This is a genomic window from Parabacteroides sp. PH5-46, assembly GCF_029892785.1.
In the GTDB taxonomy this organism is placed as follows: Bacteria; Bacteroidota; Bacteroidia; order Bacteroidales; family Tannerellaceae; genus DFXE01.
This window is the reverse complement of sequence record NZ_JARXXA010000001.1, coordinates 57,672-115,342: the sequence shown is the minus strand read 5'-3', so window position 1 is coordinate 115,342 and position 57,671 is coordinate 57,672. Positions and strand designations below refer to the sequence as shown.

The 57,671-nt window shown below is 42.9% G+C and carries 54 protein-coding genes and 2 tRNA genes (2 of these 56 cut by a window edge); 16 read left to right on the top strand and 40 right to left on the bottom strand.

Features of this window, described 5'->3' with window-relative positions; translation table 11 throughout:
- Positions 1-114, bottom strand: the 5' end (the start) of a protein-coding gene (recF, locus tag M2470_RS00465) for a DNA replication and repair protein RecF (protein WP_280743270.1). 987 nt of this gene lie to the left of the window's left edge; 114 of the gene's 1,101 nt are visible here — the first part of the coding sequence; it begins with the start codon at positions 112-114; its stop codon lies off the left edge, out of view.
- 136 nt (positions 115-250) lie between these two features.
- On the opposite strand from recF, the gene M2470_RS00460 reads away from it, so the two are divergent.
- The 8 genes from M2470_RS00460 to M2470_RS00425 all read left to right on the top strand — a co-directional run bounded on the left by M2470_RS00460 (position 251) and on the right by M2470_RS00425 (position 6,206).
- Entirely contained in the window at positions 251-934 is a 684-nt protein-coding gene (locus M2470_RS00460) for a tetratricopeptide repeat protein (RefSeq protein ID WP_280743271.1), read from the top strand.
- A 66-nt stretch (positions 935-1,000) separates the two neighbouring features.
- Positions 1,001-1,489 (top strand): 6,7-dimethyl-8-ribityllumazine synthase, encoded by a 489-nt coding sequence (gene ribH, locus M2470_RS00455; protein ID WP_280743272.1) that lies wholly within the window; start codon positions 1,001-1,003, stop codon positions 1,487-1,489.
- 32 nt (positions 1,490-1,521) lie between these two features.
- Positions 1,522-1,604: transfer RNA gene (locus M2470_RS00450), tRNA-Tyr, on the top strand.
- 9 nt (positions 1,605-1,613) lie between these two features.
- Positions 1,614-1,686: transfer RNA gene (locus M2470_RS00445), tRNA-Gly, on the top strand.
- An 86-nt stretch (positions 1,687-1,772) separates the two neighbouring features.
- The gene (locus M2470_RS00440; protein ID WP_280743273.1) at positions 1,773-3,152 is read left to right on the top strand and encodes a DUF1080 domain-containing protein; all 1,380 of its coding nucleotides are present in this window, start codon (positions 1,773-1,775) and stop codon (positions 3,150-3,152) included.
- Positions 3,153-3,503: 351 nt separating this feature from the next.
- The gene (locus M2470_RS00435; RefSeq protein ID WP_280743274.1) at positions 3,504-4,520 is read left to right on the top strand and encodes a histidine kinase; all 1,017 of its coding nucleotides are present in this window, start codon (positions 3,504-3,506) and stop codon (positions 4,518-4,520) included.
- A 1-nt stretch (position 4,521) separates the two neighbouring features.
- Positions 4,522-5,271 (top strand): LytTR family DNA-binding domain-containing protein, encoded by a 750-nt coding sequence (locus tag M2470_RS00430; protein ID WP_280743275.1) that lies wholly within the window; start codon positions 4,522-4,524, stop codon positions 5,269-5,271.
- Positions 5,272-5,282: 11 nt separating this feature from the next.
- Positions 5,283-6,206, top strand: coding sequence for an AraC family transcriptional regulator (locus M2470_RS00425; RefSeq protein ID WP_280743276.1), 924 nt, complete (start codon positions 5,283-5,285; stop codon positions 6,204-6,206).
- A 355-nt stretch (positions 6,207-6,561) separates the two neighbouring features.
- Here M2470_RS00425 and M2470_RS00420 read toward each other — a convergent pair whose 3' ends face one another.
- Positions 6,562-7,380: a DNA/RNA non-specific endonuclease gene (locus M2470_RS00420; RefSeq protein ID WP_280743277.1), complete on the bottom strand. Its 819-nt coding sequence runs from the start codon at positions 7,378-7,380 to the stop codon at positions 6,562-6,564.
- Between the two features lie 85 nt (positions 7,381-7,465).
- On the opposite strand from M2470_RS00420, the gene M2470_RS00415 reads away from it, so the two are divergent.
- A complete protein-coding gene (locus tag M2470_RS00415) occupies positions 7,466-9,022 on the top strand; it encodes a DUF4435 domain-containing protein (protein WP_280743359.1) in 1,557 nt (518 codons plus the stop codon).
- Between the two features lie 17 nt (positions 9,023-9,039).
- The gene (locus M2470_RS00410; RefSeq protein ID WP_280743278.1) at positions 9,040-10,527 is read left to right on the top strand and encodes a glycosyltransferase family 39 protein; all 1,488 of its coding nucleotides are present in this window, start codon (positions 9,040-9,042) and stop codon (positions 10,525-10,527) included.
- Here M2470_RS00410 and M2470_RS00405 read toward each other — a convergent pair.
- From M2470_RS00405 to rpmB, 11 genes are all read right to left on the bottom strand, one after another.
- Positions 10,428-10,808, bottom strand: coding sequence for a RidA family protein (locus M2470_RS00405; RefSeq protein ID WP_280743279.1), 381 nt, complete (start codon positions 10,806-10,808; stop codon positions 10,428-10,430). The genes M2470_RS00410 and M2470_RS00405 overlap by 100 nt on opposite strands.
- A 12-nt stretch (positions 10,809-10,820) precedes the next feature.
- Positions 10,821-11,570: a 23S rRNA (guanosine(2251)-2'-O)-methyltransferase RlmB gene (gene rlmB, locus M2470_RS00400; protein WP_280743280.1), complete on the bottom strand. Its 750-nt coding sequence runs from the start codon at positions 11,568-11,570 to the stop codon at positions 10,821-10,823.
- A 128-nt stretch (positions 11,571-11,698) separates the two neighbouring features.
- Positions 11,699-13,366, bottom strand: a complete 1,668-nt coding sequence (gene recN, locus M2470_RS00395; protein WP_280743281.1) for a DNA repair protein RecN — start codon at positions 13,364-13,366, stop codon at positions 11,699-11,701.
- A 6-nt stretch (positions 13,367-13,372) separates the two neighbouring features.
- The gene (locus M2470_RS00390; protein ID WP_280743360.1) at positions 13,373-14,266 is read right to left on the bottom strand and encodes a DUF4835 family protein; all 894 of its coding nucleotides are present in this window, start codon (positions 14,264-14,266) and stop codon (positions 13,373-13,375) included.
- Positions 14,266-15,465, bottom strand: coding sequence for a bifunctional phosphopantothenoylcysteine decarboxylase/phosphopantothenate--cysteine ligase CoaBC (gene coaBC, locus M2470_RS00385; protein WP_280743361.1), 1,200 nt, complete (start codon positions 15,463-15,465; stop codon positions 14,266-14,268). Before coaBC ends, M2470_RS00390 begins: the two co-directional genes overlap by 1 nt.
- Before the next feature lie 33 nt (positions 15,466-15,498).
- Positions 15,499-16,650, bottom strand: a complete 1,152-nt coding sequence (locus M2470_RS00380; RefSeq protein ID WP_280743282.1) for an iron-containing alcohol dehydrogenase — start codon at positions 16,648-16,650, stop codon at positions 15,499-15,501.
- A 1-nt stretch (position 16,651) separates the two neighbouring features.
- Positions 16,652-17,422, bottom strand: coding sequence for a 3'-5' exonuclease (locus M2470_RS00375; RefSeq protein WP_280743283.1), 771 nt, complete (start codon positions 17,420-17,422; stop codon positions 16,652-16,654).
- A 10-nt stretch (positions 17,423-17,432) separates the two neighbouring features.
- Positions 17,433-18,557: a DNA polymerase III subunit beta gene (gene dnaN, locus M2470_RS00370; protein WP_280743284.1), complete on the bottom strand. Its 1,125-nt coding sequence runs from the start codon at positions 18,555-18,557 to the stop codon at positions 17,433-17,435.
- A gap of 171 nt (positions 18,558-18,728) precedes the next feature.
- On the bottom strand, positions 18,729-18,881 hold the full coding sequence (locus M2470_RS00365; protein ID WP_280743285.1) for a DUF4295 domain-containing protein: 153 nt from the start codon (positions 18,879-18,881) through the stop codon (positions 18,729-18,731).
- A gap of 18 nt (positions 18,882-18,899) precedes the next feature.
- On the bottom strand, positions 18,900-19,088 hold the full coding sequence (gene rpmG, locus M2470_RS00360) for a 50S ribosomal protein L33 (protein ID WP_280743286.1): 189 nt from the start codon (positions 19,086-19,088) through the stop codon (positions 18,900-18,902).
- A gap of 15 nt (positions 19,089-19,103) precedes the next feature.
- Positions 19,104-19,364: a 50S ribosomal protein L28 gene (gene rpmB, locus M2470_RS00355; RefSeq protein WP_280743287.1), complete on the bottom strand. Its 261-nt coding sequence runs from the start codon at positions 19,362-19,364 to the stop codon at positions 19,104-19,106.
- A 329-nt stretch (positions 19,365-19,693) separates the two neighbouring features.
- On the opposite strand from rpmB, the gene M2470_RS00350 reads away from it, so the two are divergent.
- Positions 19,694-20,317, top strand: a complete 624-nt coding sequence (locus M2470_RS00350; protein ID WP_280743288.1) for a histidine phosphatase family protein — start codon at positions 19,694-19,696, stop codon at positions 20,315-20,317.
- Positions 20,318-20,336: 19 nt separating this feature from the next.
- On the opposite strand, the gene M2470_RS00345 is transcribed toward M2470_RS00350, so the two are convergent.
- From M2470_RS00345 to M2470_RS00270, 16 genes are all read right to left on the bottom strand, one after another.
- Entirely contained in the window at positions 20,337-20,876 is a 540-nt protein-coding gene (locus tag M2470_RS00345; protein WP_280743289.1) for a glutathione peroxidase, read from the bottom strand.
- Between the two features lie 149 nt (positions 20,877-21,025).
- The gene (gene nuoE, locus M2470_RS00340) at positions 21,026-21,511 is read right to left on the bottom strand and encodes an NADH-quinone oxidoreductase subunit NuoE (protein ID WP_280743290.1); all 486 of its coding nucleotides are present in this window, start codon (positions 21,509-21,511) and stop codon (positions 21,026-21,028) included.
- A 1-nt stretch (position 21,512) separates the two neighbouring features.
- Positions 21,513-23,303 carry an NADH-dependent [FeFe] hydrogenase, group A6 gene (locus M2470_RS00335; RefSeq protein ID WP_280743291.1) on the bottom strand — a complete coding sequence of 597 codons (1,791 nt, stop codon included), beginning with the start codon at positions 23,301-23,303 and terminating at the stop codon, positions 21,513-21,515.
- Between the two features lie 18 nt (positions 23,304-23,321).
- The gene (locus M2470_RS00330; RefSeq protein ID WP_280743362.1) at positions 23,322-25,067 is read right to left on the bottom strand and encodes an NADH-quinone oxidoreductase subunit NuoF; all 1,746 of its coding nucleotides are present in this window, start codon (positions 25,065-25,067) and stop codon (positions 23,322-23,324) included.
- A gap of 209 nt (positions 25,068-25,276) precedes the next feature.
- A complete protein-coding gene (gene epsC / locus M2470_RS00325) occupies positions 25,277-26,164 on the bottom strand; it encodes a serine O-acetyltransferase EpsC (RefSeq protein ID WP_280743292.1) in 888 nt (295 codons plus the stop codon).
- Positions 26,161-28,305 carry a kelch repeat-containing protein gene (locus tag M2470_RS00320; protein ID WP_280743293.1) on the bottom strand — a complete coding sequence of 715 codons (2,145 nt, stop codon included), beginning with the start codon at positions 28,303-28,305 and terminating at the stop codon, positions 26,161-26,163. Before M2470_RS00320 ends, epsC begins: the two co-directional genes overlap by 4 nt.
- Before the next feature lie 10 nt (positions 28,306-28,315).
- Complete coding sequence (locus tag M2470_RS00315) at positions 28,316-29,233, bottom strand: hypothetical protein (protein WP_280743294.1); 918 nt, start codon at positions 29,231-29,233, stop codon at positions 28,316-28,318.
- 9 nt (positions 29,234-29,242) lie between these two features.
- A complete protein-coding gene (locus M2470_RS00310) occupies positions 29,243-31,003 on the bottom strand; it encodes a serine/threonine-protein kinase (protein ID WP_280743295.1) in 1,761 nt (586 codons plus the stop codon).
- Positions 31,004-31,038: 35 nt separating this feature from the next.
- A complete protein-coding gene (locus M2470_RS00305) occupies positions 31,039-31,845 on the bottom strand; it encodes a protein phosphatase 2C domain-containing protein (RefSeq protein WP_280743296.1) in 807 nt (268 codons plus the stop codon).
- A gap of 14 nt (positions 31,846-31,859) precedes the next feature.
- Complete coding sequence (locus M2470_RS00300; RefSeq protein WP_280743297.1) at positions 31,860-32,378, bottom strand: FHA domain-containing protein; 519 nt, start codon at positions 32,376-32,378, stop codon at positions 31,860-31,862.
- Positions 32,375-32,614 carry a hypothetical protein gene (locus M2470_RS00295; RefSeq protein ID WP_280743298.1) on the bottom strand — a complete coding sequence of 80 codons (240 nt, stop codon included), beginning with the start codon at positions 32,612-32,614 and terminating at the stop codon, positions 32,375-32,377. The genes M2470_RS00300 and M2470_RS00295 overlap by 4 nt, the downstream gene beginning before the upstream one ends.
- A 126-nt stretch (positions 32,615-32,740) precedes the next feature.
- The gene (locus tag M2470_RS00290) at positions 32,741-33,397 is read right to left on the bottom strand and encodes an FHA domain-containing protein (RefSeq protein ID WP_280743299.1); all 657 of its coding nucleotides are present in this window, start codon (positions 33,395-33,397) and stop codon (positions 32,741-32,743) included.
- Positions 33,398-33,401: 4 nt separating this feature from the next.
- Positions 33,402-33,785 (bottom strand): LytTR family DNA-binding domain-containing protein, encoded by a 384-nt coding sequence (locus tag M2470_RS00285; RefSeq protein ID WP_280743300.1) that lies wholly within the window; start codon positions 33,783-33,785, stop codon positions 33,402-33,404.
- Between the two features lie 50 nt (positions 33,786-33,835).
- Positions 33,836-35,668 carry a YgiQ family radical SAM protein gene (locus M2470_RS00280; RefSeq protein WP_280743301.1) on the bottom strand — a complete coding sequence of 611 codons (1,833 nt, stop codon included), beginning with the start codon at positions 35,666-35,668 and terminating at the stop codon, positions 33,836-33,838.
- Between the two features lie 35 nt (positions 35,669-35,703).
- Positions 35,704-36,822, bottom strand: a complete 1,119-nt coding sequence (locus tag M2470_RS00275) for a DEAD/DEAH box helicase (protein WP_280743302.1) — start codon at positions 36,820-36,822, stop codon at positions 35,704-35,706.
- A gap of 451 nt (positions 36,823-37,273) precedes the next feature.
- Positions 37,274-39,067 (bottom strand): histidine kinase, encoded by a 1,794-nt coding sequence (locus tag M2470_RS00270; protein WP_280743303.1) that lies wholly within the window; start codon positions 39,065-39,067, stop codon positions 37,274-37,276.
- A 164-nt stretch (positions 39,068-39,231) separates the two neighbouring features.
- Here M2470_RS00270 and M2470_RS00265 point away from each other — a divergent pair, with 164 nt between their 5' ends.
- Positions 39,232-40,353 (top strand): vWA domain-containing protein, encoded by a 1,122-nt coding sequence (locus M2470_RS00265; protein ID WP_280743304.1) that lies wholly within the window; start codon positions 39,232-39,234, stop codon positions 40,351-40,353.
- On the opposite strand, the gene M2470_RS00260 is transcribed toward M2470_RS00265, so the two are convergent.
- Genes M2470_RS00260 through M2470_RS00245 form a run of 4 tightly spaced genes read right to left on the bottom strand, consistent with a single transcriptional unit; the run spans position 40,341 to position 43,564 of the window.
- Positions 40,341-40,871 (bottom strand): GNAT family N-acetyltransferase, encoded by a 531-nt coding sequence (locus tag M2470_RS00260; RefSeq protein WP_280743305.1) that lies wholly within the window; start codon positions 40,869-40,871, stop codon positions 40,341-40,343. The two genes, M2470_RS00265 and M2470_RS00260, sit on opposite strands and share 13 nt — an antisense overlap.
- A gap of 2 nt (positions 40,872-40,873) precedes the next feature.
- Positions 40,874-42,058, bottom strand: a complete 1,185-nt coding sequence (locus M2470_RS00255; RefSeq protein ID WP_280743306.1) for a glycosyltransferase family 2 protein — start codon at positions 42,056-42,058, stop codon at positions 40,874-40,876.
- Positions 42,055-42,681: a recombination mediator RecR gene (recR, locus tag M2470_RS00250; RefSeq protein WP_280743307.1), complete on the bottom strand. Its 627-nt coding sequence runs from the start codon at positions 42,679-42,681 to the stop codon at positions 42,055-42,057. The genes M2470_RS00255 and recR overlap by 4 nt, the downstream gene beginning before the upstream one ends.
- 46 nt (positions 42,682-42,727) lie before the next feature.
- On the bottom strand, positions 42,728-43,564 hold the full coding sequence (locus tag M2470_RS00245) for a glycoside hydrolase family 16 protein (RefSeq protein WP_280743308.1): 837 nt from the start codon (positions 43,562-43,564) through the stop codon (positions 42,728-42,730).
- Positions 43,565-43,873: 309 nt separating this feature from the next.
- Here M2470_RS00245 and M2470_RS00240 point away from each other — a divergent pair, with 309 nt between their 5' ends.
- From M2470_RS00240 to M2470_RS00230, 3 genes are read left to right on the top strand one after another with little or no spacing between them, the layout of a single operon-like run.
- Positions 43,874-46,456 carry a DUF5686 and carboxypeptidase-like regulatory domain-containing protein gene (locus tag M2470_RS00240; protein WP_280743309.1) on the top strand — a complete coding sequence of 861 codons (2,583 nt, stop codon included), beginning with the start codon at positions 43,874-43,876 and terminating at the stop codon, positions 46,454-46,456.
- 11 nt (positions 46,457-46,467) lie between these two features.
- On the top strand, positions 46,468-47,799 hold the full coding sequence (locus M2470_RS00235; RefSeq protein ID WP_280743310.1) for a Na+/H+ antiporter NhaC family protein: 1,332 nt from the start codon (positions 46,468-46,470) through the stop codon (positions 47,797-47,799).
- Between the two features lie 12 nt (positions 47,800-47,811).
- Positions 47,812-48,900: a glycoside hydrolase family 76 protein gene (locus tag M2470_RS00230; protein ID WP_280743311.1), complete on the top strand. Its 1,089-nt coding sequence runs from the start codon at positions 47,812-47,814 to the stop codon at positions 48,898-48,900.
- Positions 48,901-48,978: 78 nt separating this feature from the next.
- On the opposite strand, the gene M2470_RS00225 is transcribed toward M2470_RS00230, so the two are convergent.
- The 5 genes from M2470_RS00225 to M2470_RS00205 all read right to left on the bottom strand — a co-directional run bounded on the left by M2470_RS00225 (position 48,979) and on the right by M2470_RS00205 (position 53,342).
- Positions 48,979-49,404 (bottom strand): hypothetical protein, encoded by a 426-nt coding sequence (locus M2470_RS00225; RefSeq protein ID WP_280743312.1) that lies wholly within the window; start codon positions 49,402-49,404, stop codon positions 48,979-48,981.
- A 43-nt stretch (positions 49,405-49,447) separates the two neighbouring features.
- Complete coding sequence (locus M2470_RS00220) at positions 49,448-49,822, bottom strand: hypothetical protein (RefSeq protein WP_280743313.1); 375 nt, start codon at positions 49,820-49,822, stop codon at positions 49,448-49,450.
- A gap of 106 nt (positions 49,823-49,928) precedes the next feature.
- Positions 49,929-51,338 carry a sulfatase gene (locus M2470_RS00215; protein ID WP_280743314.1) on the bottom strand — a complete coding sequence of 470 codons (1,410 nt, stop codon included), beginning with the start codon at positions 51,336-51,338 and terminating at the stop codon, positions 49,929-49,931.
- Between the two features lie 13 nt (positions 51,339-51,351).
- Positions 51,352-52,158 carry an alpha/beta hydrolase family protein gene (locus M2470_RS00210; RefSeq protein WP_280743315.1) on the bottom strand — a complete coding sequence of 269 codons (807 nt, stop codon included), beginning with the start codon at positions 52,156-52,158 and terminating at the stop codon, positions 51,352-51,354.
- Entirely contained in the window at positions 52,155-53,342 is a 1,188-nt protein-coding gene (locus M2470_RS00205) for a hypothetical protein (RefSeq protein ID WP_280743316.1), read from the bottom strand. Before M2470_RS00205 ends, M2470_RS00210 begins: the two co-directional genes overlap by 4 nt.
- A 139-nt stretch (positions 53,343-53,481) precedes the next feature.
- Here M2470_RS00205 and M2470_RS00200 point away from each other — a divergent pair, with 139 nt between their 5' ends.
- Positions 53,482-54,870 carry a sulfatase gene (locus M2470_RS00200; RefSeq protein ID WP_280743317.1) on the top strand — a complete coding sequence of 463 codons (1,389 nt, stop codon included), beginning with the start codon at positions 53,482-53,484 and terminating at the stop codon, positions 54,868-54,870.
- Between the two features lie 65 nt (positions 54,871-54,935).
- On the opposite strand, the gene proS is transcribed toward M2470_RS00200, so the two are convergent.
- The gene (proS, locus tag M2470_RS00195) at positions 54,936-56,417 is read right to left on the bottom strand and encodes a proline--tRNA ligase (RefSeq protein WP_280743318.1); all 1,482 of its coding nucleotides are present in this window, start codon (positions 56,415-56,417) and stop codon (positions 54,936-54,938) included.
- A gap of 131 nt (positions 56,418-56,548) precedes the next feature.
- Positions 56,549-57,671, bottom strand: partial view of a hypothetical protein gene (locus tag M2470_RS00190; protein ID WP_280743319.1) — the final stretch only. The gene runs 1,841 nt beyond the window's last position; only the last 1,123 of its 2,964 coding nucleotides appear in the window; its start codon lies beyond the right edge, outside the window; the stop codon is at positions 56,549-56,551.

Genomic DNA, 57,671 nt, shown 5'->3' with positions numbered 1-57,671 from the left:
ATTGGTTTTCCCCATGCCGTTATTGCCGAAAAAACAATTCATTTTATGAGAAAAGGCTATTTCAGCCTGCTGTATATTCTTGTAGTTGAGAACAGAAAGTTTATTCAGTATCATCCATGCCAGATTAATTGTACAAATTTAAAAAATATACTTTGAAGTGTAGATTATATCAGTAAAAAAAACTATTTTTGCGCTTTGAATTGCAGAATGCAATTTTTTTGATGTAAATTAATAAACGTATAAATATATTATGGCTACTAAAGAAAAGAGCAAAGAACTAGAGGTTGGCGAAATTGTTTCCAGGTCAGAACAGTTTTTGGAAAAACATCAAAAAAATATTATTTACGGGATTATTGCCGTAATACTTGTTGTCGGAGCCGTTTTGGGAATCAGACATGGTTATCTAATTCCTAAAGAAAAGAAAGCTGCGGCTGCCCTATTCAAGGGTGAACAATATTTTGCAAAAGATTCTTTTGCGCTTGCACTCAATGGTAATGGAGCTGACTATATCGGCTTTGAATCCATCATGGATGATTTCGGAAGCACAAAATCAGGTAACCTGGCCAAAGCCTATGCAGGAGTTTGCTACTTCAAACTGGGTGAAAATGATAAAGCCATGAAATTATTGAAATCATTCAACGGAAAAGATAATATGATTTCACCTGCTCTTACCGGCTTGATAGGTGACTGCTATGTAAATGCAGGTAATATAAAAGAAGGTATAAACTATTTTGAAAAAGCAGCTAAAGCGGCCAACAATCCGGTTATCAGCCCTCTTTATCTGAAAAAAGCAGGTGTTGCTTATGAAGAACTGAAGCAATACAAAGATGCTGAAAAAGCATATACCAGCATTAAAGAAAAATACAACAACTCAATGGAAGCATCCGATATAGATAAATATATCACACGCGCATCTGAGTTAGCAAACAAATAATATTTCACATTATATAAATGTAACAAGGATGCTCCTTAAAAAGCATCCTTTTATTTTCTATCAGCTATGGCTACAGCATATCAAAATTTATCAGATTACGATTTCAACAGTGTTCCGGAGGCTTCCGACATGTGCATAGGGATCGTTGTATCCGAATGGAATAAAAACATAACTGAAAAGTTATTGGAAGGTGCCTGTAACACCTTGGAGAAACATGGCGTTAAACAAGAAAACATCATCGTTAAACGCGTACCCGGAAGTTTTGAGCTCGTTTTCGGTGCCCGGAAACTGGCAGAAAATCAAGAATTAGATGCTGCCATCATTTTAGGATGTGTTGTACAGGGAGAAACTCCACATTTTGATTATGTGTGTTCCGGCGTAACACAAGGTATTACCGAATTGAACCTCATGTATGATATACCATTCATCTTCGGTCTATTAACCACCAGCACTATGGAGCAGGCAGAAGACAGAGCCGGAGGAAAATATGGCAACAAAGGGGATGAAGCAGCAATTACTGCAATAAAAATGATTGATTTTTCTTGCAATTTATAAAATTATTCCTACCTTTGCACACGAAATAATTGGGGCAGTTACCAGAGTGGCCAAATGGGGCTGACTGTAACTCAGCTGGCTTACGCCTACGGTGGTTCGAATCCATCACTGCCCACAATAATTTGCGGAAGTAGCTCAGTTGATAGAGCATTAGCCTTCCAAGCTGAGGGTCGCGGGTTTGAGCCCCGTCTTCCGCTCTTAAAAAAAGAGATAGCCGTTTGGTTATCTCTTTTTATTTATTATTTTTGTGTGCTCGAACACATATCTAACACATTATAATAGCATGAAAACGTATTTCAAACTATCACTGCTTTTTGTTTTATTCCTTACAGCTTGCCAACCTAATGACGGATGGCAAAAGTTATTCAACGGAAAAGACCTGACAGGTTTTAAACAACTGAATGGAGAAGCTCCTTATCGCGTAGAAGACGGATGTATTATCGGTACATCTGTTAGCGGACAGCCTAACAGTTTCCTGGCTACTGAAAAGGATTTTGGGGATTTTATTCTCGAATTTGAAACACTTTGTGATCCGACATTAAACTCCGGCGTACAGTTCCGTAGTCTGAGTAAAGCGGATTATAATAATGGACGCGTACATGGATACCAAGCTGAAATAGACCCCTCAGACAGAGCCTGGAGCGGTGGTATTTACGACGAAGCACGCAAGGGATGGCTGGTAACACTAGCGGATAATGAAGCAGGCCGTGCTGCCTACAAAAAAGACGACTGGAACAAATATCGCATAGAAGCCATCGGAGATAACATCAGAATATGGCTAAACGGTGTTAATACGGCTAACCTATATGATAATGAAACACTCAGTGGATTTATCGCTTTCCAGGTACACGGAATAGGAAATAACAAGGAACAGGAGGGAAAAGAGATCAAGTGGCGCAATATCCGTATAAAGACTGAGAATCTGGAAGTCGAACGGATGCAAGGCGCTTTGGCTCCTGAAGTGAACCGTATCCCCAACAAACTTACAAGTCAGGAAAAAACAGATGGTTGGAAGCTGATGTTTGACGGAAAATCAACAGACGGATGGAGAGGAGCCCATAAAGAAACATTCCCCGAACACGGCTGGAAAATAGAAAACGGCGAATTAATTGTACTTAAAGCCGGAGGTGGAGAATCTACAAATGGTGGTGACATCGTATATGGCGAAGAAGAGTTCGCCGCCTTTGAACTGTCGTTGGAATTTAAAATCACTGAAGGAGCCAATAGTGGAATCAAATATTTTGTAACAGAAATGGAAAAACAAAAAGGATCCGCTTATGGCTTGGAATATCAGATTTTAGATGATAGCAGGCACCCCGATGCCAAACTATACACCTCATTCCCCGGATCACGTACCCTTGCGAGTCTATATGACCTGATACCGGCAAAAAACAAACGCTTTAACGGAATCGGACAGTGGAATCTGGCTGTAGTTAAAGTATATCCCAACAATCACGTAGAGCATTGGTTGAACGGCTTTAAAACACTTGAATACGAACGTGGAACCGACGCATACCGTGAGTTGGTGAAAGGAAGTAAATATGCCGCCAAGTCGTATAATGATCCCATTCTGTTCGGAGAAGCTCCTAAAGGACGTATTCTATTACAGGATCACGGAGATGAAGTAGCTTTTCGAAGTATAAAAATCAGAGAACTAAAATAACGAAGCAATTCATAAAAAGCAAAAGTCCGGTCCTTTGGCCGGGCTTTTTTTGTCAAAAATCGCCAAATCTGTTTACTTTTTCCGTTTTTCATAATTACTTGATGTATATCAAGACCAATTATAATATCAATAATCTATCTTTGCATCCGAAAACACCAAGTTTTCATAGTTAAGGTTTGGGAGTGTCAGTGCTTGTGAAAGTACTGGCGCTTTTTTTTCATCCCATTACAATCCACATATCAAAGGAAATAGCCCTGTTGTCAAAAAGATTTGATAGTTTCGTTTTCATATTCGATATTTGCTTTCAGTAATGTAACTACATAATAGGAAGAAAGTATATATCATGTTGATATGAAAAAGAGAACTCCCCAATATTTGATTGTTGTAGTCTTTTGGATTGCAATTGCCTGTCTGATTAGATTCGGATATAATGGAAGCGATTCATTTTATCTGAAATTACTGAATTTCGGAGTTTTCACGCTTGGTTCCATTCTGGTAACCCTTCCGTTCAGCAACAAGCTTTTTATCCCAACATTGAGTCATCATAAGACTGTATCTTTCTTAGTGAAGTTTGTTTTGATGAGTTTATTTCTGACTATTTTTTACACCTTAATATCCGAGTTGTTTCATTATTTGAATATCGAAGGTTTCTTTACAATGAAAGAATTCGATTCGGGACAAAATCATATACTCTCAAAAATGTTAGCAGGTCTTCCTGGTACCATGTCTGCCAGTTTCATGTTATGTGCTATCTTATTATATTACGAGTATTCCGATTTACAGAAAAATCACCTGGAATCACAATTACAGATATTACATGCACAAATCAATCCGCATTTCATGTTTAATGTATTGAACTATATTTATGTCTTAATGCAAAAAGATGTAGAACTGGCTTCCGAACTGTTATTAAAATATTCCGACACACTGCGCTACCAACTATATAGTGGGCAAAAGGAATATGTGAAGTTGGAACAGGAAGTCCAGTTTCTCAAAAATTTCATTGATGTGGAAAAATTTCGATGGGAAGACAAACTGGATGTAAGTTGTAACTGGCAAATAGAATCCGGAAATATTAATATCCCTCCCCTACTGTTTATTCCATTTATTGAAAACGCTTTTAAGCATGTGGCGCGTTCTAAAGAAGAGAAAGGATATATCCATATATTACTGGAACAGAAGAAAAAGGTTATCTCTCTTAAAGTTGAAAATTCAGTATCCAGCCCTTCTGTAAAGAAAGAGAAAGAGAGTGGTATTGGATTGAAAAACGTAAAAAAACGACTAAAAATACTGTACGGAGAGCGCTATTTGCTGAATACTAAGGAAACTGACAATGTTTATTTTTCGCAACTAACTATTTTTATTTAATATGAATACAGAAGAAATCAAATATAAAAAGTCCCACCCCTTGAGATGTCTGGTTGTAGATGATGAATCGTTTGCTATTGAAGGTATCCTAAACTATATTCAGAAATTGGATTTTCTGGAAGCAACTGCTACCTGCTCTTCTGCCCTCGAAGCAACCAATGTGTTGAAAGAAACCGAGATCGATCTTATGTTTCTCGATATTAACATGCCAGAGCTCACAGGGGTGGAGTTTTTGGAATCGCTGGACAAAGCGCCTCTGACAATTATCACAACAGCCTACTCCGAGTATGCACTGGAGGGTTTTCGCCTCAATGTTGTTGATTATCTGTTGAAACCTATCGGTTTTCAGCGTTTTTTTCAAGCTACACAAAAGGCTTTGGAGATGTATCGCTCTAATCATATGTTGAAAAATGAGGGGAATACCGCCTCTGAAATGTATATAAAGCAGAATGATTCATTTGTAAAGATCGTTTGGGAAGATATCCTTTTTGTTGAATCTATGCAAAATTACTTAAAACTACACTTTAAAGATAAACAATACGTTATACATCAAACGATGGCTTCTCTGGAAGAGATTTTACCTAAAGATGCCTTTTTCCGTATTCACAAATCATACTTGGTTAATATATCCCATATTGATATGGTAAGCGGAGGAAGAGTTTTTGTTGGAGATATAGAACTGCCCCTTTCCAAACACAGGAAAGAGGAATTGTTTAACAGTGTTATATCTCAAAAATTAATTAACAAGTAAATGTAGAAAAGATGAAAGAACAAGCTATTTTAGAAACTGACAAATTAACGAGCCGGAACAATCCATTTTGGAGATATAATGATGTTTTGGGACTTGCAGAAATAGATAGCCTTTCTATTGATGAAGTGGAAAAAATTGGGAAACCTTACTCATTATCCGAATCGAATAAAATAGGTTTGATATGGGTAACGAAAGGAGAATGCACAATTGTTGTAGATGAAGTTTCTTATTCACTTCAAAAACAAAATTTATTTCTTATACCTTCTTCCGAATATCTGACTTTTTATTCCTGCAGTTCAGATTTTGAAGCCAAGGCATTTATAGCCGAAAAGACCTTTATGGACGAATGTGTCACGAATAAGCAAATAATATCTTTCTTTAATTACCTGCTAATTAAACGTGTTTTGCAAACAAAGCTGACATCTTCCGAAACGGACATCCTTAATAAGAATTTCAACGATATTAAAGATAAAATCAAGGCAACAACACATTCTTTCTACAATGAATTGGTGTGCACCTCTTTTACATCTTTATTACTGGAGCTTTCACATATTCTGAATAATGTGGAAGAAAATCAGGTATTCCGTAAATTTACACGAAAAGAAGAGTTATTCTACAGATTTATAAACCTGCTTTCCGATCATTATAAAGAACAACATGAGGTAGCTTTTTATGCTGAAAAGCTATTTGTAACTCCACAATACCTGACGTTGATTATTAAAAAACTAACAGGAAAAACAACTAACAAATGGATTGATGAAAGCCTGATTCTGGAAGCTCGGAAACTGCTAAAAACAACTCAGACCACCATTCAGCAGATTGCCGACCAACTAAACTTTTCAGACCAGTCTACATTCGGTAAATTCTTCAAAAAGTATCATGGAGTTTCGCCTGTAGAATATAGAAAACTTCAATACACTCCACAGGCTGTATAATGTCCCTATAATCATAAAGAGGGACTTTTCTCAAAGTCCCTCTTTATAGGTTTTAATAGGTATTAGTCTTTAAGGCAAAAAGATTGTTTAGGTTATCTGCTTACAAAGATGCTCGAATAAATGATATTGGGCAAATAAAAAAAGATATTTTACAACATATTTTTTAGTTTTTGGTAATTTGTTTGCAGCTTGTTTCGTTTTTTAACACTTGTGCCGAATTAGATATAATAGAAAAATGACAGATTTTCCTTCTTTTAAAAACAATTTGCAACTAAAAACGTACTTCTATAAATATTTCGTTAAAAACACTCCTAAATTCAAGATTACTGAGAGTTACGAAATGCGCAAAATAATGTTAATTGAACCTGTTGAATTTCCAATATCCCCAATCAATGGATGATTCCATTTCTTTTTGCACATCATTCGAGAAGGATGGAAAAAAATCAATTCCTGTCACTTTTTCTACGCTGTCTACTGTTACAGCCACTTGCTTCATCGAGCGATTTTTGTATTCTCTGTTCTCTACCAGAAATGCGATAGCTCGCGGTTTGTCATCTTCCATTGAGCAAACCACTTTATAGAACATCCGGGGAACTCCTACTTTATTCTCTCCTAAGCGTTCCATATCATCTTCTATTACAGGGCCTGAGACAATCAATACAGCACTATAGTGGGTGGCCCATTTCCGGCTTTGTTTTTCCAGGTCATTCCAAAGTCCGGCATTTAGGTCTCTGTTTTGCGGGCAGATGTTGCTGAAATAGAAGGAAGCCTGCATTCCTTCAACAGACCACCTCATATCGCCGGCGGGTACCAGATGTCCACGATCATAGCCTGAGCGGCGGTAATCTCTGTCGGTAGCTGTAGCTCCTTTCACTTTGGGATCCGGGAAAAACTGGTTGGTGCGTCCTACTTCGTTGCTTCTCACTTCATCGGCTGTTAGTTCATAAGCAACCCAGTTGGCTATTTTAAAATCGGCATTATATGAAAGCGTAAATCCGTCGTGATTGATAATCTGTTCCTTCCTGTTGTTTTGCAAACGAGGAATCTCCGCCCCTTCCGGATAAGACATCTTGTCTGCCGGAGCAAAACATGCTACCAAAAATGATATTCCTCCGACCAAACAGGCTATAATTGCTGATAAATAAGTCTTTATTTTTCTCTTTCCTTTTGTCATAACTGATTGAGATCTCTATATGTCCTGCAAAAATAGAAAAAATTAGTTATCTTTGAGGATTAATATAGCAAGCCGTTTTTCTAATATGGAGCTTATACTTCCTAACAAACTGAATGCAAACTCGCCTGTCATCCTGGATACTGACATATTAGTGGTTATCGGGGCTAATGGTGCGGGAAAAAGCTCGTTCGGCAAAGATATGCTGGAGCGCTATAACGGGAAAGCAGAATACATTTCCGGCATGCATTCTTTGTTTCTGACAACACAAAACGATCAGTTGATAGAAACAGTAGAGCTCAACCATTTACAGGATATCATTGCTAAGCGTCTTTTTACGCCTCGTCTTTCTGCTTATGAGCGGTTGATCCTTCAATTGCAGAAAGAAGAGTTTGACGTTGCCGTGGATTATAAGGAAGCTTGCAAGGTAACGCCTGATTTACCTCCTCCGACTACTAAAATAGATCAGATACAGCTTATTTGGGAAAAAATGTTCCCTCAAAACTGTCTGATACGCAAATCCGGTTTCATAGAAATCACATCTTCCAGCAGAAAAGGGGAAGTTTATACTCCTGAGCGGATGAGCGACGGCGAAAAAGTGGTATTCTACCTCATTGGCGCTATTTTATGTGCCAAACCCGAGGCATTGCTCATTATAGAAGAGCCGGAAGTATTACTACACGACTCCATCAAAAGCGTACTTTGGAACGAGATAGAAGCCATGCGTCCGGACTGTACGTTTGTCTATCTCACACACGATATTCATTTTGCCACATCACGGGAAGGAAGCAACTGCCTGTGGATCCGCTCTTATAATGGAGACGAGCATATATGGGACTATGAATTTATCGAGAGTAACGACAGCTTCCCGGAAGAATTATATATCGAATTGCTGGGCAGCCGCAAACCTATTCTGTTTATCGAAGGAACAGACACAAACAGTATAGATTACCGCTTATACCCGCTGATCTTCCCCGACTACATGGTAAAGCCAATGGGTGGTTGCCAGAAAGTAATCGAGACAACCAAGGCTTTCCGCCAGTTGAACGATTTTCATTTGCTGGACTCGATGGGTATTGTGGATCGCGACCGCCGGACACAAAATGAAATAGACTATCTGTATGATCAACGTATCTACGTGCCGGACGTAGCCGAAGTAGAGAACCTTCTGATGCTTGAGCCTGTTATCAAAACGGTAGCCCGACGGATGATGAAAGATCCTGAAACCGTGTTCGCGCAGGTAAAAGAAAACGTGATCCGATTGTTTGAAAAAGATCTGGAAAGCCAGGTGATGCTGCATGCCAAGCATCGTGTACGCAAAAAGCTGGAAACAGCTTTAAACCGTAAAATAGCAACTATTGAAGAGCTGGCAGAGCATGTAGATAGCCTGCGCGACTCTATTCATGTACACGACATATATATAGGTATTAAAGAAAAATTCCTACAATACGTCGATTCATACAATTATGAGAAGGTACTTCTCGTTTATAACCAAAAGGGAATTTTACCGCAAAGCCAGTTGTGCAAAATTTGCGGGATAAGTAACAAGGAAAGCTATCTGAATCTGGTACTGTCTATTCTGAAAGAAAACCAGGTAGATGCTGAAATAATCCGCTCAACGATTAAAGAATCGTTGGGGGTATAAAGAAAACAAAACGATATATGCGTACACCATTCCTTCAATATTTATACTTGCAGAAGCCTGTAACGATGGCTATTATAATCTGCGCCATTTCCGTTTTGCCCTGGATTGGCTTGTGGGACTTTTCTGCAAACGAATCCCGTGAGGCAGGCATAGCGGCTTCCATACTTGAAACCGGAAACTGTGTGCTTCCTACGGATGCCGAGGGCGAATTGGCATACACTCCGCCCATGCTCCACTGGCTGATAGCCGCTTTCTCTCTTCCGCAAGGGCATGTGTCCGAGTTTACAGCCCGTCTCCCGTCTGCTCTGGCACTAATTGTTTTGATAGGTTTCACCTTGTTCTTTTTTGGCGAGCGGATTAAGTTTCAGGAGGCATTCATTTGCACTTTTTTGTTGCTCACCTGTATTGAGGTTCACAAAGCGGGGATGATTGCCGGCACCGACATGCTATTCACAGCCTTTATCGTGATAGCGCTATATATGTTGTATCGATGGGAGAATAAGTTGGAGTTGAAAGGTTTGCCCATTAGTATTCCGATACTGATAGGATGTGCTGTACTGACAAAAGGACTGACAGGTATTCTTCTTCCCTTGCTTGTCTTTGGGGTTTATCTGGTTATCTTGAAAAAACACCGGACGCTCACCATTATAAAGGCCTTGATATATGCAGGTGTAGCTTCCTCATTCCTACCATTAATATGGTATGCTGCCGTTTGGAGACAAGCGGGAGATCAATTCTTCAATGTATTGTTTGTTGAAAGCTCGGAACATGTGCATGGTATATGGTATTACTTTGGGGCATTGCTCGGCGGATTTATGCCTTGGACACTCTTCTTTTTCTTCTCTCTGTTCGGGCTAAAACTGCGTTGGCCTCAGAAGTTTAACATACGGTCGTTGGATAAAATCAAAATGTTCAGTCTGGTAGCTCTGGTCTGTATCTTCTTCTTTTATTTCATTCCGTCCGGCAAGAAAAGTGCTTTCCTCCTACCCGCCTACCCTTTCATCGCTGTGTTCCTGGCGCAGTACACAATCTATATTACCGAGTACCGAATGCTTGTAACACGTATATTTGTCGGTTTTCTGAGCCTTATAACGTTGGTTATCCTCACTACATTTGTACTGACGATCACCCATGTGATCGATCCGGTAAGCATTACGGCTCAGTTTACAAGTAATCCGCTTATATTAAATAATGCTACTTTGGTAAAGTCGGCCGTACAGTCGCCGGATCTGATTACAACAGGTATTGTTCTGATCGTATTGGCAGCTTTGGTTACTGTGATCTATCAGATGTTCAAGAAGATCAACCTGAAGATGCTTTATGCCACCATATTTCTGGCCTTCGCGGTCAATCTGATGGTTGACGGCATATTTATTCGCAACATCAAGTCGGTTGAAACCTCAAACTACTCTTTTACCACCAGCACTTCTATTTCCACCAATCCGTTCTTGGGCAATGTTTTTACGGCAACGGCCGAACGTGCCGGGAAACTGCCTTCAAACTGAGAAGCATACACCTCATTCATGGCGGCGAAGTCTGCCATGTCGGCTAAGAATACGGTCGTTTTCACTACGTCATTAATGCTACATCCTGCCGCTTTCAAGATAGCATGGATGTTCTTAAACACCTGGACTGATTGTTCCTTCACGCCACCTTCTACAAAGTTACCCGTTGCCGGATCGATGCCTAATTGTCCGGACATAAATAACATGTTACCTACTTGCACAGCCTGGCTGTACGGTCCGATTGCTGCCGGAGCATCAGTTGTTGATATTACTTTCTTCATAAGATAATGATTTTATGTATTTTGTTCGTTCATGCGTTGGCGAATCACTTCATAGATCATAATAGAGGACGCTACCGAAACGTTCAGGGAGCCGATTGTTCCGAACTGGGGTATCTTTACCATGGCATCGCAGATGCGCAGATTTTCCATCGACACGCCTGTATCTTCTGCTCCTACTACTATGGCTATCGGTCCGTTGTAAGCTACCTGGGTATAGTTATCGACCGCTTTTTCCGTGGCTGCTACTACCATCACACCGCTTTCCTTCAGAAAACGAATTGATTGCTGAATGCTTTTCTCTTTGCACACCGGTAAAACGTGCAAGGCTCCCGCCGAAGTCTTCACGGCATCGGCATTCACTGTTACGCTGCCTTTGGCCGGTATTACAATGGCATCTACCCCAGCACATTCGCACGTACGGGCGATAGCTCCGAAGTTGCGCACATCCGTCACACCGTCCAGCAAAACAATAAAAGGGCTTTTCCCCTGTTCGTAAACAAAAGGAACGATGTCTTCCAGCCGATGATAAGTAACTGCCGAGATAAAGGCAATAACCCCTTGGTGGTTTTTACGGGTAATACGATCCAGGCGCTCGCCCGGAACACGCTGCACCGGCAGATCTCTTCCTTTCATCACGTCAAAAAGCTCTTTGGAAAGATCCCCTTGCAGGTCCCTTTTTATCAAAATTTTGTCGATTTCTTTATCAGACTGGATAGCCTCTATTACGGCACGGATGCCGAAGATCATCTCGTTTTCTTTCATTTATTACTCTTTTCTTTAGCCACAAAAGTACGGATTAAACGACAATTAACCATACAGGACGTAAGCTATTTTTAATAGGACACGAGCCGTTTTAAATAAGACGCGGACGATTTATTTTTGCTCCCGCCCTAATTCAGAATGGTCTTCAGTAGCTCTTTGGCGTTGGCTACAGATGCTTCCGTCAGAGTAGCCCCGCTCAGCATACGTGCTACTTCCTGTATCCGTTCCTCGTTGGTGAGTTTTCGTATCTGGGTAACGGTTTGATCTGCCGTATCTTGCTTATATACAAAGTAGTGTTCTTTGCCTTTGGAAGCTATCTGAGGCAAGTGCGTGATAGCCATCACCTGCATTTTACTTCCCAGCTCCTGCATGATAGCTCCCATCTTGTCAGCTATATCACCGGAAACGCCCATATCTACCTCGTCGAAGATTATAGCCGGAAGGGCTGTAAAGCCTGCAATCATAGCTTTGATACAGAGCATCAAACGGGAAATTTCACCTCCCGAAGCTGTCTGGGCCACCCGTTCCAGGTCGCCGCTTTTATTGGCCGAAAACATAAAGCGGATATCATCCATCCCGTCGTTTTCCGGCTCTGCTCTCGGCACAAAATCAATCCGAAAGCGGGTATTCGGCATCCCGAGCAAAGATAGTTTACTGATCAACTCGGCAGCAATCGCTTCCGAGGCCTTTTTGCGCTGTTTACTCAGATGTTCTGCTTGCTTGAGTAGTTCTTTATGCAGGGTGTCGGTTTGCTTCTGAAGCTGTTCGATCTGTTCGTCAAAGGAGTCTATCTCTGTCAGTTGCTGTTGGTAGGTATTCTGCAAAGCCAGCAACTCGTCAATCGTATCCAGGCGATGCTTCTGCTGCAGGGTGTAAATCATATTCAGGCGTTCGTTCACCCATTGCAGGCGCTCGGGATCAAAGTCTATATCTTCCTTTAAGGTATCTGTTTCAGAAGCCAGGTCGTTCAGGTCGATATAGGCGGTACGCAAGCGTTCGCTTATCTCTTTTGCCCTGGGATAGTAAAGCTCCAGTGCCGTAGCCGACGCCAGGGCGTCTTTCAGTAACTGAACGCTGCCTTGCTCATCACCATTCAGCAAGTCGGTTATCTTGTAAAGTCCTCCTTTAATGTCTTCTGCATGCGAGAGCGTTTCCAGTTCCTGTTCCAAGGTTTCCTGTTCGCCTCCCAATAGCTTGGCTTCTTGTAGCTGAGTCAGTTGAAAACGGAGATAGTCCTCGTCTTGTTTGGCTTGCGAAGCCTTCTCCATTACCTCTTTCAGCTCTCTTTTGGATTGCTGCCAGGAGCTGTATTCTTTTTTGTACTGAGCAAGCAGCCCGTCGTTCTGGGCCATTACGTCAACTACCCTCAGCTGGAATTTATTGTCTGCCAGCAATAGGTTCTGATGTTGGGAGTGGATATCAATCAGGCGGTTGCCCAACTCCTTCACAGCCGTTAGGGAAGCAGGAGAATCATTCACAAAAGCACGGGATTTCCCCGAAGCAAATAATTCCCGGCGAAGAATGCAGGTTTCGGAGTCGTACTCCAGTTCATTTTCCTGAAAGAAAGCCTGCAATTGGTACTTTGACACATCAAATACCGCTTCAATCACACATTTTTCTTCGCCACTCTTAATGCTTTTACTATCGGCCCGCTGTCCAAGCACCAGGCCCAAAGCGCCCAGTATTATAGACTTACCGGCACCTGTCTCACCGGTAATTACAGTAAACGAGTCTGCAAACCGTATGTCCAGGCTATCAATCAGTACGTAGTTTTGTATATATAAGGATTTCAACATGACAAATCATTTTTTTAAGGATTCCAAACGGCTCGATTCCGCCGGGAAAAGATTGGAAAGCAGCTTGTAGCCAGCTTGCTTCTCCTGCGAATTAGCTTTGGAATACATGGCAACGATCTCGTCCAGCTTGGCATCAGAAAATGCTTGCAGCAAGACGGAATTGGGGCGTGAACTCTTATACTCTTCCATGACAGGCAGCGCTTCCAGGATAGTGGTTCGCCCCCTATCGGCATTGGCGGCCATTTCGTCCAGTCCTTTCCGGTGGTAGGTGTACCACAGGTTACGGAAAGATTCCGCCTGATTCTCCGTCAAAGCAGTAATAAGCGCGTGGCGGTTGCGAGTGTTTTCAAAAGCCTTCCAGCCGTTCCATCCCATCTGAGACTGGCATAGGTTTACAATCTGCTGGGCCTGTTGCAGAAAGGCTGTCCCCCCTTTGGGCGAGAACGTATCAAAATCGAGACCGAGTATCACATAGATGTAATACACAATCGTGGCCGTCAGGTTACTCTGCAAGGTATTCTCCGTATATTCCAGGGGAGAGAATTCTATATACTCGAAATCGAGCTGCACATCGCGGAAATTCAGTGTAGTAGTCATGTAACTGGAGTTATATACCGGGCGGCGTGCCTGTATCTGGATCTCCGACTTGAAATTGTCGCCGTTCCGCTCATTTATGATGAGAGTCATGGTACAATCTATCTTCTCATTCACAGCAAAGGTGGCATCTGTCCATTTGCGGGTGTTTACAAACTCAGTTAGCGCCGTTTGTAAAGAGGTATAAATCTCCTTGCTTCCTTGTATTTTATCGCTATTGACAGTAATACGGGCGTTGATTTCCTGTGCATCTGCCGCATATACAGAAATAAAAGAAAGGAGGAATAGTATTATTTTCGTTCGCATCATAACAAGGATACCAGTTTGTTTACAATATCCGAAGCTACCTCTTGCTTTGTCTTCAAGGGGTAATCGGTTACTTCACCTGTATGGTCGATAATCGTAATGCGGTTCGTGCTTACCTGAAAACCAGCTCCCGGCTCGCGCAAAGAATTCAAGACGATAAAATCTAGGTTCTTTTTCTTCAGCTTCCTTTCCGCATGCTCCAACTCGTTGTTGGTTTCCAAAGCAAAACCGACCAACTTCTGCCCGGCTTGCTTGATCTGGCCAAGCGAAGCGGCAATATCTTTATTCGGCACCAGACGAAGCATCATTTCGCCTGTAGATTCTCGTTTAATCTTCTCCTCTCCTACTGTTTCCGGACGGTAGTCGGCCACTGCGGCACAAAGGATAGCAGCATCCATCTGCGGAAAAGCATCCATTGCTGCCTGGTACATTTCTTCGGCAGACTCCACATTGATACGCTGAATAGAGGGATGATCTACGGATAAGGACACCGGACCTGAAACCAAGGTTACCTCGGCACCCCGGTGGGCACAGGCTTCAGCCAGGGCAAAACCCATCTTTCCGGAAGAGTAATTACCGATAAAACGTACCGGATCAATCTTTTCATACGTAGGACCAGCCGTTATAAGAATCTTTTTTTTTTGAAGGTCGCTTTGGGAAGCAAAAAAATCTTCCAGGTAGCGGACAATAACGTCCGGCTCTTCCATACGGCCTTTACCTATCAACTGGCTGGCCAGCTCGCCTTCGGCTGGTTCTATGATATAATTGCCAAACGAACGGAGCGTGTCCATATTCTGCTGCATAGCGGGATGGGCAAACATATCCAGGTCCATAGCCGGAGCGACAAACACCGGAGCCTTGCATGACATGTATGTCGTTACCAACATATTATCTGCAATACCATTGGCCATCTTTCCAATCGTAGAAGCCGTAGCGGGAGCGATCAGCATAGCATCCGCCCAAAGCCCCAGGTCTACGTGACTGTTCCAGGTTCCGTCACGATTCGAGAAAAATTCACTGATTACCGGATTCCGGCTCAAGGTGGAAAGCGTAAGCGGAGTAATGAACTCTTTACCCGAAGGCGTGATTACTACCTGCACCTCTGCTCCCTTCTTTACCAAGTCCCGGATGATAGACGCAGCTTTGTAGGCTGCAATACTACCTGTTATACCTAATATGATCTTTTTACCTTCTAACATAGTATTCATAAAACGTGTCTGCCCTGCATTTTATTACAAACGCAACGATAAAATCTCACGGGCTACCCTGGCGTCTATGTTGGCATGTTCGCCTAGCTTCCAACCCATTTGGGTGATCGGCTCTACCAGTTTGTCCAGGTCTGATTCTTTTATGCCGTATTCGCTTAAGCGGGTTTTAAGTCCCATGTTACGGAAGAAGCCTTCTGTAGCCTCTATGGATTTCTCCAACCTTTCCTGAACACTTCCTTCCGTGATACCAAATACAACAGCTCCCATACGGAGTATTTTCTCTTGTTTTTCTTTTTGCAAATAGCGCATTACACCGGGAAGAATAACCACCAGTGTTTCGGCATGATCCAGTCCAAACTGAGCCGTTAAGGCATAGCCGATACGATGAGACGACCAGTCTTGCGGCACACCCTGCCCGATCCAGCCGTTCAGGGCATTGGTAGCAGCCCACATCAGATTGGCGCGAATGTCATAGTCGCGCGGATTGTCCAACACCTTGAGCCCTTCCGAAACAATCACTTTCATCAGGCTTTCGGCAAAGAGGTCTTGCACCTGCGCATTGACCGGATAGGTAAGGTACTGCTCTATTACATGAATGAAAGAATCTACTACCCCATTGGCTACCTGATGAGCAGGCAGCGAATACGTAACCTCCGGATCCATCACCGCAAAGCGAGGAAAGACCAGTGGACTGGAAAAATTCAGCTTCTTTTGCAGGGAAACACGGGAGATAACTGCCCGCTCGTTCATCTCAGACCCTGTAGCGGCTAAGGTAAGTACTGCCCCCAGAGGCATCACCTTCTTTATCGGGGCTCCTTTTGCGAGGATATCCCAGGGATCTCCCTCAAAGTAAACCGCCGAAGCAATGAATTTGGTTGCATCTATCACCGACCCTCCACCTACGGCAAGCAGGAAGTCTACCTTTTCTTTTTTTACAAGCTCTACAGCCTGCATACAGGTTTCGTAATGCGGATTGGCTTCGATGCCGGAAAACTCCAGCAGCGTATATGCTTTCAAAGCAGCTGTAACCTGCTCGTAAATACCGTTCTTCTTTATGCTGCCACCCCCATAAAGCATCAATACCCGGCTCCCTTCCGGAATCAGAAAGGGCAAGCGGGAGATCGTCTCTTTACCAAAGACAACTTTTACGGGATTGCAGAATTCAAAATTATTCATCTTATTTGGAATTAAAACTTCTCAGCTTAATTTCAGTAAGTATCTTCTTCGTATTCAACGTAAAGTCTCCGTTCATAATCCAGGCATAATAGCTGGGATCTTTCTGCAGTACCTCTGTTACCAACTGGCCTTTGTATTTGCCGAAGTTGATTACTTCTTCGCCTTTGTCATTATACACCATCCGTCCCGCAAAATCCACATTATTTGTGAAGCTGGAGTATTGCGACAGGAAATTAACATCATTTTGCAGATCGGGATACCTGTCCAGCTGGGCTTTCAGTATCTCATACGTGGCCATTGTATCAGCCTCTGCCGTATGAGCATTTTCCAACTCCTTCTGGCAGTAAAATTTGTAAGCAGCAGACAACGTACGCTGTTCCATCTTATGAAAGATGGTTTGTACGTCTATAAACTTGCGACGGTTTAGTTCTATATCCACATCGGCACGTAAAAATTCTTCCGCCAGCATGGGGATATCAAAACGGTTGGAGTTATAACCGGCCAGGTCGCAACCCTCTATCTGTGTAGCCAGCGATTTGGCTATCGACTTGAAGGTAGGACAATCCTTTACGTCTTCATCCGTGATACCATGGATAGCTGTCGACTCGGGAGGGATTGGCATTTCCGGATGGATACGCCTGGTTTTGGTCTCTTCCTTACCGTTCGGAAATACCTTTACATAAGATATCTCTATGATACGGTCTTTGGCAATATTAATACCCGTTGTCTCCAAATCAAAGAAGACCAACGGGTTTTTCAGGTTTAACTGCATGTATTGTTAATTAGTCGTTTAACATCATGGGCATCAACAGCATCAGCACTTCTTCACCTTCATCATTTGAAGTCGGAACAATCACTCCGGCACGTGAAGGATCAGCTAATTCAAGTATCACCTCTTCCGAAGCCATATTAGTCAGGATTTCAATCAAGAAGGTAGCTTTAAAACCGATCTTCAGTTCTGCTCCATCATACTGGCAGGCGATTTTTTCTTCCGCTGAGATAGAAAAATCGATATCCTGAGCCGATACAATCATCAGGTTTTCCTGTACCTGTAACTTGATCAAACTGCTGGCTGCATTAGAGAAGTTTGACACACGTCTCAAGGCATTCAGCAACGATATGCGGTCTATGGTAACTTTATACGGGTTTTCCTGCGGAATGACACTGTTATAGTTGGGATAGCGCCCTTCTATCAAGCGGCAGATCATTTCAAAGTTGGGAGCAACCACGTATGCGTTATTGTCATCAAACTTAATTTCAACCGCTTCTGTCTCCTTCGCTAAAATATTCCGCAAAAGAGTAGCCGGTTTCTTGGGCAGAATGAATGCTGCTTTGGCCGGAGATTGGATAGACAAGTTGCGCAAACGAACCAGCTTGTGTCCATCGGAAGCAACAAACGTCAGATTTTCAGGATAGATATCAAAATAAACCCCGTTCATCACCGGACGCAGTTCATCGTCGGCTGTTGCAAACAAAGAACGTCCGATACCACTCAACAAGATTTGCGCATCAATTGAAATAGAAGTAAACGTATCGCTCAGCGGCTTTTGTTGCGGATAAGCATCCCCCGGTTGGCCGATAAAATTATACACCCCATTCTCGAAATGTACATCAATCGCCAGGTTGTTATCATTAATCACAAAGTTCAGGGGCTGTTCCGGAAGATCTTTCAATGGCTCAAGCAACAACTTTGCAGTTACTGCAAATTTACCAACACCTTCAGCATTAATTACATCCACAGAAGTTACCATACGTGTCTCTGCATCCGAGGCGGTTATGGTAAGTTTGGTTCCCTCCAGATCAAAAAGGAAGCTATCCAAAATAGGCAACGAATTTTTCGAAGCAATAACTTTACTGATTGACTGCAAACGAGATAGCAACGCGGTGCTTGATACATCGAATTTCATAAATCTTTATTTATTTTGTTTGTTACTTTTGTTACTATTTTTAAGCTGAACAAAAATAAGAAATAATTTCTATTAAACGTAGAGGCTTTCCAAAAAGGCATAAAAAAACTTCCCTCCATCAGATGAAGAGAAGTTTTCCGTTTATTTTATGACAGTTTGTTTTCTGTTTGCTTATTTTGCGAAATAATCCTTTACGGCATCGTTAGGAACCATTTCTTCCTGGAAAATGTAAGCTCCGGTTTTTGGAGACTTCACCATTTTGATTACCTTTGAATAGGTACGACCTTCGCCTTTCTTAAATGTTGCAACTGCTTTTTTTGCCATTGTTTAATCTCCTATATATTACTTAATTTCTTTATGCAATGTCATCTTCTTCAGGATGGGATTGTATTTTTTCAATTCCAAACGCTGAGTTGTATTTTTTCTGTTCTTTGTAGTGATGTATCTTGATGTGCCCGGCATACCACTTTCTTTATGCTCTGTACATTCCAAAATAACCTGAACCCTATTGCCTTTTGCTTTCTTTGCCATTTGTTGTTCCTCCTATTAAGCGTTCATCAAAACCTTTATTTCACTTAAATAGCCTTTTTCAACAGCTTTTTTAATTGCTGCGTCTAATCCCAGCTTATTAATTGTACGTAAACCTGCTGCCGAAATACTTAGGCTAATCCACTGGTCTTCTTCCACCCAGTAAAATTTCTTTGTAAATAGGTTCACATTGAATTTACGTTTTGTCCTCTTGTTTGAGTGGGAAACATTGTTTCCAACCATTGCTTTCTTTCCGGTAATCTGACAAATCTTAGACATCTCTATCTTATTTTATTATTTGCTGAATAAATACAATTTTCACAATCAGGGCGCAAAGTAAAGCATAAAAATTAATTTACGCAACTATTTCGCCTGATAAAAACATGTTATAAGCATTTTTACGGCTCTAGCATCACAAGCCGCTCTTGTCTTACGGGGTGCAAATGTACGAAATTATTCTTTTAATTCATAGTATGATAGAACTTTTTTGACAAATATTACTGAAGCTTGGTTCTTTTCTCAATATTATTCATTCCGTTTCTTTCACAGAATATAATTCGTATATTTGTGTATCCATGAGTGTAACTGTATACTAATTCATAAATCAGATGCTTTCTATATATCTACTGCGCCATGCGGAAACAGAATATAATGCCCATAATCAGTTTATTGGCGGTCGCTCCAATCATTTAGCTTTGTCAAACAAAGGAAGGGAGGAAGCTAAAGAAATAGGAAAAAGATGGCGTGACTCTAGTGTTCAATTTGATAAAATATTCTGTTCTATAGCCAACCGGGCGCAGGAGACACTAGAAACAATCCTTTCTCAATCCAATATAACAGACAATCCGGTTGTATATTCAACAGAAATACAAGAACTCTCCCAAGGCGATTGGGAGGGAAAACCACGTTCTGATATCTATACAGTTGAGCAGTTGGCAGAAATAAATGCCAACCAATGGCTCTTCAAACCACCAAATGGTGAATCACAGAAAGAGGTTGAAGAGCGGATGCTGGCTTTTCTCTCGTCCGAAATATTGGAGAAATATACAGAAGGGAATTTCTTAATTGTGGGACATGGAGTCGCTTTTAAGTGTCTTTTGCGAAATATTCTTGGAATATCCTCTCAAATGGCATATAAGCTAATGATTGAGAATGTATCTCTAACCAAGTTGCGATATGATGACACAAGTGGCTGGCATATCGATTATATCAATCGCATATATTCTCTCTAAACACAATCTGAAATATTTTTTATTTCTCTATCCACGAAATCAGTTCTTTCGACATTGGGTTGGCTTTGGGAAGAAGCATACCGGCCCAGTTTCCATTCTCGTCGATCATGAACTTCTGAAAATTCCAGCTTACTTCGGCATCTTCCTTGCCGTTTTCGCTTTTGCGGGTCAACCATTGATACAAAGGTGCGATATCATCGCCAGCTACGGATATTTTCGACATCATAGGAAAGGTAACGCCGTAATTCAGACGGCAAAACTCCTGTATTTCTTCATTGCTACCGGGTTCTTGCCCCATAAAGTTATTGGCCGGAAAACCGATGATCGTAAATGTATCATCGCCATATTTTTCAAACAGTTCCTGCAACTGATCATATTGCGGAGTAAGTCCGCATTTGGAGGCTACATTCACTATCAATACCTTTTTACCCTTCAGTTGAGACAAAGGAAACTCCTTACCGTCTATCGCCCAGACTGTAAAATCATATAAATTCTTGTTTTGTGATAAGGCTGAAAATGACATCATTGTTGCTATAAATAAAAAAGTAAATACTCTCATAACTATACGTTTTAATATTCTTATTTAAGAACAAATGTCACATGAAAAAAGTTTCACAACTGTAGAACATGAGTTCAACAATTGTTGAACTCATGTTCTACATATGTGGGACGATTATGCAATTGTTAATGTGCTGCTCAGAGAAGGCTTTACTCCTGATAATAGTATTCGGATAGTATTTTTTTTACTTTGTCCGGTGATACACGTCCATACACCTTTCCGGCAATAGAGATAACAGGCGCCAGTCCGCAGGCTCCTACGCAACGAAGACAGTCCAGGGAGAAGAGCCCATCGTTCGTGGTTTCTCCTACTTTGATGTCTAGTTGGCGCTCCAACTCTTCCAGCACTTTTTCTGCGCCACGTACATAGCAGGCCGTTCCCAGGCAAACCGATATGGGGTATTTACCGTTCGGAGTCATCGTAAAGAAGGAGTAGAACGTAACTACACCATATACTTTAGATACCGGAATATCCAGGCGTGAAGCAATCACTTCCTGCACCTCAGCCGGTAGGAAACCGAAGGTTCCTTGCGTGGCATGTAAAATATTGATCAGTTCTGCAGAATCATTATTATAGCCTTCGCAGATATCATGTATTTTCGTGATTTTTGATTGAGATAAACAGAGTGTTTCCATGTCATTCTTCATTTTTGGTTTCGTCTAAGATGCCTACTATCTCCTTCCTGTCGAAATAGTGTGTATGTAATAGTTTGTGTGAGAGGGCTCCACAGGGTTCTCCCAGGTACTCTTTATACAGCTGTATAATGTAAGGATTCTCATGGCTTCGCCTGATGGTCTTATCCCGGTCTGCCTGATACAAGGCCGACGCCCGTTTGCGCAACACCTTCATGTTGCCTTTGTGGAAGGGCTGTCCGCCACCTCCGATACAACCTCCGGGGCAAGCCATAATCTCTATCGCATGATAGGGAGAGGTACCGTTTCGTACTTCTTCTATCAGTTTGCGGGCATTCCCCAAACCATGCGCAATACCTATCTTTAGCGGAAGGCCGTTAAAATCAATGGTGGCACTACGGATGCCTTCCAGCCCCCGCAACTCTTCAATATCAATCTGCTCCAAGCGCTTTCCGGTATAAAGTTCATAGGCCGTACGGCAAGCTGCTTCTATTACTCCCCCGGTTGTTCCGAAGATAATAGCAGCACCGGTAGACTCGCCCAGCGGACGGTCGAAATCACTGTCCGGCAGCTCCTCAAAATTAATATTGGCATAGCGTATCAGACGAGCCAACTCGCGTGTATAGATGGAGATATCAACATCCGGATTCCCGTCTACGGCAAATTCCGGGCGACTGGCTTCGTACTTCTTCGCCAAGCAAGGCATCACGGAAACAACCACTATTTTATCCCGGGCAACGCCCAGATTCTCAGCAAAATAGTTCTTGGCTATCGCTCCAAACATTTGCTGTGGGCTCTTTGCAGTAGACAGATGGCTGGACAAATCCGGGTAATGCTGCTCTACAAAGCTCACCCAGCCGGGGCAGCAGCTCGTCATCAGCGGTATTTTCACCTCTTTATCACCCTTCAGGTAATCGCTCAGGCGATGCAGCAATTCCGTTCCCTCTTCCATGATGGTAAGGTCGGCGGCAAAGTCGGTATCAAACACATAATCAAAGCCTAAGTAGCGAAGTGCCGACACCATCTTCCCTGTTACCAAGGTTCCCGGCTCGAAACCGAAATCCCGACCTAATGCCGCACGGACAGCCGGTGCCGTCTGTACAATGACTATCTTATCGGGATCGGCCAGGGCATTCAATACCTCCTGTTGGTTGTTCCGTCCACTCAGGGCATTGACGGGACAAATAGAAACACACTGCCCGCAATAGGAGCAAGTACTTCCCGTCATATCCTTTTCAAAGGCTGTGGAGACAGCCGCTTCAAATCCCCGGTGAACAGCCGTCAAAGCACCTACTGTCTGTATCTCGTTACACATGGTTTCGCAGCGCCGGCACATGATACATTTATTCATATTTCGCACAATAGACGGGCTTCTGTCGATCGGAAAAACAGACTGTTCGCCTGTATATCTCACCTCGCGGATACCCAGATCATGCGCGATGGTCTGCAACTCGCAATAGCCATTCTTGCTGCACGTCAGACACTCAAAGGGATGGTTGGACAAGATTAGCTCCATCACCGTACGACGGGCATTCATCACCCGGGAGGTATAGGTTTTCACCACCAAACCCTCCGTACATTCTGTCTTACAGGCTGGTGCCAGATTTCTTCTGCCCTCTACCTCTACAACACAAATACGGCACGAGCCCGGATTATTTTCATAGTTCAAATCCTCCAGTTTCATGTGGCAAAGCGTAGGGATGCGGATACCGATACTCTTGGCGGCTTCCAGAATGGTAGTTCCTTTCGGTACTTCCAGTTCTTTTCTATCTATTATTACTTTTACTGTTTCCATCTTTTAGCGTTTAAGTTGTTAATGTACATATACGGCATCAAACTTACATTTCTCGATACATGCACCGCAACGGACGCAAAGGGTCGGGTCGATCACATGAGGTGCCTTGCGCTCTCCCTTAATAGCATCTACAGAGCAGGCACGGGCACATAAAGTACAACCCGTACATTTCTCCGGATCGATAAAGTATTGAGTAAGCCTTCTGCACTGATGAGCAGGACAAAGTTTGTCGTTGACATGCGCAATATATTCATCATAGAAGTTATCCATCGTAGAGAGGACCGGATTAGGAGAAGTCTGCCCCAATCCGCATAAAGCCGTATCCTTGATAACGCCAGCCAGGTTGCGGAGCTTTTCCAGGTCTTCCTCTTCCCCATTGCCCGATGTTATTTTCTGTAATATTTCGTGCAAGCGCTTGTTTCCGATCCGGCAGGGCGAGCATTTGCCACAAGACTCTTCTACCGAGAAATCCAGGTAAAACTGAGCCATTGCTACCATACAGTCATCCTCGTCCATCACGATCATACCACCGGAGCCCATCATAGAGCCGGCAGCCAGCAGGTTGTCATAATCAATCGGCAAGTCCAGGTGCTTCTCGGTTAAACAGCCTCCGGAAGGCCCCCCGGTTTGTACAGCTTTGAACTTCTTTCCGTCCTTTATCCCTCCGCCGATATCAAAAATAACTTCCCGCAAGGTAGTTCCCATCGGCACTTCTACCAATCCTACCTTATTCACCTTTCCGGCTAATGCAAACACCTTGGTACCCTTGCTCTTTGCTGTCCCGATACGGCTGAACCACTCAGCCCCTTTCCGGATAATAAGCGGGATATTGGCATAGGTCTCCACATTATTCACATTGGTAGGATAACCTTTAAAGCCGCTCTCGCTGGGAAACGGAGGCTTTACAGTAGCTTCGCCCCGCTTTCCTTCCATACTGTGGATCAGGGCTGTTTCCTCCCCACAGACAAAGGCTCCGGCGCCGTAGCGGATCTCTATATCAAAGGAAAAGTCTGTTCCGAAGATATTCTCTCCAAGCAAACCATACTCCCTGGCCTGTTGCATGGCAATCTTCAAACGTTCGATAGCCAGCGGATACTCCGCCCGAATGTATACCAATCCCTTGCTAGCCCCCGTACAGTAGCCGTTGATGGTCATAGCCTCAATAATCGAATGAGGGTCACCCTCCAGTATGGAACGATCCATAAAGGCTCCCGGATCGCCTTCATCCGCATTGCATACTACATATTTCTGGTCGGCTTGAGACTTACGGGTAATCTGCCATTTCAAACCTGTAGGAAAACCTCCTCCCCCTCGCCCCCGCAAGCCGCTATCCATAATGATCTTGATAGCCTCGTCGGGAGACATCTCCGTTACTACCTTGCCTAAGGCCTGGTATCCGTCGACCTTGATATACTCATCAATGCTTTCCGGATCAATATGCCCGCAATTCCTCAAGGCAATGTGTAACTGTTTGGAAGAAAGATCCTCCTCTTTGGCAGTGCCGGTCTTCATCCAGGTAATATCGTCCGGAAGAATCCCTTTGCGGATATAGCAAAAGACGATATCATCTATTTTCGACTTGTTCACATGTCCGAAAACGATGGGTTCTTCACCCGGGATTTTCACTTCTATGGTTGGCTCTGCATAACAGTAGCCCATACATCCTGTCCGGATGATAGAAGCCTTGATTTGCTCCCGTTCAATAATCTCGGAGAGGTAGGTATTTACCTCACGGGCCCCGGCAGCTATCCCGCATGTAGCCATGGAGACTTTAATCTCTACCTGCCCGGAGTTTTCATTTGTATCAAATAAATCGGAAGACGTACACAAAGATTCTCGTATACGTGTCAGATCTGCAGTTGTTTTTACAGCATTCATCGTTTGTGTATTTTATAGGTTAACAGCTATGGCGTATATCCACAAATATACGTAAATCTATTCAAATCACCAACTTATTAAGAGGAAAAAACAGGCTATTTTTCTTCAATAGCGCGGGTTTGCAGAATCTTAGAATTAGGAGGAACGTCGTGTGTAAGCCAGATGTTTCCACCGATAACAGAACCCTGTCCGATCGTGATCCGGCCTAGTACGGAAGTATTGGAATAAATCGTTACATAATCTTCAATGATAGGGTGGCGCGGAACATCTATTGGTAGTCCCTCATCATCATAGGTAAAGCTCTTGGCACCAAGGGTAACTCCCTGGTATAGACGAACGTGATTTCCGATAATAGCGGTTTGTCCGATAACAACTCCTGTTCCATGATCTATACTGAAATACTCTCCTATCTGAGCCCCCGGATGGATATCGATACCGGTTTCCGAATGAGCCATTTCCGTTATAATACGTGGCAATACCGGAACCCCCAGCTTAAACAATATATGAGCCGTTCGCTGACATAGGATGGCCTGAACAGCCGGATAACAAAAAATCACTTCACTAACACTATTGGCAGCCGGATCTCCGTCTAATATCGCTTTAACATCCGTTGATAATAAATGCTTTAACTGAGGTATCTCATTGATAAATGCAACAGCTATATCGGATGATTTATCCTGGGTATCGCAACAGCTTTCCGACTCAAAACAAAGCCCGTTATACACCTGCCCTTGCAGCAAATCATAGATCTGCTCCAAATAAACACCTGTATAATATTGGATAGAGTCCGGATGGGCTTCCTGTTCCGTACCGAAAAAGCCCGGAAAAACAACCATTTTCAAAAGTTGCATAAACCTCCGGATCATAGGAACAGAGGGCGATGGCTTCTGATGTAGCGGGATATACTGATATTCCGGTACATCAGCTAGCGACAGCCGCTCTACATTCTTTCTGATCTGCTCTAATACCTCCGATCGGTTCATAAGTCGTTATCCCAAGCCGGTTCGTATTCTATCAGCGTATTATCATATATGCCAAGCCCGATATATATCTTATCATCCAGGTAGAACATACAATGCTGCTTATCCCCCCGATTGGTAGATGGCAGGATTGACTTTTGCTTCCAGATGTTTTCTTCTACAAGATACTGCCACAGACGCCCGGTATTGTCTACTACATAAATTGACTTTTCATATACTACGGCTCCCCTTGCAAGGCCACCTGCCGATAAAGATCGCAGTTCCTGCCAGCTATTTCCATTATCAGACGATGACCAAAGTCGCTTATGGGAGGATGTTCCCGACATATTATCCAAACCAAGGCCGGCATATATCACTCCATCAATAACGACAGCTATACCTCCATACTGTTTGACGGGGAAGTTGGCTTTTCGGGTCCAAGAGACAGCTGCAGCATCAAAACTCCACACTTCATTCAATATCGAATCGCGTGCGCCTCCTATAAAGTAAGCGACATTATCTATAGATGCACCTCTGGCAGAACGCAACGGATCTGGTCCTGAAGCTGAAACACTTTCCCAACTATTGTAACTGGGTATATAACGATGTAATTTGTTTGTCAGATTGCCACTCCTGTCAATACCGCCGAATACATAAGCTACATCATTTACATTTACAGCCGTTTGCCATTTCCGTTCTGTGTCCGGAATCGAGGCTAGTTTATCCCATCTGTTAGAAGTATTAAAAGCCATCAACTCATTGGTATAAACCGAGCCTAAGTCACCTCCCAACAAATAACCGACATTCCCTATTGAGAATGTGGCACTTGAATTAGGCTTACGAACATCTCCTCCTGTAAAGGTTGCCATTTGGGTGAACATTGAAGGCGTAGTAAACGTTACCTGCTCGCCATAAGCGAGTAAACCGCTTGTATTCTTGAGGTATGCCCGAGCATAATAGGTAGTTCCTCCTTTCAATCCGGACATCCAGACACTGAAGAGTCCTTCCGCTTGATCAACAGGAGCCGGAGCTGTTTTATTCATAACAGTAGGCATTTCAGTCGTTGAATAACAGAAGCCCAAGAGATCAATCTTACCCATACCGATCTTTTTGATATTGCCTCTAATCAGGGCACTACCTCTAGACATGGAGGAAACCTCCAGCGTCTCAATCTCCGGCATGTTACTTTCTGTCTTAAAACTGACCTCATCGCTGTATTTCGTTCCAAAGCTATTAGTGGCATAGGCGCGAGCATAGTAGGAGGTATAAGGTTTAAGGTTTTTCAACTGTACCGTGAATGAACCTGTTCCGGAGCCGATGACTATTGTATCTCCGCTAATTTCAGAACCAGGAGTTTCAGACCAACATATACCATAGGCAGTAACAGGACTATCACCCTCATCCAGAACCTCCAGCACAAATTGGGCATCTACAAAGCCCGTACCTGTAAGTTCAAACATTCCCATCAAAGGCTTTCCACTTATAGTAGTCAGCGTTTTAACATCACCTGTAAAAGTTCCGAAATTACTCTTCGCATACCCTTGCATATAATATGTTGTATTCGGCTCCAATCCACCCACTTTAAAGAAGAACGAATCAGCGACGGATGGTGATAGGTATACAGAATCTATGACAGACATATCCTGCTTTTTAGACACATATACGCCACATGCCTCTATTTTACCTTCACCCTTGTCCAATATCTTGCCACCGGCATAGACTGAAGTACCCTTTATCGAATCAGGCTTAAATGTATGAAGCGTACCTAAGCCGTTCCCGGTTTCTTTCGTTATCGACTGACTTAGTGTCTCGCCAATCTCATTTTCTGCAAAGGCTACAAAGGTGTATTGGGTTGCTTTTTCAAGGCCCGTAATAACAGTATCCAGCTTGATAATACTATTTTCTTTTTTTCCGGTAACGGATATTTTTTGCGAAGTACCTGCCGCATCTTTCCAGGAAAAACCGCTTTGCTTCACGGGTGAGGCATTTTGCTTGGTGATACTGGCTACAATTCGTACTGAATTAGCTTTGATGTCAAAAACCGTATCAAGTGTGATTTCAGGGGCTCCTGCGTTTATCAGATCCGGCATCTCCGGATCATCCAGGCAGCCATAAAACAAACACACACTGACAAATGATATGATAATTGTATATAAATATTTCATACTTCCTCAATTAAAAAAACACCCCGATACCGGCATTCAAATCGACATATTTAAAGTTAATGGTACTGCATCCGGCGCTTAGATAAACCACACCAATGCGGAACATACAGTCTAGATCAACAGCTACACCATTGTAGGAGTCATCTGTCTTTTTATACCATTTCGTTTCGTTTGTAGCATCACCGTTATCATCTACTTTAGCAAATTGCCATAACAGATCACGTTTACCATATCCTGCACCCGCCGAAAGATAGAGCCGTGAATTACATTTGTACAGCATACCTGCCGTTACAGCATAGGCACTTTTCTTGTCACTTACACCTATGGCAGAAGCCCCTTTCGGAGAGTCTCCGGAAAATTCTTCATCAAAACTCTGAAAAGAGGCATTTGTCTTAAAACGAGCATACCAGCCGAAGCGCTCACCTACCCCTCCAACCGTAATACCAATCGGCATTTGTGTAGAATACGTATAACCGGCAAAATAGTTCATAGATGGCCGGGAAGGCTTCGTTTCGCTATAGTCTTCCCTCAGCTGAGGAGGGTTTCTTAACTCTTCCAAGCGCTCCTCCCAGTAAGTAGTCCACTCATCACTTTTAGGTGTACCAATACCTTCCGTATAATAGATAATCAGTTTTGATATAGCTATGGAATCATTTTCAAGTGCTTTCACACTTAAACAGTTGAAGCAACGACTCATTTGGTTATGCATAGAGGATCGCATCTGCTCATTGGCAAGCCAGATGGTAGTCAGCTGATTGATACTATATAAGTCACAATTTGGCACCCCTTCACCATAGAACAATCTGGCGTCACTATAGTCCAGGCGTTTCATGGCTTCATCCCCTTTTCGGTTATATTCTGTTTGCTGCTGAGCGATTAGACAGAAAGGTAAAACAATATATATAATCAATAAGTAAAGTCTATTCATACATCACATTTAAAATGTTACATCACTTCTCACCAACACCCCATCCGTATTATAGATATCATATAGTTTATCTTCACGAACAAAGGCACGTTCGCCATCGCTAACGACCTCTACATTCGTGTACTTACACGGTATTTTCTCATTCCCATGATCATCAATTGCGCCATATCTCCTTGAAGATATCTTACGAACTATTTTAAATCGCCCAAAGGACATTTTTTCCTCATATAAAGCCTTTCTGTCCGAGATTGCTTTCTGCTCTATTTTCTCGTCATTAGAGATACTTAAGCGCATAATATCTTTCGTCGGCTTTAACTCGATGGCTTTATTAAAATCTTCCCGGGCGCCGAAATAATCTCCATTATCCATCTTTGTTATCCCGGAGGAACGCAAAGCCTCATACTGAAGTTCTATTTCCTCTTCTGTAAGCATCAGGGAATCTACAACCTCATTACTCGGAACATCATTCTCTGTTGAATGAACAACCGGTTGAGGCAATATCTGATGCCTGGGTTCTGTAGATTCGCTCAGGATTGTACTATCTGCATCCGTTTGAGTGGACGACAACTCTTTGTCTACAGGGTCAGCCAACGGTAAATCCAATTTATCTGTTACCGGTTCATTATTCCCCATGAGCAATACAACAGAAGAACCGATTAATGCAAATATACAAATTAAGGTGATAAACCATACCGTTTTTTTACTTTTCTTTTTTGTGATAGTTTTGGGTATGGCAGGGGTATTTACTAAAGTTTGCTCGTCGTCTTTTCCTGTTAAAAGGGATGGATTATGCAGTATAGTTGTCTCATCGCTGTTTGACTGATGCCCGGCATCTGAAAAACCGGTATGTCTCGGGGTCTGCTCTTCTTCAGGAGGGTCATCCAGCGCCTCCATCATTTCATGTATCGTATGGAAACGATCCGACGGACTGATTTGCATAGCCTTTAGTATAACCTCCTCTGTCTTCTGGCTGATAGCAGGGTTCAGTTCCGAAGGGTTTTGCAACGGGCGGGTAGCCCGCAAAATAGATTCCGTCGGTATTTTACCGGTAAGCAGGTTATACATCGTAGCACCCAGCGAATATACATCCGGACAGGGAGAAAATATCTGCGTTCCTTCATTGTCGTACTGCTCTATAGAGGCAAAGCCCTTTGAGAGGGTCAGCATCGTTGTACTGGTCTCCTTATCTTCTACATCATACCTTTTGCTCACCCCAAAGTCTATCAGACGTGCGTTATCATTCTTGTCAATCAGGATGTTGCTCGGTTTGATATCAAGATGCAATATGTTTTTTTCGTGAACAAACTGCAAGGCCTTCCCGATCTGATGGATGTATTTCAATACTTTCTGCTCGGGCAGGATACCGTCTCTTTCCAGGATATACTTCAGGGAATGCCCCTGGATATACTCCATGGCGATATATGCGGTATTGTTTTCTTCAAAAACATCCAGCACATTTACAATATGGGGATAATGTACATCTGATAAAATTTTAGCTTCCTTTATCAGCTTTTCTTTAAACTTATCAAAGAGTTGTTTTCCGGTTTCCGAATGAACATCTACTTCATACGTATCAGACACTCTGTAACAATAATCTTTAAAGAAGTATTCTTTGATGCTGATAGGGACTTCCGTCTTGATTTTACCCAGCGGACCCTTTACCTCTGTAAACAATATACCCTTATAGGTGATGCCAAAACCACCCTGCCCAACAACGTTCAATAGCTGGTATTTTCCGTTTTGGAGGTAATGCCCTATAGGTAAATTCATATTCGCAGCGTAATTCTACGCCAAAAATACGTTATTTATACAAAAGAATAAAAGAAAGAAAGAATATTTTGCTTAACTCCGACTGTTTCCTGCACATTTTGAATCGGAATTATATAAAAAGAAAAATTATCCCGCGTTTTGGAGTTGCAGGATTCCATAATCGTATCTTTGATCACTTCTGAGGCTGTCTTCTCCCTGAAAACAGAGCTCAACTCCTCATCACTAAAGCTTTCGAGCACTCCGTCCGTACACATAAAAAAGTAATCGCCCGGACGAATATCGTCTACAAACATTACGTCAGCCGAGGTAGACTGGCTTGTCCCATGTATAGCTCTTGTAATCACATTCTTCTGAGGATGATGGGCCGCTTCTTCCGGACTGATCTGTCCCAGTTTTACCAAGGAATTGACCAGTGAATGGTCTTCTGTACGATTTATGATTTTCCCGTTGCGGAACTGATAAATACGGCTATCACCGATATGTGCCAGTGTAATGCCTGATTTACCGATATGTAGCATGGTTAAGGTAGTAGCCATTCCCGTTGCTTCGGGGTGTTGTAGTATATAGTTGTCGAAATTAGCCTCTGTATAACGCAAAGCCTTATGAATAAATTCAGGCGTAGGTTCATCTTTGTCTAGCATGGAAGAAAAATACGTCTGGAAATACTCGCAGGCCAAGGCACTGGCTATTTCCCCTTTCTCGGCTCCTCCTACTCCGTCACAAACCAAAAACAGCTTCTGATTTGCGCTTACTGCTTCCGGTAGCGGGTAGATAGAGTCTTCATTGTTTTGTCTGCAACCTTTTTCGCTGATTGCACAGGGTTTACCGATCGTTATATTCATAATAGCTGCTGCGTTTAAACATTAAATCTCAGAACGGTGTGGCCTATAACTATTTCGTCATTATCATTCAAGACGACCACTTCCCCGTTTCCTAAGTAATTACTATTATATAACGTATGGTTTTTGCTATTATTGTCGGAAAGATAATGTTTATATCCTCCTTTTGGATCTTTTTTTACCTCAATCCGTATATGCTCCCGACTCATCGAGCGATCAGCCGTTTCAATGGCAATTGTAGCTTGAGTAGGTTGGGATGATTTTCGTCCGATAACAGCAATACCTTCATACAGCGGAAAGAGTTGCTCCCGGGTATTTGCATCGGCTACAACCGTTATTTTCCCCAGGCTTTTCTTCACCGGCTGTATCAGAACCGTATCAGATGAAGAAAACCCCTCCCCTTCTTTCTTTGAAAGCATGGAGACGGGTATAAGACGCTTGCATTTCGGACATTTGAAAGATGTGATATCGGAAGGCAACTTCTTTTCATCCACCTTCAGTCCCACGTCACAATGTGGACACCTTACGGATATCATATCATAATCGAGATATCCAGATCATCCATATCGCTCGAGAACGTATCGATCATGTCAGCGTCTGAAAGCATGATAGTATCATCCGAAAGGGTAATAAAATCGGAAGCCTCCATACTTTCATCAATCATAACGATTCCCTGTAAGTCCTGATCGTTGTCTATATCCACAACAACTGCATCGGGGAACAAGGTATCATCGCTATCGATCGTAACGAATGTATATTCCTCTTTTTGCATAATGAGAATTATTTATATTCTGGATACAAAAGTAGAAAAAGAAATTACAGGAATTGAAGAAAACAAGTTCTATTAATCATAGAATAAGGTTTACTGTACAAAAGGACGGTTTTGGAATACAAACACTCAATCTTCGCTCACCCATTTGGCTTTGCAGGAAGATAATGGGCATTGCTTTCTGTTTGCCAAAGATTCCCAGGGTATTTCGCCCAGGAATGTGCCACACTTGGGGCATACGTAGTCTATCTTGAACTGATTAGCCAGGTCTTGCAATTGCTGAGGGATCTTGGCCGATTGCTTCGCTCCTAAATAGATACCAATCGTAGGAGCGCATACGGTAATAAACAGGCTGACTCCCAGCAAAGAAGGGCTTCCTTTTCCAAAAAAACCGATCATCACCCCGATAATACCGGGAAGAGCAAAAGGCAGCGACTGAAACAGCCTTGTCTTAAATTGGTTAGACGATTGAATACGCACTTTCTGTTCCATGTACTTGGTATACACATTCTTCAGCAGAGCAAACTCGGCACTATAATCGTTGTTGAATTTCAGGACTTCGGGAACATGCAGTGTATAGCTATCTCCCAGTTTGACAATATCGGTAGGAGCAATGCGTTTCTTCACAATTTGCCCGCCATTTACATACGTTCCGTTGGTAGAGCCCAGATCCTCCAATAGCAAACATCCGTCGCTTTCGCGCGTCAATCGTGCATGATAACGGCTTACATGCGGATCGTTTACTACAAAATCATTATCGTCAGCTTTACCAATTTTTACAACCATATGTTTAGTTTGCCTCCTCTTCTATTTTCCCCATTTCCTTTTCAAACGAATCTTTCAGCATTTTCAATGGGTCTTTTGAAATCGTCAGTTCCCTGGGTTTACCTTCTGCAGTAAGCAAAAGCAGCTTCTGTTTGGGTATATTTATCTGCAATATATGATTTTTATTTATTATATAGCTCTTTCCTACACGCATCAGTATATCGCTACTGCCAGATACTTGCTTTTCCAGTATTTCCTCTATTTTCCCTATATTAATTGCAAACGTAAACTGTATACCGTTGGACAATAGCAGTTTTGTATAATTTCTATCGGCCTCGAAATAAAGGATTTGACCAATTTTGATACGCAGCAACTCATCCCTTGTCTTAATAATTAAATATCGCTCCATTGGCAGCTATTGATTTTTTCCTTTTAAATCAAACAACAAAGATAGGAGTTTTATTGTGACCTCCCAAACAATTTATTTATTAAATCGTTTCGTTTCAAACGACCCAAAGCCTGCCGGATCGATCTTCCGAACTCGGGTTTATACCAAAAAAAGTATTGTCTTTGAGCCAATTTTTCTTCCTTGCTACGGGCGGTGTAAACCTTTTCAAGGGTGTAAGGGTGATAACCGGTGTAGTATATTTCCGTAGCCAGTGTCATAGGGGTAGGCGTAAAATCCTGTACCTGTTCCAAGTGAAAGTTCATTCCTTTGGTAACAACTGCCAACTCCGCCATATCTATTTCCGTACAACCGGGATGGCTGGAGATAAAATAAGGTATAAGTTGCTGGTTCAATCCCTTTTGCTTATTCACCCGGTCGAATATCTTTTTAAACAAGCCAAACTGCTCAAACGAAGGTTTTCGCATGATTTTCAGCACATCAGACTGTGTATGTTCAGGCGCTACCTTCAGGCGTCCGGAAACGTGCTTGGCTATCAGCTCTTCGGCATATTTTCGAGCCGACTGATTGAGTGAATCATCCGGGTATTTATGTAGTAACAGATCATAACGAATCCCACTCCCTATAAAAGATTTCTTTATTTCGGGCAGACGGTCCACAGCATTATACATTTCGAGCATGGGGTCATGATCGGCATGTAGGTTTTTACATACTACCGGGAAAATACAGGATGGCTTCTTGCACTGCCGGCAAATCGACTCGTCCTTCCCCTTCATCCGGTACATATTGGCGGAAGGTCCTCCCAAATCGGTCAGATATCCTTTAAAATCAGGCAATCCGGCTACTTCTTTCACCTCTTTCAGTATAGACTCCTTGCTCCGGGAGGCGATAAACTTACCCTGATGGGCCGAAATCGTACAAAACGCACAGCCCCCAAAGCAGCCTCGATGAAGATTTACAGAGAACTTAATCATCTCATACGCAGGGATTACCTTCCCTTTGTATTTGGGATGTGGCAAGCGGGTATAAGGCAAATCAAAAGACTGATCAATTTCCTTCTCACTCATCGGGGGATAAGGTGGATTGACAACAATACACTGCTCTCCTACCCTCTGTATCATACGGGCTGACTCATACTTATTCGATTCTTCCTCAATATGCCTGAAATTCTTCGCCTGCTTCAGCTTATCCTTCAAACATTCCTCATGCGAAAAAAGGGTGATACCCCCCCCTTCAGGGGGTTGGGGGGTAGAGTGCTGGAGGGTGAGATACGCCGTTTGCTTAATATCTTTTATATCCCTAAACGTCTCGCCCTTTCTCAATCGCCTAACCAATTCCCGGATAGGCTGCTCGCCCATACCGTAAATCAGTAAATCGGCACGGCTTTCTACCAGGATACCGGGTTTTAATTTGTCTTGCCAATAGTCGTAATGCGTCAGGCGGCGTAGCGAGGCTTCAATCCCGCCTAGTACAACAGGAACATCAGGGTATAACTCCTTCAGGATATTTGCATACACAATACTGGGATAATCCGGACGCATACCTGCCCGCCGATCCGGTGTATAGGCATCATCACTGCGAAGCCGCTTATTAGCCGTATAATGATTGACCATTGAATCCATCGCTCCGGCCGATATACCAAAGAAAAGGCGGGGTACTCCCAACTTCTTGAAATCGCGGAAATCGCCACGCCAGTCCGGCTGAGGAACAATCGCCACGCGCAGCCCCTCTGCCTCCAATATACGTCCGATAACTGCCGCACCAAAGGAAGGATGATCCACATATGCATCTCCGCTAAACAGGATCACATCAATATAATCCCATCCCCTGGCCTCTACCTCTTTCTTAGTAGTAGGCAACCACGCATCCGGTTTCAACTGCTTCATAGGGCAAAGGTACTGATTTTTCAGTCAGATGATGGTTAGTTTGAAACTACCAGCTTTTTCCCTGTCAGCTTCTGGATATCTTTTACCATCGAGTATTCCTCACTGGAACAAAAGGTAAGCGCCGTACCGCTATGTCCGGCACGTCCTGTACGACCAATACGGTGTACGTAGGTTTCCGGTACATCCGGCAGATCGTAATTGATAACCAATTCCAGTTGATTAATATCAATTCCCCTGGCAGCAATGTCTGTTGCAATAAGCGCTTGTATTTGGTTTGATTTGAAATCAGATAAGGCCCGCTGACGAGCATTTTGTGATTTATTCCCATGAATAGCAGCACTTCCTATCCCTGCTTTGCAAAGGATCCGTGCAATTCTGTCAGCGCCATGCTTTGTCCGGGAAAAGATAAGAGCTGATTTCTCCTCGTCTCTCTTCAGCAGATTGATTAGCAGATCTTTCTTCTCCTGTTTTTCAACAAAATAGACATACTGTTCTATGGTATCAATTACCGATGAAACAGGAGCCACCTCTACCCTTACCGGTTTATATAAAATAGAACGGGAAAGAGTAGCTATAGAGGCAGGCATAGTTGCCGAAAAGAAAAGGGTTTGCTTTTTCTTCGGAAGCTTGGGCAACAAGCGTTTAATATCATGAATAAAACCCATATCCAACATCCGGTCTGCTTCATCCAGCACAAAATGTTGGATAAAGTTCAGGTTAATAATTCCCTGATTCATTAAATCCAGCAAACGTCCCGGTGTTGCAATCAAGATGTCAACTCCGCGCTTAAGTTTTTCTACCTGAGGATTTTGATTAACTCCCCCAAATATAACGGTATGCCGCAAATTTGTATATTTAGCATAATCATGAAAACATTCATTAATCTGTATAGCTAATTCTCGTGTAGGAGTCAGAATTAAGGCCTTAATTTCCTTCTTCTTAACATCCCCTACTCTCTTTTGATATAACTGTTGGATAATAGGTATCGCAAAAGCTGCGGTTTTACCTGTTCCTGTCTGCGCCAGACCTAATAAATCTCTATTACTTAATACAGGAGGAATAGCCTGTTCTTGTATCGGAGTTGGTTTTACATATTCTTTTTCTTCGAGAGCCTTCAATACGGGCTCTATAATCTCTAATTCTTTAAATGTCATACGTTTTTTAAAAATTGATTTTTGATGTCGATGTCGGATTTTGACAATAAGAGAAGATACAACATAAACTCGTTAATTCAAGCGACAAAGATACAAAATAAAACGGACACTCCACCAATTTTACAATTATTATCTATTTCAGGAGCTCATATTGCAATTATGCTCTGAAAGAACTTTATGAATGGTTAGATTATTCTACCCAGGATGCCGCTTCGTTTCCCCAAGGTACATTGATGACAAGTTTTGTCGTTCATCATCTTATTTTAGATAGAGCTACCTTAAAAATAATTTAGAGGTACGTGTAAATAAATTTAGACCTACCTGTAAATAAATTTAGAGGTACGTATAAATCGATTTAGAGGTAGGTATAAATTATTTTGAGACAAAAGGGAGATGAAAAAAGAAAAGAGTATCTACTGATTTTCAGCACAATACTTTATTTCTTCAGGTATTATAACGGGAAACGGAATAGTACGATAACGCCTGTTTCTTCGCCGTCTTTGTCTGTGATGTCGATTGTTATTTTGCTGTGGTAGAGGCTATTTAATAGTTTTATGCGTTCGTAGGTATTTTTTAGTCCGCGTGATTGGTGTTCTTTTTGGTGCTTGGTTTTCAGCTCTTTGCTTTTCTTTAGGCCGATGCCGTTGTCTTCTATTTTTACGGCAAGGTGCTTGTTTTCTTTTTGGATGGAGAGGTGTAGCAGGCCGTTGCTTTCGCGGTATCGGAGGCCGTGCCAGATGGCGTTTTCAAGTTGGGGTTGGATAAGCATATTGGGTATCCTGAGGGCATCTGCGTCCAGGCTGTCGTCTATCTCTATCGTGTAGGTAAATTTATCGTGAAAGCGCATCTGTTCCAGCTCCAAGTATTCTTTTAGTTGCTCTAACTCAGTGGATAAGGATGTGAAATCTTTGCTGGAGTTTTCCATCATGTTACGCATCAGCCGGGAATACGAAGAGAGGTATTTATTGGCCTCTAACTCATTGTTTTGGGCGATAAATTGGTTGACACTGTTCAGGCTGTTGAAGATAAAGTGAGGATTCATCTCGCGCCGGAGGGATTGCAGGGCTATTTTCTTGTTTTTCCGGAGGATAGACAGCACCATAAACAGGGCAACGATAAAGGCCACAAAGAAGAGGATCGTAGCCAGCGTTTGTAGCTTATTCAGCGTCTTCTGCTGACCGATTAAGCGGTCTTTCAGGTCGCGTTCCTTCTCTAGTTGGGCTATTTTTTCTTCGTGGGCTTGGAATACCTTTTCATCTATCAGGGTGCTATCTTCGCGAATCAGGGGTTCCAGCTTTGCCATGAAGTCGGAATAGGCCTCCAGGGCTTTCCTATTTTGGTTTTCTTTCCGGTATTGGGCCACCAACAGCTCAAGGCTGTTTTTTGCATCCAGGGTATGGCCTTTTTCAATCGCCAGCTCGTATGCTTGCTGCAAAGAGGCTATGCCTTTGGATACATCCCGGGTTTCGATATAGGCTGTAGACAGGGTTTGCAGTTGCTCTATCTGTGCCTTGGTATCTTGTTCTTCAGCCGCTTCTTCCAGTATCTTTTCATTGATACTGATAGCCTTGTCCATTTGATTTTCAGAAGCATATACATCGGCCATCTGACGGCGTACCTGACGAGACTGTATGGGTGTCTCGGCTACTTCCAGAGCCGATTGCAGATTACTCACTGCCGCAGCATTATCCTTCATCTCTTTATTTACCTGTGCCAATTGCGAATACGCCAGTACTTTTTCTTCTTTATTTGCATTTTGAGGCATGGTATTCAAAAGGTCAAGGTTTCGTTGGATATACACCGATTGCTTCTCCGGATTCATCAGGTTTTTCAGCCGCAGCGCATCGTTTTCGTTGAGGTTTTTCTGATAGGTATCTTGCGATAATCCGGCAGCATTTGTATAGCTTTGGATAGCAGCGGTATAATTGCCCTGCCACTCCTGTGCCCTGGCTATTTCGCGTTCGATATATGCCATCTTCAGGCGGTTATTATCCCTTACATATAGCTTACGTGCTTTGACTAAGTAATCTTCTGCTTTGATATATTCTCCCTTCTCCACATACTCTTGCGCCACCTTCTCATAATCAGCAGCTATCGTATCCGAAGGCAAGTCCTGTTCCAACGATCTGGACAGCTCAAACACAGCACTCTTACTGCTTTTAGACGACTGCTTTTTCTGCACCGACTCCTGTCCCCAAGCAATAAAGGGAAACAGGAAGAGCATTATATAAATACAATATTTCATTCCGGATCAATCCATTAATCGTTATCTAACGCAAAGAAAAGCTTTCTTATCCATTTAGGTATAAGCTTTCACCCATTCAAAGAGGGGGTTCACCCATTCTTGTCCGAATGTTAATTTTCAACGATCTATTTTTGAGGCATAAACCTATTAAAATTATTTGGGATATGAAACGAATTATTCTGTTTTGTGTAGTATTATTTGTTGCTGTAGCAGTAAAGGCAGACACAGCTCGTACAGAGAGAGAAGCAGCAGCACAGGAAAAGATCCAGGTAGCCATTTTGCTGGATACCTCAGGTAGTATGCAGGGACTGATAGAACAGGCCAAATCCCGCTTGTGGAACATCGTAAATACCCTTACAACCCTCAAGTACAAAGGCAAAGAGCCTAAAATAGAAATAGCGCTGTATGAATATGGAAGCTCTAAGCGGTACGACGGAGATTACATTCGCCAAATCACACCCTTAACCACTGATCTGGATCTGATATCGCAGGAGTTGTTTGTGCTCACGGCAGGAGGTAGCGAAGAGTATTGCGGAACGGTTATCCAGAAAGCAACGCGCCACCTGGAATGGGGAGATAATGAAGCAGACATGAAACTGATCTATATTGCCGGAAATGAGATCTTTGAACAAGGCAAAATCCCTTATAAAGAAGCCATCAAACAAGCGGTCGGCAAGAATATCTACATAAATACTATCCATTGCGGACACCGGGATACAGGCATTCGCGACTTCTGGCAAGACGCGGCCGTACGGGGAGGAGGCAAATTCTTCAACATAGACTCCAACGCCAAAGTAAGGTACATCGCTACCCCATATGATGACGAAATAAGCCACTGCAACACAAAACTAAACGACACCTACATCAGCTACGGTTCCGCCGGAGAATCAAAGAAAGCCAACCAAAGAGTACAGGACTCAAACGCACAATCCATCTCCAGTGCAAACTATGCCGAGCGAGTAGTCAGCAAATCAAAGTCCGTTTACAAAAACACCTCTTGGGACTTGGTAGATAAGTATAGCGAAGATAAAACAGTGATCGAATCCATCGACAAAAAACAGCTACCTAAAGAGTATCAGAACAAGTCCAATACCGAACTCAAAGAAGCCGTTATAGCAAAAGAAAAAGAACGGGCTACTATCCAGAAGCAAATAACCGAATTAGCCGCCAAGCGCCAAGCCTACATCGACAACGAATCCAAGAAAGACAACTCAGGTGACGACTTAGGCAAAGCCATCAACGAATCCATCCTGTCCTTCGCTAAGATAAAGGGTTATAGTTTTTGAATATATTGCATGATTAGTACATCGGAGTAGCCTTTTTCGGTTGAGATCCAGTCGCTAAGGGTACCCGATATGGTGAAGCCACATCGCAGGAAGAGTGATTTACTTGGTTCGTTGTTTATGGCTACGTAAGCGTATAATTGATGGATTTTGAGGAAAGAGAAAGCGTAGTCTGTCAGCAAATGAAGTGCATTGGTAGCCATACCGTTTCCCTGGTGTTCGGTATCCAGTAGGATGCCGACACCTGCTTTTCGGTTATGGGGGTCGAAGTCGTACAAGTCGATCATGCCGATAGGTTTTTTTGTTTCCATTAGCTCAATGATCAGACGTAGCTGCTTTTGTTCGTATATACCCAGATGAGACTGAGCAATATACTCTTTTAATACATAGCGGGAATAGGGCGATATCGTACTGCCTGAGCAACTCCATATCGCAGAATTGTTCTCCCAGCGGAAGAGGTATTCAAGGTCTTCAGGCTCCAGCGCCCGTAGTGCCAGGGTATCGTTTTTCAACAGTGCCATAATTATTTATCCGGTGAAACTAAACGGTTACTTGCTTTATTGTAAATATGATAGGTAGTTTTCTTATTCACCATTGTATCGATAAAGAGTAAGATCTGCTCAAAGCGAACATCCGGCAGGCAGAAGGCTATATCGGTAAAGCCTTTCATCTGATTTCTCCGGCAGATGGCATCCATAACCCGCTCTTCGTCCAGGTCCCACATGTTGACATATTCCAACTCCGGCATCTTGTCTACACAGGCTTGTTTGGCTTGCTCGAAGTTCTCTTCGTGACATATAATCAGGATGCGGCGATGTTTGAGTGCTTTCTTCTTGCTTTTGGCTCCCGACTTTCTGCTGAATGCCGCCAGCGAGGCCTTCAGACCAATTGCCAGACGGATAAAGAAAGACATCAACCAGCCGGAACGTGCATAATACTTTTTGTAGAAAATAAGCATAGCGCCATAGAAGCGTTTCACATAGCTGATGTCGTCATGCTTGGTACTTTCGCCTTTATAGTGGAGGATGCGTTCGGGTATGTAATAGTTGGCATAGCCGGACAACACCAGCCTGTACGACAGGTCGATATCTTCTCCATACATAAAGAAGGACTCGTCCAATAAACCGGCTTTGTCGAGTGCCTCATGCCTGATCAGCATAAAAGCACCTGCCAATACATCTACCCTGTGCTGCTTGTTCGGATTCAGGTAAGGCAGACTGTAACGGGCAAAGAGCTTGGATTGGGGAAAGAGTTTGGACAAGCCAAACAGTTTACAGAATGAAACCCAGGGAGAAGGAAAACTACGTTTGCTTTCCGGCAGAAACACGCCGTGTCCGTCCAGCATCTTCACGCCTATTCCGCCTGCCTTTGGATGTTCATCCATAAAGAAGGAAAGCGTACGAAGCGACTCCTCTCCTATGATCGTATCCGGATTCAGCAACAAAACATACTCTCCCTTGCACTGCTTAATCGCCTGGTTATTGGCAACTGCAAAACCGGGATTGTCTTTATTCTCCAGAAAGATTACTTCCGGAAATAAGGGCTTCAGATAGTCTACAGAGCCATCTTCCGAGTTATTGTCAATCACAAATACTTCCGCATCCATACCTCCTACAGCTGCTCTGACAGAAAGCAAACACTGCTCCAGGAAATACTTTACGTTATAATTTACAATAACTATAGATATCTTTATATCGTATTCATTCATTGTCTTATCGAGTCATTAAAACTGGTTCTGTTTACGATAGAGCGACCCAAGGTGATTTCGTCGGCATATTCTATTTCGTCACCGATAGAGACGCCACGAGCGATGACAGAGACTTTTACGTCTTCATAAGGGGAAAGTTTGCGATAGATAAAGAAGTTGGTGGTGTCGCCCTCCATGGTGGTACTCAAAGCCAGGATGATCTCCTTTACTTCTCCGTCGGCTACGCGCTTTATCAAACTCTCTATCTCCAGATCTTGGGGACCTATCCCGTCCATGGGCGATATGATTCCTCCCAATACATGATAAACGCCCTTGAATTGTCCGGTATTCTCAATCGCCATTACTTCTTTTATATTCTCAACCACACAAACCAGCGAATGGTCTCGCCTAGAATCGGCACAAATGCCGCACATTTCATCATCACATATATTATGGCATACCTTGCAATACTTTACATCCTTTCGCAGGGCAAGCAAAGCAGCCGTAAAGCCTTCCGTATACTTAAGATCGCGCCGAAGCATATACAAAGCCAGTCGAAGAGCCGTTTTCCGTCCCACACCGGGAAGAGAAGCCAATTCATTCACGGCATTTTCCAAAAGAACTGACGGGTATTTCTGATTCATTGATTTATTTTCTGAAAGCGCAAATATACGAATTCTTACGAGACGTTTACTTCTGATATACCCTCACGTAGTCTATTTCGTAGGTTGCAGGCAGTGCACTTTCGTCTACACCTTCGGCTCCGCCCCAGTTGCCTCCCCAGGCCAAGTTGAGTTTCAGATAGAAAGGAACATCAAACGGCCAGGTGTCTTTATAGCCTTGTTTATCATTTTCAAATGTAAAGTGGCATTTACCGTCTACATAGCCTTTTATGTAGTCTTCTGTCCATTCCAAAGCGTAGACATGAAAGGCTGTTTGTGCCGTGGGTATAAGCTGTTCGCCTGTCTTTTGCGTACCAATTGTATGATTATACGCCATACAATGAACGGCTGATGAAGCCCAATTCGGACGATAGCCTACTTCTTCCATAATATCTATTTCTCCATCCAGTGGCCAATCAATAATGTCTTTCGGAAGCATCCAGAAGGCAGGCCAGGTTCCTTTTCCGGCAGGGAGTTTCAGAGCAGCTTCAAAATAGCCATACTTCCACTCCTTTGTTGTATTCATGCGTATGGACAATACTTCGTCATTTCTTTTTTTGGCTACGATCTTCAGCGTGCCATCGGAGATGAAAGCGCAGGTATCCGCACCATCTATTCCAGCGATATAGTTTTGCAGTTCGTTATTTCCCCAGCCATGTGCTCCTGTTTCATAATACCAACGCTCCTGGTCGGGCATGGCAGCCCTACCGTTATCCAACGGAGAGTCGTTAAACTCATCCTGCCAAACCAAGGTGTATCCTTCCGGCACATAGGCTGTTGGCTCCTTTATCTCCTGCCCGCTCATACAGACCGGCAGGCATACAGACACTGCAATCATCGTCAGAAAAAAATTCTTTGTTTTCATACTCCTTATTGTATTTTCTTTAGTTATAAATCAACGCCCAATAATCTTTTATACTTTATTATATATCAAATAATTACAGTGATCCAAAAATTGCAGCCATGCGTTTTTAAAATCGCATGGCTGCGTTTTCGAAATAGCATGCATGCGTTTTGCGAAAAGTATGCATGCTATTTTTGCTTCTTGTTAGAATTTGTCATAATCACGTAATATATGGTTGAAATTTAAACAAGCGATTATTCGCCGATAAAAATAATAAAAATATGCTACCTTTGCGCACAATATATCTCTGATTGGGTTGTAGAAGGTTAAATGCGAGAGTTTATCAAGTATATATTGCTACTATCTTTGATATTTCCGTTTGCCGGAAATACATTTTTGCATGCGCAGACAGTTACCACTGCATCCGGAGTGGTGCGCGATTCTGTTACCGGTGAGCCACTTTCGTATGTCTCTGTTATTTTTGAACATTCCACTATCGGAGCTATGACAGACGACTTTGGGCGATTCATTTTGCAAAACGACAAAGGCCTTACCCGGCTAGTGGTTTCTTCTTTAGGATATGACAACAAAGTGCTAGAACTGAAAGCCGGACGCAGAAATGAAGCGCTCGACATACAGCTACGCCCTACCGCTTTTGAAATTGCAGAAATTGTGATAAAACCCAAACGGGAGCGTTATTCACGTAAGGAGAATCCGGCGGTAGAATTGATAAAAAAAGTAATAGAACACAAAGACGAAAACCGCATTGAGTCCGAAGACGAATACCAGGTAGAAGCGTACGAAAAACTCACGTTATCCTTAGACAACTTCAATCCCAATTTTGAGAAAAACAAATTCATGAAGCGGCTTGACTTTGTGAAGAACTACCTGGATACCTCCGAGTTTACCGGCAAACCGATTCTTACCCTGTCGATACGTGAGACTCTGTCTGATATATATTACCGCAAAAGCCCCAAAACGACAAAAACCCTCGTAAAAGGCAAGCAAACAGAAGGGATAGACAAAAGCTTGGATGAAGGAGGGATTACCTCAAACCTGGAAGAGATTTTCCAAAGCGTTAATATCTTCGATAATAATATCAATATTCTGCTGAACCGCTTTGTAAGCCCCTTGTCGTCTGCACTGGCTGTATCGTATTACAAATACTATATCATGGATACGGTGACTGTAGCCGGAGATCCTTGTGTAGACCTGGCATTTGTTCCTGTAAACAGTCAGAGTTACGGTTTTACAGGCAGGTTATATATTACGTTGGATGGTAAATATTCCATCAAAAAAGTGCTGCTGAATGTTCCGCAAAATATCAATCTGAATTTTGTAGACAGGCTTCGTATCGAACAGGAATTTAAGCAAATGCCGGACGGAACCTGGGTAGTAGATTCGGAGAATACGTATATCAACTTCTATCTGATCAAAGGGACACAGCAGCTATACGCGCATCAGCTTCGTACCTATAATAACTACCAACTTCAGGTAGAAAACCGGGATTCGATCTTTGGTTTGCTGGGGCCACTGCATATTTTGCCCGAGGCAACAGCCCAGACAGACTCTTTCTGGATAAACAACCGCCATATCCCGCTGAAAGAGAAGGAAAGTGTACTGAATGAGCTATTGGCTGAACTTCGGAAAATACCGGCAATCAATGCCATTATCAAAACAGCGGAAATCCTGATTTCAGGCTATATTCAAACCGGCAGAAACAAGGAATCGAATATGTTTGACATAGGTCCGATGAATACCATTTTCAGTGCCAACCACCTGGAAGGCTTCCGCATGCGTATAGGGGGGATGACTACTGCCAACCTGCATCCACACCTTTTTGCCAGTGGTTATCTGGCTTATGGTAGTGACGACCGGAAGTTTAAATACAATGGCAAGCTCACCTACAGTTTCAATAAAAAGGATTACCACGAAGGAGAGAACCCCGTAAACAACCTCTCGTTTATACATGAATATGACGTATATACCCCCGGTCAGGACTTCCTCTTTACCAGTAAGGATAATATGTTTGTAGCCTGGAAGGTAGGAGAACCCGTTACAAAGATGAACTATGTACGCAAAAGCATGCTACAATACGAAAAAGAGTGGCTGAACGGACTTACACTGAAAAGCTGGGCACGCCTTCAAAGCGAAGAAGCAGCCGGAACACTTGAATACATCTACAAAGATGAAGCAGGAGAACTGGAGCGTTGGAAAGATATCTCGTCTACAGAATTGGGGGTTCAGTTCCGCTTTGCTCCCGGTGAACGCTCCTATGCCGGACGTGCCGGTAAGGAATCGCCTTTCAACTTATCGAAGGATGCTCCTATTTTCAAGCTATCCCACCAGACAGGATTAAAAGATATCTTCCATAGCGACTACAACTATAACCGGACGGAGTTCAGCGCCGAAAAGCGCATCTGGCTATCTTCTTTCGGACATCTGGATACCCAACTGAAAGCCGGCAAGGTATGGGACAAAGTACCTTTCCCCTTGCTGATTCTTCCCAACACCAACCAGTCAATAACCATTCAGCCGGAAGCCTTCCACATGATGCGCGCCTTGGAGTTTGTAGCCGACCAGTACGTATCACTGAATGTTACCTACTACCTGAAAGGTTGGATACTGAACCGTATCCCGGGAGTCCGCTGGCTGAAATTCCGCGAGGTATTATCCTTCAACGGTATATACGGAAGCCTTTCTGATAAGAATAATCCCGCATTAAGCAATGGCCTCTTCCTACTGCCCGACGGAACTATGGGCTTAGGAGATAAACCCTATATGGAAGTCAGCGCCGGCCTGGAGAACATCTTCAAGATACTCCGCATCGACTACTACCGCCGCCTGACCTATCTGGACAATCCCAACATCAAAAAAGGAGGCATCCGTATTGCCCTCCGCTTCTCATTCTGAAATAAGAAAGTATGGCAGATCGCTTGACAGAAACAAATCCTCCTCTCAATCATACACCGAATCCCTGGGCGTTAATACCTTTGGCGGTGTTTTTGCTTACGTATCTGGTGGTGTCTGTTATTGCGGGCGACTTTTACAAGATGCCTATTACTGTGGCTTTTGTGATTGCTTCGATTGTAGCTGTAGCTATCTCGAAAGGTGGGAAGTTGAGCAATCGTATCGAGCAGTTTTGTCGTGGGGCGGCCAATAGTAATATCATGCTGATGATATTAATTTTCATTCTGGCAGGAGCTTTTGCGCAGACAGCCAAGGATATGGGAGCCGTAGACGCTACGGTAAACCTGACGATGTCTGTCTTGCCCGGCAACTTGCTGGCAGCGGGTATCTTTATCGCTGCCTGCTTCATCTCCATATCTGTAGGTACTTCTGTCGGCACTATCGTAGCCCTGGCGCCTGTAGCTGTAGGAATAGCGGCTAAGTCAGGTATGCCGGACGCATTGATGCTGGGGGTAGTTGTCAGTGGGGCTATGTTTGGCGATAATCTTTCATTTATTTCCGATACAACAATTGTAGCAACCCGTACACAGGGATGCCAGATGTCGGACAAATTCAAAGTAAACATCCGTATCGCCCTCCCCGTCGCTATTATTACAGCTATTATCTATATTATAAGCGGCTTAGGAGCACAAAACGTTTACACTCCGGAGAAAATCGAATGGATAAAGGTAGTACCTTACCTGATTGTACTTATAACTGCAGTATTCGGTGTAAATGTGATGGTTGTATTGTTTATCGGTATTATACTATCGGGTCTGACGGGTATCTTCACCGGTAGTTTTGATATCTGGGGATGGAATGCTGCTATGGGAAACGGTATTCTTAGCATGGGAGAACTGATTATCATCACCTTACTGGCCGGAGGCATGCTGGAAATGATTCGCTATAACGGAGGTATCGACTGGATTATATTGAAGCTGACTTCCCATATCCGCTCCTCCAAAGGAGCAGAAGTAAGCATCGCCGGATTGGTTAGCTTTGCCAACCTTTGTACAGCCAACAATACCATCGCCCTGATCATGTCAGGCCCCATCGCCAAAGATATTGCCGATAAGTACAAGGTTGATCCGAGGCGGAGTGCCAGCATACTCGATATCTTCTCCTGTACCGTACAAGGCATCATACCATATGGTGCACAATTATTAATGGCTGCTAGTTTAAGCGCCGTTTCACCTCTTGAAATTATGGGATACCTTTACTATCCCTATCTGCTGGGATTAGGTACCTTGTTAGCCATAGCATTCGCTTATCCTCGTAAATACAGTAATTCATACAAACTAAACTAATCTTTTTATAATATGAAAAACGTACTAGTTATCAGTCTGGTATCTTTACTTGCCATAGCATGTAGCCGTCCCTCTCCTTATAAAGAGATCATGAAAGACAGTATGCGCACATCCATTAGTTGGAGAAATGATACGACAGGCATCTGGGAATCGGCCGGTTGGTGGAATTCGGCCAATCTGCTAACAGCTGTTATCCGCTATTCGGAAGTAACCAACAGTGACGATCTATACCCCTTGATAGAAGATGTCTATACAAAAGCCAAGCAATATCAGATAGGTACCGACTCCACCGGCACCCCTCTTTATTGTCGGAATTTCATAAACGATTATTACGATGACGAAGCCTGGTGGGCATTGGCCTGGATAGAAGCATATAAAATCACAAAACAGAAGAAGTATCTGGACATGGCGGAAGTTATATTTGAAGACCTGACCGGAGGCTGGAGCGATGAATGTAACGGAGGCATTTACTGGAAAAAGAATCCTTTACACTACAAAAACTCTATCGCCAACAACTTATTCTCTTTAACAGCTGCACGCCTCTATAAAACAACTCATGATAAAAAATACCAGGATTGGTTTGAGAAGAACGTTGCCTGGTACATGCAGACAGGCATGATCAATACAGACATATACCAGATTGAAGACGGGACAAACAAAGACTGCCTCCCCAACCAGAATCAGCACTACACCTACAATCAAGGGGTAGCTATTGCTGTATTGGCAGAAATGTATCTATTAAATAAAAAGCAGGAATATATCGACCTGGCAGAACAGATTGCCATGGCTACAATAAACAAGCAGTTAGTAACGGAAGAAGGCATTCTTCGCGAAATGAATCCGGGCATTGACAAGAGCAATGACGGGGTGCAGTTTAAGGGCATATTTATCCGCCATCTGGGATTCCTGTATCAGGTAACAAAGAACCCGGCGTATAAGGATTTTATCTTGAAAAACGCAGAATCAATCAAAGAGAATAATTACGATCCGATAAGCAAAAGCTTCGGCCATTATTGGTACGGGCCGTTTACAGAACCGAATGCTGCAGCTAACTCCTGCGCTTTGGAGTGTATTATTGAAGCCTACCAGCTAACAAAATAAAGTATCGAACCATAAAATAAAAAGAGACTATCCCGACATCCAGGATAGCCTCTTTTTGTATATTATCTATCAGGTATATCAGGCTACTTTCCAGAGAATAGAAGAAATAATCTGCCAAACACCTAAAACGATAGCTACAATACCTAATTTACCTTGCCAGGGTCTCAGCTTAGCCAACAGTTGTTCGCCTTTTTCTGCTGCCTGCTCATTTTTCGATAACGCATATTTTGTTATCAAACCATAACCAAGAATAAAGCCTAAAGCAAACTCTACAACAGATACCAATAACCAGGTAATCCAATAAATAGGCCAATGACCAATCCAACCGATATTGAGGAAACAGCTGATTATTCCCCAAAGTCCCCAGATGGCAAATACAACACCAATCCAACCTTGGTAAGGTGCAATCTTGTCAAACCATTCCTGTGCATTTGGCTTTTTCTCCAAAAGGAGAGAAGGAACTGCTAAAAGTCCCAAAATGATTAGAGTAATTCCGTAAATCATTGTTTTTTCTTTAAATAGTTAATAATAGGTAGAGAAAATAGTATTAGTTCATTGCTTTTGTAGCAGCATCGGTCAACTTCTGTCCCAGTTCGGTGTATTTCTGAACTTGTGCAGGAGTTAAGTTTTGCATAGCTTCCTGTAGTTCTTCTGCCATTTCAGACATTTCCTGAGCTATTTTTGTGTATTCCTGCATAGCTGCAGCATCTCCACTTTTAAATTTTCCGCTTTCGTAAAGTTCGATTGTTTTGTTTACTAATGTTTCATACTTATCTAAAACATCATTTCCTTTGGCAGGAGCAGCAGCTTCTGTTTTAGGAGCAGCGTCTTCAGATGTGGCTTTTTCTGAAGTTTTTCCACCACAAGCGATAAAAGACAGAGTAAATGTTAAAACGGCAAGTACTAAATAAGACTTTTTCATTTTGTTCACTTTTTTATGAGTTAGTAATATAGAATTTGTTAAAAGTGCAAAGTTAAATTAAAAAGAAATATAAAGAAAATAATACTTAAAGAAAAAATGACAAAATTTACAGATATTTTCCAGGCTCACGTCGTTCTTTTCCCTTTATTCGTAATAAGTTATCGCCTAATTCTTCACGTATACCATCTGCTATTTTCATCAATTTCGAGGCTACATCAGGGTATTGGGTTATTACATTATAGCGTTCGCCCGGATCGCGGCGCAAATCATACATTTCCGCTTTTGTTAAATCAACATTGGTTAGTTTTCCGGGCTGTCCGCCATTCCCCGGTACATAAGCTCCATAGGTTACATATTGGTGTGGGAATACCAGTTTGAACGAGCCGTCGGTTACTGCTTCCAGGTCATTCTGGCGGAAGTAATAAGCAAACGACTCACGCGGATTAGCTCCTTCCTCTCCTTTGATCAGTGGTACAAGGCTTACGCCGTCTATCTTTCTGGTGGGTAAGGGAGCCGAAGTGATCTCTGCAAACGTAGGGAACAAATCAATGTTGGAAGCAAGCTTGTTACAGGTAGAGCCTGATTCTATCTTTCCTTTCCAGTACATGATACAAGGGATGCGGTTTCCTCCGTCGAAAGTGGTAGCTTTGGCTTCGCGCAAACCACCTGCCGATCCGGCATGGTTGCCATAGTTTGCCCAGGGGCCATTGTCTGACGTAAGAACAATCAATGTATTCTCTTCCAGGCCTGATTCCTTCAGGGTTTTTAATATCTCACCCACACTCCAGTCTATCTCCATCATCACATCCCCGAACAGGCCTTGTTCGCTCTTGCTCTTAAACTTGTCCGACACAGCCAGTGGTACATGTGGCATAGAATGAGCCAGGTATATAAAGAAAGGCTTTTTCCGGTTCTTTTTGATAAAGTCTACCGTTCGAGTGGTATAGTCTGTCGTAAAGCAGGTTTGATCTGTATTATAGGCTACAATCATATTTCCATCATAAGTAGGCAAATCGGGGAAATTAAACACCTCTCCCTGCTGCGGATGGAAAGGCCACATATCGTTGGAGTAAGGCAATCCGTAATACTCGTCAAAGCCATTCTGCAGAGGTAAAAAAGGCTTGGCATCCCCTAAGTGCCACTTACCATATATAGCTGTATTATATCCCTTTTGCTTCAGCAACTCCCCCATCGTCATTTCGTCGGGGTGGATACCATAATCAGAACCCGGGCCCGGAGCACCGGCAAAGCCGATCCGGTTGGGGTAACAGCCCGTCAATAGCCCGGCGCGTGATGCGCCGCTAATAGGTTGTCCGGCAAGAAAATGGGTAAACCGCATCCCTTCGGCAGCCATCCGGTCTATGTTCGGAGTGGTATAGCCATAAGCTCCGTTATACGAAAAGTCGCCATATCCCACATCGTCTAAGTTAATCAGGATAATATTGGTGTAATCGGCAGCTACTGCAGGAAACGAAAGGCTGCCCAATGCTGAAAGAAAAAATAGTTTTTTGTTCATAATAATATCGGCCTTATTTGTCTTTATTAAAATACTTTACAAAGAAAAGAATCTGATAATCAAGTGAATTTCTCCAGTAATTACTGTCATGCCCTCCGGGGCGTACCAGATAATCATGGTCTATTTTACGGTCTAACAGTTTCGCATGGAAGTTGTTATTTACTTCAAAAAAGAAGTCATCAAACCCGCAATCTGTAATGATGGACAGATCGCCATTTTGCAACTTATCTATCTGGTTGATAACCGTATGTTCATCCCAGACTTTTTCATTTCCTTTCATTTCGCCCAGTTGCTTGCTCATATCCCAGTTTTGGGGGAACGGGCGGATATCCACTCCTCCGCTGGTACTTCCTACGGCGCCGAAGGTCTCTTTATGGTGAAAAGCAATCCACAAGGCTCCATGCCCTCCCATGCTCAAACCGGTAATGGCACGTGATTCCCTTTCAGGCTTTGTAGGATAGTGGGTATCTATATATTTTACAAGTTCGCAGGAAACAAAGGTTTCATAACGATATGCCGGATTGAGCGGACTATCCCAATACCAGCTGTTTTCTGCATCGGGACAAACGAAAACAAGGTTGTACCTGTCAGCTATTTCAGGCAGATCCGGCTTTATTCCCGGCCATTGGTTTTCATTCCCTCCGTATCCATGCAACAGATAAATAGTAGAGGCCGGAATCTCCTTCTTCTCCGGGGAAACGACCAGTACTTTTACGTTTTTATTCATGGATTGACTGTAAACCTCAACCGTTTCTACCTTTGCGGCATAAACCGAAACAGAAAACAGGAATACAAAAAGTAATGTGTGTATCCTTTTCATATCTTTAAATTATTAATGTCAGTATATTTTTCATCAACATATTTCATCACCGTTTCCTTTAATTCATCGATGTAGCAATTATTTGTCTTTTTCAATTCACTTAAAAAGAAGCGAAACACATCCCCTAAGCGGGTATCCGGATATTGCTTTTCTAACGTAAGAATAAACTCCAATACATCATCTATAATCTTCCGATTGTCCCTATTTTCAAAGGTAGAGGTGTTTACTCCTTCGCTAAACAGGAATGCTCTAAGATAGGACGGGCAGCCTCTTAACAGCCAGGTCGTATGCTTACTTGTCGGATATTGTGCCGCATAGCGTTCCCGTTCGATAATCGTATTTGCTATATCTTCTCTGTCTACAAGCAGCTCTTCCTCCCCTTCCAGTTCATAATCATCTATTATATACAATCGGAGGGCTTCTTTGTAATCCTCTGTCACATAAGGAGCAAAGAGTTGATGATAAAACGTATGATTCAGACTTACATACTCGGCGCTATCAAGATAATAGTACAAATCCGACTTCAGGGACGACCAGAAGTCCCTATTATACTCAGTTATATCGCCATTGGAAAAATTCAATGTATCTACGCAATTCATCCATCCGGTAAAGCTTATCGGAGTAAAATAGGTGAACACATAATCGTATAATTCATTGGCTTCGGCAGGCTTTGCTTGTTCCAGCCGGACTGTAAACCGTTCCAGTTCCTCTTTTCTTCTTTTTCTGTTTTCTTCTACCCACGGACGCGCCAGTTCTCTATAGTTTATTTGCTCAATGAAACAGATCTGTCCGCTTGCATCCACCCGGTAGCGGTTTTCTACCCATTGTGGGTCTTCTTCTGTCGACAGATTATCTATCACCCTTAAAGTACCATCTTCTGTTACAGCCACATGGTCGCGGAAATAATGCTGGCGTACGATAAGGTGGTCTACGAAACGGCCATCTTTCGTGTAGCAGCCTATATCCATCAACTCTTCTTCTATTGGTAAGATCAGAAGGACGAACGGAACGTCTTTTAAGGCTATATATCCCTCTGAAAAAAAGAAACAGAAAGAGGGTAATTCGATCTCCTGAAGCTCTGAAAGGTATTGGTTAAACCGTTCAGGCGAGACTGATACTTCATTTTGCGCTTTCGAGTGAAACATAAGACACAACACAAATAATAGAAGAATTATCTGTCTCATAATCTAATATGTATATATAGATTTATATCGCATCTTGTTTCTCACTGCTTTACAAAAGTAAAGAAAAAAATATTAACAAAAAATTTTCACTAATTTTGTCTCATAATCCATGGAATTCACAACTTAGAATAAAAAAGACATGCACTACAAGTTTAAAATATCAGGAATTGTATTATCAAGTATTCTTTGTTCAAGCACATCAAGTGCTGAAGGTATAAACAAGCAAAAAGAGAAACCTAATTTTATTATCATTAATTGCGATGATTTAGGCTATGGCGATTTGGGTTGTTTCGGACATCCCACCATCAAAACGCCCAACCTCGACCGAATGGCTTGTGAAGGACAAAGATGGAGCAGTTTTTATGTCTCTGCATCGGTTTCTTCTCCCAGCAGAGCCGGACTATTAACCGGACGTTTAGGGGTACGGACAGGCATGTATGGAAACAACCGCGAAGTACTTTTCCCCGACTCTCCTCAGGGGTTGCCTCAAGATGAACATACCATAGCCGGCTTATTGAAAAAAGCAGGATATATATCTGCTTGTGTTGGCAAATGGCATGTAGGACATAAAGAAGAAGCATTGCCTTTGGCACATGGTTTTGATTATTTTTATGGCATCCCCTATTCTAATGATATGAGCAAAAAAGAGCAGCTGATAATGGGTAATAATTATTATAGTTCCGAACTACCTTTCTATGACCAGTTACAAGTAATAGAGAGGGATCCCGATCAGACGCAGTTCACCAAGAGGCTTACGGAGTATGCCGTTTCGTTTATTCAAAAAGAGAAAAACAAACCATTCTTCCTCTATCTGGCACATCCCATGCCACATATACCTTTGTATTCTTCTGAATCGTTTCAAGGCAAATCAATCCGAGGTAAATATGGAGATGCCGTAGAAGAAATAGACTGGAGTGTAGGACAAATATTGCAAGCTTTAAGAAAGCAAGGACTAGACAATAAAACCCTCGTTCTGTTTACTTCCGACAATGGGCCCTGGTTGACTTTTGCTTTGGACGGAGGTTCTGCCGGCTTACTGAAAGACGGAAAGGCTTCTACTTGTGAAGGAGGTTTCAGAGTACCTTGTATATTTTGGGGTAGCATGGTTACTCCGGGTACCATGGCTGGTATGGGTAGCTCATTAGACATCCTCCCTACTTTCTGTGAGATGGCAGATATAAAGCTTCCCGAAGGCAGAATATATGATGGAACAAGCCTGCAAAACGTATTGTCACGCAAGGAAGAAACACGACGTAATATATTTCCTTTTTTCAGAGGCAATGAGCTATATGCATTCAGAAAAGGCAAATATAAAGTACATTTTATATCACGCGCGGCCTACGGTTCGGGAGATAAGACGTATCATGCCACTCCCCTATTGTACGACATAGAAAATGATCCAGGCGAACTCTACAATATAGCATCAAAACATCCTGATATTGTGAAAAATATAACAACTGAAGCCCAGGAATATCTTTCCGGCATACAAATTAAAAACAGTATTTTCGATCTTCCTGCCGAAAAATAAGTTCAACATAAAAAAGGTTTCCTCGTAATAAGGAAACCTTTTTTATATTGGGATATAATGATCAATTAATAGGCTCTGGCAAACAACACGCGCTGAGCGGAAGGTTTACCTGTCACCATACATTTGCCCGGAGTTTTGTCTCCCTCCAGCGGGATACAACGGATTGTAGCCTTTGTTTCGGCTTTTACCTGCTCTTCTGTTTCAGGCGTACCGTCCCAGTGAGCCATGATAAAGTAACCTTCTTCTATCTTTTCCTTGAATTCATCATAGGTATCTACCGATACCACATGAGACTCGCGGAAGCTGTAGGCTTTCTGATAGATATTTTTCTGAATATCGTCCAGTAGGTTCTTTACGTATTCTTCTATGCCGTCGCATGTAATGGTTTCTTTTTCCAGCTTGTCGCGGCGCATCACTTCTATAGTGTTGTTTTCCAGGTCGCGTCCACCCATAGCCAGACGTACCGGAACACCTTTCAATTCATATTCGGCAAACTTCCAGCCCGGCTTTTTATTGTCCGCGTCATCGAATTTAACGGAAATACCCATTGCTTTCAGTTTGGAAACGATACCGGAAACCTTTTCCGAGATCTGTGTCAACTGCTCCATATTCTTATAGATAGGCACGATAACAACCTGTATCGGAGCCAATAGCGGAGGCAGCACCAAGCCGTTATCATCAGAGTGGCACATGATCAGAGCGCCCACCATACGGGTAGATAGTCCCCAGGAAGTAGCCCAGGCATAGTCTGATTTTCCTTCCTTATCAATAAAGGTTACATCAAAAGCTTTTCCGAAGTTCTGTCCGAGGAAATGCGATGTTCCGGCCTGCAAAGCCTTACCATCCTGCATCATAGCCTCGATGGTATAGGTATCAACCGCTCCGGCGAAACGTTCGCTTTCAGACTTCACCCCTTTTACTACCGGCATGGCCATAAACTCTTCGGCAAAGCGTGCATATACACCTTGCATCTTCAGCGTTTCTTCTACAGCCTCTTCACTTGTAGCATGAGCCGTATGCCCTTCCTGCCACAAGAACTCAGCCGTACGAAGGAACAAACGGGTACGCATTTCCCAGCGCATCACGTTGGCCCACTGATTGATCAGGATAGGCAGGTCGCGATACGATTGTATCCAGTTGCGATAGGTATTCCATATAATCGTTTCCGAAGTCGGACGGATAATCAATTCTTCTTCCAGTTTGGCTGCGGGGTCTACAACTACACCTGAACCGTCTGCAGCATTCTTCAGACGATAGTGGGTCACTACAGCACATTCCTTGGCAAAGCCTTCTACGTGATCGGCTTCGCGGCTCAGAAATGACTTGGGGATCAACAAGGGGAAGTACGCATTCACATGACCCGTTTCCTTAAACATGTCGTCTAAGATACGTTGCATTTTCTCCCATATCGCGTATCCATACGGCTTAATCACCATACATCCACGGACAGCAGAATTCTCTGCCAGCTCGGCTTTAATAACCAGATCCTGATACCACTGCGAGTAGTTTTCACTTCTCTTGGTAAGTTCTTTCAACTCTTTTGCCATCTTCGTTTAAAAATTAGATTTTACGGGTGGCAAAGTTAAGAAATATTGTTTGAATTTGTTTTAAAGAGGTAATGTATTTGCGTCGAAGACGCTAACATAGTCCTTATACATTTCAGACACCACCCGTTTCCTTAATTACCGGTCTCATTCCATACCGGCATCTTTGCAAACTGATACTCGCAGTGAATCAAGGTAGGCCGATCATTCATATTCCAATGCTTATCGAAATCGAAGCCTTTGTAAGACTTTGATACCTCTGCATCACTTTTGCTTATTTCTGTGGCCTTCCAGCCTTTTCCCGTTCCTTTCAGGTAATATAAATTCTCGGCATTAACACCTTCAATATTCGGATGAGAGCCAATGCCACCATTACCATGCTCTACGCGTCCGAAATTAACACATTCGTGTATGCTGGCATATTTATGTATTGATCCAAGGAGACCTCCATTGTCGCGATCGTTCTTTCCGAGCACCTCCCCTGTGTTGTAGCAATCGTGCATATCAACGTTATGAGTAGCATTGGTTCCATAGAAGAGGCGACCGGTTACGCCCCCCAGCGTATAACGGCTTTTGCTGCTATTCCCTTCGGTAATGACAGTATTCGTATTGCAGCAGTTATAGATTTTGACTATGTTCGGGGAGCTCGTGTAATGATACCCCCCTATTTCATTGTAGCCCAATACGCCTGCCACGCCGCCTACGCCGTTATAAGTTGAATTCGACAAGGCCTTCACCGTACCGTGGTTGGCACATTCCTTGACCGTAACTAAGTAATAGGCCGAACCCACAATACCTCCCAATCCATACAACTCTTCGCCACCCTTATAGGAACCCGATATATCACCGAAGTTGACTGATTTCTCCACAGTCACCATATCCTTGCTATTATTCCCAGAGGTCGTTGTTTTGAGAAGCCCGATACCGCCTCCCACTTTACCGGAGCCTTCTACGTCTCCTACATTTATCAAATGAGATATATTGCCATTTTTCGCTTCTACACATCCGACGATACCACCTACGCAATTGGCACCTTTCACGGAAGAGAAATTGAGCACCTGACGCATATCTACAGTCTCATCTTCTATCTTGCCGCAAATACCACCCACGTCATTATATTGCGCTAATACCCATTCTCCTTTCTTCACACACATAGACAGGGTAGATTCAACCGCGCGACCAACAATACCACCAAGACGTTGCCTCCCTTGTACCACACCGTTGCCCATAACGCCACTGACGGTACAGTTATCTATC

Bases quoted from the DNA above. Each gene is read 5' to 3' on its own strand.
- rlmB (WP_280743280.1), bottom strand. From the start codon at position 11,570: ATGAAAGAAAACGAGATGATCTTCGGCATCCGTGCCGTAATAGAGGCT.
- M2470_RS00205 (WP_280743316.1), bottom strand. From the start codon at position 53,342: ATGAGACAGATAATTCTTCTATTATTTGTGTTGTGTCTTATGTTTCAC.
- rpmG (WP_280743286.1), bottom strand. From the start codon at position 19,088: ATGGCAAAGAAAGCAAAAGGCAATAGGGTTCAGGTTATTTTGGAATGT.
- M2470_RS00225 (WP_280743312.1), bottom strand. From the start codon at position 49,404: ATGATTTACGGAATTACTCTAATCATTTTGGGACTTTTAGCAGTTCCT.
- M2470_RS00200 (WP_280743317.1), top strand. From the start codon at position 53,482: ATGCACTACAAGTTTAAAATATCAGGAATTGTATTATCAAGTATTCTT.
- M2470_RS00350 (WP_280743288.1), top strand. From the start codon at position 19,694: ATGCTTTCTATATATCTACTGCGCCATGCGGAAACAGAATATAATGCC.
- M2470_RS00410 (WP_280743278.1), top strand. From the start codon at position 9,040: ATGCGTACACCATTCCTTCAATATTTATACTTGCAGAAGCCTGTAACG.
- rpmB (WP_280743287.1), bottom strand. From the start codon at position 19,364: ATGTCTAAGATTTGTCAGATTACCGGAAAGAAAGCAATGGTTGGAAAC.
- M2470_RS00430 (WP_280743275.1), top strand. From the start codon at position 4,522: ATGAATACAGAAGAAATCAAATATAAAAAGTCCCACCCCTTGAGATGT.
- M2470_RS00260 (WP_280743305.1), bottom strand. From the start codon at position 40,871: ATGGCACTGTTGAAAAACGATACCCTGGCACTACGGGCGCTGGAGCCT.
- M2470_RS00275 (WP_280743302.1), bottom strand. From the start codon at position 36,822: ATGACATTTAAAGAATTAGAGATTATAGAGCCCGTATTGAAGGCTCTC.
- M2470_RS00300 (WP_280743297.1), bottom strand. From the start codon at position 32,378: ATGATATCCGTAAGGTGTCCACATTGTGACGTGGGACTGAAGGTGGAT.
- M2470_RS00435 (WP_280743274.1), top strand. From the start codon at position 3,504: ATGAAAAAGAGAACTCCCCAATATTTGATTGTTGTAGTCTTTTGGATT.
- M2470_RS00295 (WP_280743298.1), bottom strand. From the start codon at position 32,614: ATGCAAAAAGAGGAATATACATTCGTTACGATCGATAGCGATGATACC.
- M2470_RS00305 (WP_280743296.1), bottom strand. From the start codon at position 31,845: ATGAATATAACGATCGGTAAACCCTGTGCAATCAGCGAAAAAGGTTGC.
- M2470_RS00420 (WP_280743277.1), bottom strand. From the start codon at position 7,380: ATGACAAAAGGAAAGAGAAAAATAAAGACTTATTTATCAGCAATTATA.
- M2470_RS00215 (WP_280743314.1), bottom strand. From the start codon at position 51,338: ATGAACAAAAAACTATTTTTTCTTTCAGCATTGGGCAGCCTTTCGTTT.
- M2470_RS00285 (WP_280743300.1), bottom strand. From the start codon at position 33,785: ATGGAGCGATATTTAATTATTAAGACAAGGGATGAGTTGCTGCGTATC.
- M2470_RS00330 (WP_280743362.1), bottom strand. From the start codon at position 25,067: ATGGCTACATGCGGGATAGCTGCCGGGGCCCGTGAGGTAAATACCTAC.
- M2470_RS00290 (WP_280743299.1), bottom strand. From the start codon at position 33,397: ATGGTTGTAAAAATTGGTAAAGCTGACGATAATGATTTTGTAGTAAAC.
- ribH (WP_280743272.1), top strand. From the start codon at position 1,001: ATGGCTACAGCATATCAAAATTTATCAGATTACGATTTCAACAGTGTT.
- M2470_RS00235 (WP_280743310.1), top strand. From the start codon at position 46,468: ATGGCAGATCGCTTGACAGAAACAAATCCTCCTCTCAATCATACACCG.
- M2470_RS00375 (WP_280743283.1), bottom strand. From the start codon at position 17,422: ATGCAGTTAAACCTGAAAAACCCGTTGGTCTTCTTTGATTTGGAGACA.
- M2470_RS00280 (WP_280743301.1), bottom strand. From the start codon at position 35,668: ATGAAGCAGTTGAAACCGGATGCGTGGTTGCCTACTACTAAGAAAGAG.
- M2470_RS00425 (WP_280743276.1), top strand. From the start codon at position 5,283: ATGAAAGAACAAGCTATTTTAGAAACTGACAAATTAACGAGCCGGAAC.
- recR (WP_280743307.1), bottom strand. From the start codon at position 42,681: ATGAATCAGAAATACCCGTCAGTTCTTTTGGAAAATGCCGTGAATGAA.
- M2470_RS00310 (WP_280743295.1), bottom strand. From the start codon at position 31,003: ATGAATTTACCTATAGGGCATTACCTCCAAAACGGAAAATACCAGCTA.
- coaBC (WP_280743361.1), bottom strand. From the start codon at position 15,465: ATGTTAGAAGGTAAAAAGATCATATTAGGTATAACAGGTAGTATTGCA.
- M2470_RS00270 (WP_280743303.1), bottom strand. From the start codon at position 39,067: ATGAAATATTGTATTTATATAATGCTCTTCCTGTTTCCCTTTATTGCT.
- M2470_RS00240 (WP_280743309.1), top strand. From the start codon at position 43,874: ATGCGAGAGTTTATCAAGTATATATTGCTACTATCTTTGATATTTCCG.
- M2470_RS00365 (WP_280743285.1), bottom strand. From the start codon at position 18,881: ATGGCAAAAAAAGCAGTTGCAACATTTAAGAAAGGCGAAGGTCGTACC.
- M2470_RS00405 (WP_280743279.1), bottom strand. From the start codon at position 10,808: ATGAAGAAAGTAATATCAACAACTGATGCTCCGGCAGCAATCGGACCG.
- M2470_RS00230 (WP_280743311.1), top strand. From the start codon at position 47,812: ATGAAAAACGTACTAGTTATCAGTCTGGTATCTTTACTTGCCATAGCA.
- recN (WP_280743281.1), bottom strand. From the start codon at position 13,366: ATGTTGAAATCCTTATATATACAAAACTACGTACTGATTGATAGCCTG.
- M2470_RS00335 (WP_280743291.1), bottom strand. From the start codon at position 23,303: ATGGAAACAGTAAAAGTAATAATAGATAGAAAAGAACTGGAAGTACCG.
- dnaN (WP_280743284.1), bottom strand. From the start codon at position 18,557: ATGAAATTCGATGTATCAAGCACCGCGTTGCTATCTCGTTTGCAGTCA.
- M2470_RS00245 (WP_280743308.1), bottom strand. From the start codon at position 43,564: ATGAAAACAAAGAATTTTTTTCTGACGATGATTGCAGTGTCTGTATGC.
- M2470_RS00390 (WP_280743360.1), bottom strand. From the start codon at position 14,266: ATGCGAACGAAAATAATACTATTCCTCCTTTCTTTTATTTCTGTATAT.
- M2470_RS00460 (WP_280743271.1), top strand. From the start codon at position 251: ATGGCTACTAAAGAAAAGAGCAAAGAACTAGAGGTTGGCGAAATTGTT.
- M2470_RS00320 (WP_280743293.1), bottom strand. From the start codon at position 28,305: ATGAAATATTTATATACAATTATCATATCATTTGTCAGTGTGTGTTTG.
- M2470_RS00210 (WP_280743315.1), bottom strand. From the start codon at position 52,158: ATGAAAAGGATACACACATTACTTTTTGTATTCCTGTTTTCTGTTTCG.
- M2470_RS00440 (WP_280743273.1), top strand. From the start codon at position 1,773: ATGAAAACGTATTTCAAACTATCACTGCTTTTTGTTTTATTCCTTACA.
- M2470_RS00220 (WP_280743313.1), bottom strand. From the start codon at position 49,822: ATGAAAAAGTCTTATTTAGTACTTGCCGTTTTAACATTTACTCTGTCT.
- M2470_RS00265 (WP_280743304.1), top strand. From the start codon at position 39,232: ATGAAACGAATTATTCTGTTTTGTGTAGTATTATTTGTTGCTGTAGCA.
- M2470_RS00380 (WP_280743282.1), bottom strand. From the start codon at position 16,650: ATGAATAATTTTGAATTCTGCAATCCCGTAAAAGTTGTCTTTGGTAAA.
- epsC (WP_280743292.1), bottom strand. From the start codon at position 26,164: ATGAACCGATCGGAGGTATTAGAGCAGATCAGAAAGAATGTAGAGCGG.
- nuoE (WP_280743290.1), bottom strand. From the start codon at position 21,511: ATGGAAACACTCTGTTTATCTCAATCAAAAATCACGAAAATACATGAT.
- proS (WP_280743318.1), bottom strand. From the start codon at position 56,417: ATGGCAAAAGAGTTGAAAGAACTTACCAAGAGAAGTGAAAACTACTCG.
- M2470_RS00345 (WP_280743289.1), bottom strand. From the start codon at position 20,876: ATGAGAGTATTTACTTTTTTATTTATAGCAACAATGATGTCATTTTCA.
- M2470_RS00315 (WP_280743294.1), bottom strand. From the start codon at position 29,233: ATGAATAGACTTTACTTATTGATTATATATATTGTTTTACCTTTCTGT.
- M2470_RS00255 (WP_280743306.1), bottom strand. From the start codon at position 42,058: ATGAATGAATACGATATAAAGATATCTATAGTTATTGTAAATTATAAC.
- M2470_RS00415 (WP_280743359.1), top strand. From the start codon at position 7,466: ATGGAGCTTATACTTCCTAACAAACTGAATGCAAACTCGCCTGTCATC.